Origin of the sequence: Streptomyces sp. NPDC005722 (genome assembly GCF_040630935.1) — a bacterium.
In the GTDB taxonomy this organism is placed as follows: Bacteria; Actinomycetota; Actinomycetes; order Streptomycetales; family Streptomycetaceae; genus Actinacidiphila.
On sequence record NZ_JBEXYN010000011.1, the window covers coordinates 173,015 to 220,243 of the forward strand.

The following is a 47,229-nucleotide window of genomic DNA, read 5'->3' on the forward strand; positions in this document are numbered from 1 at the left end:
CCGGCGGCGGCCCGGACGGCTCCTCCGAGGTCCTGCTCAGCTACATGTACAAGCAGGCGTACACCAACTCGTCCTACGGCTACGGCATGGCCATCGGTGTCGTCATCTTCGCGTTCTCGTTCCTCGTGTCGCTGCTGGTGAGCCGCGCGACGCGGCGCGAGCCCCTCCAGTTCTGAGGACGGAACCCCACACCATGACCATGATCGACTCTCCCGGCTCCGGCGCGGACTCCGCCGGTTCCGCCCGTCCCGGTGCCGGCCGCGCCCGCAGCGGCCGCGCGCTCACCTACACCCTGGTCACCGCACTCGCGCTGGCGATCGCCGTACCGGTCGCCTGGGTGCTGACGGCCTCGCTGAAGGCGAAGAGCGAGTTCTTCGGCAGCCCCTGGACCCTCCCGGAGGGCCTGCGCTGGCAGAACTACGCCGACGCGTTCACCGACGCCCACCTCGGCACGTACTTTCTGACCTCGGTGTTCGTCACCGTGCTCGGCCTGGTCTTCGTGCTCGCGGTGTCGGTGCCGGCCGCCTACGTCATCGCCCGCTACGACTTCCCGGGCAAGGGCGCCGTCGAGACAGTCCTGCTCGGCGGGTTGTTCGTGAACGTCAACTACATCGTCGTGCCGATCTTCCTGATGCTGGTCGACTGGGACAAGGCGCTGGTCGACGTCTTCCCCGACGGCTTCTTCCTCGACAACCCCACCGTGCTGTCCCTGGTGTACGCGGCCACCTCGATCCCGTTCACCATCTACCTGCTGACCGCGTACTTCCGGTCCATCCCGGTCGAGTACGAGGAAGCGGCGGGTCTGGACGGGGCTTCCCGCTTCCGGATCATGACCACGATCATGCTGCCGATGGCGCGCCCGGCGGTGACCACCGTGATCCTCTTCAACTTCCTCGCCTACTGGAACGACTTCATCATCTCGCTGACCCTGCTGCCCGGCGAGGGCAAGACCGTCCAGGTCGGCCTGCTCAACCTGTTCACCGCACAGAAGGCGGCGGCCGACTACGGCCGTCTGTACGCCGGGATGGTCATCGTCATCGTGCCCGTGCTGCTCGTCTACGCGCTCATCCAGAGGCGGCTCATCGAGGGGATGGCGTCCGGCGGAGTCAAGGGCTGACCTCCCCACACGGACCCAAGACGGAAGGAAACGAACCGAGATGAAGGACTCGACGCGTGCCGGCCTGCTCGTCGGCGTGCGCACCCTGATCGCTGCGGCCCTGGTGGCGCTCGTGGTGGTGGAGCGGACGACGGTCGGCTGGGGCCACCTCGCGGTGATGCTCCTCGCCCTGGGCGGACTGCTCGCCCTGCTCGCCTCGTACAACCGGACGTTCCGGTGACCGCCGCGGCGTCCGCGCGGACGCTGGCCGCCGTCCGGCCGAGCGGGCGGCAACTCGCCTGGCAGGAGATGGAGTTCTACGGCTTCATCCACTTCGGCATGAACACCATGACCGGCCGCGAATGGGGCGAGGGAGGCGACGACCCGGCCCTGTTCGACCCGGACGACCTGGACGCCGACCAGTGGGTGCGGGCGCTGAAGGCGGCCGGGATGACCGGTGTCATCCTCACCTGCAAGCACCACGACGGCTTCTGCATGTGGCCGAGCGAGGCCACCGCGTACTCCGTTGCGGCGTCCCCGTGGAAGGACGGCAAGGGCGACGTCGTCGCCGAGGTGGCCGACGCCGCCCGCCGGCACGGCCTGAAGTTCGGCGTCTACCTCTCCCCGTGGGACCGCACCGAGGCCTCCTACGGCTCCGGCACCGGCTACGACGACTTCTACGTCGCCCAGCTCACCGAACTCCTCACCCGCTACGGCCCGGTGTTCTCCGTGTGGCTCGACGGCGCCAACGGCGAGGGCCCCAACGGCAAGCGCCAGACCTATGACTGGGAGCGGTACTACGCGGTGGTCCGCGAGCTCCAGCCGGACGCGGTCATCAACGTCTGCGGCCCCGACGTCCGCTGGTGCGGCAACGAGGCCGGCGAGACCCGCGCCGACGAGTGGAGCGTCGTACCGCGCGCCCTCCAGGACGCCGAGCGGACCGCGTCCCGCTCGCAGCAGGCCGACGACGGCACCTTCGCCCGGCTGGTGCGCAGCGACGACCAGGACCTCGGTAGCCGGGCGGCGCTCGCCGGGTACGAGGACGACCTCGTCTGGTTCCCGGCCGAGGTCAACACCTCGATCCGGCCCGGCTGGTTCCACCACGAGGCCGAGGACGCCCAGGTCCGGTCGGCGGACGAGCTGTTCACGCTCTACCTCCGCTCGGTCGGCGGCAACTCCTGCTTCCTGCTCAACGTGCCCCCGGCCGCCGACGGCCGGCTCCACCAGGCGGACGTGGACGCCCTGGAGGGACTGGGCCGGCGGATCGCCGACTTCCGCGCCCGCCGGATCGACGCCACCGCCACGGTCAGCTCCGGCACCCCGGGCGACATCGCCGCCGTCTGGCCCGGCCGGGCCACGTCCCCCTGGCGCGCCGGCGAGGACGACCCACGCCCCTGCGTGACGCTCGCCTTCGCCGGCCCCCGCGCGGTCGGGGCGGTCGTCGTCGGCGAGGACATCACCCAGGGCCAGCGCGTCGAACACGTCGTTGTCCGGGGCGCCCTGGGCGGCGTCTGGACGACGCTCGCCGAGACCGGCGCCGTCGGCTACCAGCGCGTCCTCACGTTCCCGCCCACCGAGGTGGACACCATCGCCGTCCAGATCACCGCGGCCCGGGACACCCCGGTCCTCGCCCGGGTGGCGGCGATCGGGGCGTCCTCGTGAGCGCGGGCGGCCGCCGACCGGGCGGTTCGCGCAAGCCCGGCGCACGCAAGGCCTCGGCCGTCCGGCGGCCGGTCGGGCCCCCGCCCACGACGGCGGGCCGCGGACGGCTGTCGCGGCGGGTGGCCACCGTGGCCGGCGCCGCCTGCCTGGCGGTCGCCGCGCTGGTCGCCGGCGCGGTCACCGCGTTCGGAGGGCAGGACCACAGCGACGAGGTCGCCTCGCTGGACGGCCACCCCGTCACCCGGGAGGAGCTCCTCTTCCACATGGATCGGCTCGCGCCGACCGTGCAGAACGAGCTGCGCAACACATTCTCAGGCCTGAAGACATCGTTCTCCTGGAACGCCAAGGCCGGGAACCGCACCGCGCTGCAGCGTCTGGAGACGCGGGCGCTCGCCGAGATCCGCGAGGACAAGACCACGTTGCTGCTCGCGCAGCAGGAGGGCCTCGTCGGCTCCGTCGACTTCGCCGACCTTCAAGCCGAGCGCACCGCCGAGAACACCTCCCGGGCCGAGGCCGTCGCCGCCGGCCGGACCGTGTACGGCGTCACGGACTACTCCCCGGACGAGTACTACGGCCACCGGCTGACCGAGCTAGCCACCGGCCTCAAGGACAGACTGAGCAAGAGCCCGGGCGACCCGCTGCACGTCACCGACGCCGAGGTCCGCAAGGCGTACGACGACGACCCGGACTCCTGGAACGCCAACGCCACCACCTACAGGTACACGCAGCTCGTGGTGCAGGTGCCGGGGAAGGCGGGCGCGGACTTCGACGCCGAGCTCGCGCAGCGGGTGAAAGCGGCAGGCGACCTCTCGGACGTGAGCGGGGTGGCGGACGCCCAGGTCACCACCGGCACGTACGGCGGTGACGGCCCGACCAGCCTGAACACCCACGACCAGGACCTGAGGTCCGTGCTCGGCGACCTGAGGCCGGGCGAGATCTCCGAGCCCGGCAAGGGCGGCGGACAGATCACCTACTACCAGCTCGACAGCAAGAAGACCGACGGCGACAAGGCGTTCAGCGACTATGCGTCGCGGATCCGCCAGTCGCTGGTCGAGACGAAGTACGACAGATACCTCCAGCGCCGGGCCGACGACGCCTCGCTGCGCGTCGACCACTCGGCGATGGCCGCCATCAACGCGAAGGATGTGCACCAATGAGCCCTGCCGACGTCGGCCCACCCGAGGACAGGAAGGTACGGCGCCCCAGGATAACCGGGCGGACCCTCCGCACGGGCCTCACCTCCTTGCTCGCGGCGCTGCTCGTGGGCTCGCTCGCGCCGTCGGCGTACGCCGTCGCGGAGCCGGCCGCCACGGCGAAGTCGGCGACGAAGGCCGCTGCCACCGCGAAGTCCTGGCCGGGCAACACGCCCAACAGGACGGGCGGCACCGACTACTACATCGACGCCACGCACGGACACGACACCGCGTCCGGCACCTCGGCGCGGCACGCCTGGAAGACCCTGGCCAAGGCGAACGCGACCACCTTCACGCCGGGCGACCGCATCCTGCTGAAGGCCGGCGAGCAGTGGCAGGACGAGCAGCTGTGGCCGAAGGGCTCGGGCAGTGCGGGCAGGCCGATCACCATCTCGGCCTACGGTGACAAGAACGACGGCCGCCCGTACATCGCGACCAACGGCAACGTCCCCAGCCCGTTCAACGCGGACGGCACCAAGAACCCCGCCACCGTGGGTCTCACCGGTGCCATCGTGCTGCGCAACCAGCAGTACTGGGACATCAACAACGTCGAGCTGTCCAATGACGACGACTTCTCGACGAACATCACCACGGGCACGTACGTCCGCGACGGAATCATGGTGTCGATCAACGCCGACCTGCTGAAGGCCGGCGAGGACACCGTCATGGACCACTTCCGGATCTCGGACATCTCCGTCCACGACCTCGACGGTCCGAGCAGATGGCAGAAGATCCACTACGGTGCGGTGGACTTCCAGGTCTTCGGCAACAAGAGCTACAAGGACTACGCGCCCGGCGGCCATTACTTCAAGGACGTCCGGATCGAGAACAACACGTTCGTCAACGTGGAGCTGCACGCGGTGCAGTTCGGGTTCAACTGGTTCAACGCGGACGGCGCCGCCGCGGGCCAGTACGACGACAGCGGGAAGTTCCACGAGGGCTGGGAGCAGCTGTGGGTGCGTACCCGCGACCTGTACAGCCGTGACGTCTACATCGGCCACAACTACGCCGAGAGCATCGGCCAGGGTGCCATCCAGCTCGCCGACACCGAGCGGATGACGGTCGAGTACAATGAGGTCAACGGCTTCCTGGAGCGCTACGACGCGGTCTCCTGCGGCCTGTACCTGTGGGCGGGCGCCGACTCGACCATGCAGTACAACGAGGTGTACGGCGGCCCGGACAACGAGTACGACGGCACGCCCTGGGACATGGAGTACACCAACTTCAACGTCACGTACCAGTACAACTACTCGCACGACAACGCGGCCGGCTGGATGGCCTACATGGGCAACAGCTCAAACTCGGTGGCGCGTTACAACCTGAGCGTCAACGACAACGGCGTCCTGGTGAAGAACATGCTGTCGTCGAACTACGAACCCTCGTACTTCGTCAACAACACCTTCGTGTACGACGGTTCCAAGCTCGACTACGTACACGACGAGACGTTCCTGAGCCGCGTCTACTTCCTCAACAACATCTTCTACAACACGTCGAAGACCGACGAGACGACCTGGTACCGCCGAACCGGCGCCCTGCGCCAGGCCGTGTTCTCGAACAACGACTACTACGAGGCGGGCGGGAAGCACTCCACCCAGGAGCCGGCCGACCCCGACGGCCTGCGCGTGGACCCGCAGTTCAAGGGCAGCGTGGACACCTACGTCACCGGTGCCGGAGTCGCGAAGATCCGTACCGCGGCGGCGCACTTCTCGCTGAGGAAGAACTCGCCCCTGATCGACGCAGGCCGCTACAACGCCCACCTGGGCGCGGCCGACTTCCTCGGCACCAAGCTCTACTACGGTGACGCGCCCGACATCGGCATCGCCGAGTCCCGCAAGGGGAAGCGGGTCGCCCACCCGGTCGACGACGACCCGATCGAGGAGGAGGCCGACAACCGAGTCGACCTCGCCCTCGGCAAGACGGTCACCGCCAGCTCCACCCACCCGGGGGCGAACGGCACCCTCGGCGCGGAGAAGCTGACCGACGGCAACCTCAGCACCCGCTGGGCCGCAGCCGACGCCGCCGCCTACCCGATCACCCTGGACGTCGACTTCGGCACGGCGACCACCTTCGACCAGGTCTACCTGGACGAGTACACCGACTCGGGCACCAACCCCCGCGTCCAGTCCTTCGACCTGCAGCGCTGGGACGACACCACCGGCACCTGGGTCACCTTCGCGAGCCGCGACACCGGCATCGGTCACGACCTGACCGTCACCGGCTTCGGCTCGGTCACCACCTCCAAGCTGCGGGTGGCACTCACCGGCCAGATCGCCACGGAGCAGTACACGCCGACGCTGACCGAGATCTCGGCCTACAACTCAGCGTCCTGAACCCCCCGTCCGGTCCCGCGGTCACTCCGCGGGACCGGACGGGCGGGCCTGCCCGGCTCGCAGGTGCGCAGGGCGCGTTCGGGTGGCGCGGTCGTCGCCGGCGGACGCGGGCGATCAGACGCAGACCTTCGTGGTTGTCGTCGTCCAGGCGCACCCGCGGGTACTGGTTCCGGTGGTCGACGATGACCGCCTTGCGGGGCTCTCAGGCCGGATCCCAGTCGGTGATCTCCAGACCCCGGCGGGCTGGAACGCCGTGGTGGCGGCGCACCTACTCGCCGGAACGGTGGCTCATCGGACGGTCCAGCCGCGCAGCGCCACGGCGATCTCCTCCACGGTGACCCGGCCGGCCTCCGCGTCGCGGACGAGAGCGGCGGCGTCCTTGGGCGGGTAGTTCAGGCGGTGGCCCTGCAGGGTCAGGAACCCGTAGGTGCTCATCCATGCGAACTGCAGGTTCGAGTGCTCCAGGCTGGGAATGCGGGCGAGTTCGTGCATGAGCGCGGCCGCCTTGAGGTGGTCCGAGCCGTAGCAGTCGCGGTCCATGGCGCTGGAGTGGACGCGGGCCACCGCGGCGTAGAGCACGCCCAGTTCGTGCACCTGCGGGTCGCCGTCGATCCGCTCGGCGACGTGCAGCAGGAACGGCACGTCGATGGTGTGGATCACGCGGCGTTCCCGTGCCCGGCCTCGGCGGCGTCCATCTCGGCCAGGCGACGGCGTGCGGCCTGAGACGCGGCGTGCCGCTCGGTGTCGGGGATGTTGTCGCCGAGCTCGGCGAAGGCCTCGCGGGTGTACTCGGCGGCCTCCCGGGCGGCGTCGAGGAAGATCTTCTCAACGGCCGTGGCGCGCTCGTAGGCGGCCGACAGCACGTACTCCTGCATGCTCACCCCGGCGGCCTTCGCCGCCCCGGCGATGGCCTCGTACTGCTCTGCGTCCGGGAACCGGAGGCTCATGGCCTTCTTCTCGGCCTTCTCAGATGCGCTCATGGTGGCAACGGTACCACTGGTGGCATCCAGCGCGGAGAGGCGAACCGGCGGGCCGGCTTGCCCGTCCCCTTCGGCGCCCGGCCGGTCGCGCCGGCAGACCGCTCTACCGGTGCGAACGCCAGCACCGGCTGTCCTCGTGATGGCCGGAAGTGCTGAGTAGCGACCCCTCACGGCGTCGCACAAGATTGCTTCATGCCGGTTCTGATAGCCGCGTGCGCCATGGTCATGACTCTTGTGGGTGGGGTCGTGGCGCAGCGGGTCGGTGACCGCCGTCATCTGGTTCTCGGTCTCGCCGCCGGTCTCATGCTGGGTGTTATCGGCTTCGATCTGCTTCCCGATGCGCTGGCTGCTCAGCCTCGGCGCGTTTTCGGGGTTCCCGCAGCGCTGCTGATGTTCGTCGCAGGATTTCTTACTTTGCACGTGGTAGAGCGAGGAGTTGCCATTCACCGCGCTCACGAGAGTGAGTACGCACCGCACAGCCATGCTTTTGGGCATGCGCAGGAGTCCGCGCAGGGAATCGGTCTGACCGCGGCCTCGGCACTTGTGGGCCACAGCGTGATTGACGGGTTCGCCATCGGCGCTGCATATCAGGCTGGTAATACGCTGGGTATCGTCGTAGCCATCGCTGTGATCTCGCACGACTTCGCCGACGGATTCAATACCTATACGATTGCCAGACTGTACGGCAATGCCCGGCGTCGGGCGCAACTACTACTGGCGGCTGACGCGCTGGCTCCGGTGATCGGGGCAGCGATCACTTTGGGGTTCACCATACCGACGGGGCTGCTGGGCCTATATCTCGGATTCTTTGCCGGCTTCTTGCTTTATCTGGCGACGTCGGACATATTGCCGGAAGCCCACAGTCCGCACCCCTCCAAGGCCACTCTGTTGTTCACGGTGACGGGGGCACTGCTGATGTGGTTGGTGATCGGGCTTGCCAACTGAGCGGGCCGTTGGTGAAAGTCACAGCTGCGGAAGGTCTCCGTCGGCCGCGTCGTTGGGACGCCGATCGTGTCAGACCGTGTCGGAGCGCCTGGACCGGCCCCCGATGACGCCGCCGCGCGTAGGCCTGAAGCGGACGGTACGGTGTTCATAGCCACCGCAGGGCTAACCGCTGGCCTGTGCCTCGGTCTTTTCGGTATCGCGGGCGATGACTTCGTCGGTCAACCGCAAATCAAGTCGCAACGGTGGTCCCGGAGATTTTTTAGGGGGTTATATGGGCTCCGACAATCGGGTATTGATCGTAGGAGCAGGCCCATCGGGGCTATTGCTCGCGGGTGATCTGGCGGAGTCCGGTGTCGGCTGTACCGTCGTCGAACGTCGCGTACAGGAATCGCAGCTCACCCGGGCCTTCGCAGTGCACGCGCGGACGCTGGAACAATTGGACGCCCGTGGTGTGGCCGACCCGTTGCTTGCGACCGGCGTCCGTAATCCGGTTCTGCAGTTCTTGGGGATCGATCTGTCGCGGTTGCCGACCCGTTACCCACACGTGCTGGTGACGCCGCAGTATCACACCGAGCGAGTACTCCGGGCACGGGCCCTTTCTCATGGGGCCGATCTACGGGAAGGCTGGGAAGCCATCGGGCTCACGCAGGATGCGACCGGCGTTGACGTTCAGGTCCGGGCTGCGGATGGCTCCCCTCAGACATTGCACGCGGATTACGTCGTGGGCGCGGACGGGAGAAAAAGCGTTGTGCGCCAATCTCTCGGCCTGCCTTTCCCCGGCCGCTCCGCGGTGCGGTCGATGATGCTTGCCGACGTCCGGTTGGCCGACCCCCCGCGCAAGCCTCCTACCGTAGGGGCAGTGGGTGATGCCTTCGCCATCCTCGTTCCGTTCGGCGATGGATGGTTCCGCATCATGGCGTGGAATCGCCACCATGAGATGCCGGACAGCGCACCGGTCGATCTGGAGGAGATCCGGGCCATCGCCCACCGAGCGCTCGGCCACGACTTCGGCATGCACGACCCGCGCTGGATCTCACGGTTCCACAGCGATGAGCGACAGTCACCGCGCTACCGCGTAGGCAGGGTCTTCCTCGTCGGTGACGCGGCGCACGTGCATTCCCCCGCCGGCGGCATGGGCATGAACACCAGCATCCAAGATTCCGCCAACTTGGGCTGGAAACTTGCTGCCGTCCTTCGCGACCGTGCCCCCGAAGCCCTGCTCGATACCTACGAGGCCGAGAGGCACCCGGTGGGGCGCAGAGTGCTGCGCATGAGTGGCGCACTGCTGCGTGGTGTCCTCACCACCCCGCGGGCGCTTCGCGGCATCCGAGACCTCGCCGCCCGGACCGTCCTGCGTCTCCCGCCGGTCGCCTTGCGGCTGGGGCGGGCGATGTCCGGAATCGACATCGCCTACGGCGCCCCGGCGGGCGCTCACCCGCTCACGGGCAAGCGGGCACCGGATGTCCTCCTCGCCGATGGCCGACGTCTGTACGAGGTGCTGCGCGGCCGGAGGTTTGTGCTGGTCACACCGGCAGACGCGTCACTTTCTGCCTCGGTGACCGAAGCCTGGAACGGCGCGGTGGAGTGCGTCACCACCCCGTCCGGTCTGACCAGCAAGTCCGTACTGGTCAGACCGGACGCCTACATCGCGTGGGCCTCCTCCGAGCAGTCTCCACGCCACCGAGCCGAGGAGATCAGGCAGACACTGGCCCGCCACTGCGGTGAGGGCACAGGCCCGTCATAGAGGTCGGTGAGCCTGCGGTTCCGTTCGATCTCCCAGCGATGCCGGCCCGGGCGCGCGGAGCCCTTGCGGGCATTTCACCGTCCTCGCACTCCTCGTAACCGTCGCCGAACGCGAGGATCGCGATCAGCTGCGGGACAGACGCGGGAAGATCCGAGTGGCCGCGCTGAGCAGGGCGAGCGTGCCGCCGAGCGCGAAGGCTGCCGGAGCGCCGTAGCCGTCGACGACCATGCCCCCGATGAGTGATCCCGTGGCGAGTGCGATCTGCAACACACTGACCAGGAGGGCCAGACCGCTCTCGGGAGCGTCGGGGGTCGCGTGCAGGATCCACGTCTGCAGTGCCAGGGGCACCGCGCCGAAGGCCGCACCCCAGAGCAGGACGAGCACGACGACTGCGGGTGCGGCGCCCGTCAGGGTGTTGAGCAGGATGACGCTGGCGGCGACCAGGATGGCTGCGGTGGTGTAGACCGCGCGCAGGCTGCGGCCGATGATCGCGCCGGCGGCGAAGTTGCCGGCCAGTCCTGCCACGCCGTACCCGAGGAGAACCAGCGTCACCGCGGATGAGCCGAAACGTGCCCGGTCTTCCAGGTAGGGCGTGATGTAGGTGTAGGCGGCGAAGTGCCCGAGGAAGATCAGGGCGGTGGCCAGCAGGGCGATGCGGGCCGCGCGATTGCGCAGGGACGACGTGAGCGTGGCCATGCGTATCGCTCCGGTGGGCGGCAGTGAGGGAAGTCGCAGCGCCAGAGCCGCAAGGGCGAGCAGGGCGGCGCCTGCGGCGATCAAGAACGCGGTTCGCCATCCGGCGAGGTGTCCTACGAGTGCGCCGAGCGGCAGGCTGACCACGGTGCCGGCGGAGATGCCGGCGGTGATCAGCGAACTGGCGCGGTTGACCGCTTCGGCGGGCACCAGCCGGGCGGCGACGCCGGCACCCATCGCCCAGAATCCGCCGACGGCGATGCCGAGCAGGATCCTCGCCACCGCCATCACCGGCATGTTGGGAGCCAGTGCTGCCACGATGTTGGAGGCCGTGAAGGACACCGCGAGTGCGATCAGTACCTTGCGCCGGTCGAGCTTTCCGGAGGCGATGGTGAGTAGAGGCGCTGTGACGGCCGCCGTCAGACCGGGTACGACGACGACCAGGCCCACGGTGCCGACGGAAACATGGAGGCTCGATCCGATGACGGGCAGGAGCCCGATCGGCAGGAACTCCGAGAGCACCAGCACGAAGGACATCAAGGCGACCGAGGCGACGGCCTGCCAGTTGCTCTGCGGTGAGGGTGTGGTGTGCCCTGCCGCTCGTATCGGTTCCGGTCGGCCGACGACCGAGGCCGTGCTGGAGTGATCACTCATGCTTCTTCTTCCCTGGAAGGATCGGGGGCCCTGGGTGGCCCGTGCCGCGTTGCTGCGCGGCGGCTGTGCCGCATGCGTGGGACGTGAGCGGCAGGGGTCACAGCGGCGTGACCATGAGAACGAGGCGTGCGCTCGGTCCGGCGGATCGCCGGGTAGGCGGCGTGGACCACAGTCCCGCCGGTGCCTGCTGCGTCGTTCGGGCGGTGTCCGCCCAGTGCGGCAGGTCACGCGGCAGGCGAATCCCGGCCCCCTGCAGGCGGGGGCTCTCTCGGCCCTCCGATGCGGAACGGAGGACTCCTCAGATCTGGTTGAGGCCACCGTCGACGTAGAGTTCGGCGCCGGTGACGAAGCTGCTCTGGTCGGATGCGAGGAAGAGGGCGGCCGCGGCTGCTTCGGCGGGCTCGCCCATGCGGCCGAGGGGAATGTGCTGCGCGAAGGACGCGCGGAGCGACTTGGCCCCTTCCTCGTCGGGCGCGAGGCCGTTGATTCCCGGGGTCTTGATCGGCCCGGGCACCAGGGTGTTGACACGGATGCCACGGCCGCGCAGTTCGTTGGCCCAGGTGCGCGAGAAGGACCGGACCGCGGCCTTCGACGCGGCGTAGACGCCGAACGCCTCTCCGCCGGTTGTGGCAGCGGTGGAGCCGGTCAGGATCACCGAGGCGCCGTCATTGAGGAGCGGCAGTGCCTTCTGCACGGTGAAGAGCGTCCCGCGGACGTTGATGTTGAACGTGTCGTCGAAGTGCTGCTCCGTCGTCTCCTCCAGGGTGGCGAATTCCCCGCCGCCCGCGTTTGCGAAGAGCACGTCGATGCGGCGGCCCTGCTCGGCGATGACCGAGAAGAGCCGGTCGAGGTCGGCCGGGCTGGCTACGTCTCCGCGGACGGCAGTGACGTTGTGACCGATCTCGGCAGCCGCCGCGTCCAGCGCATCCTGGCGTCGGCCGGTGATGATCACGTGCGCGCCCTCAGCTGCGAATCGCCGCGCCGTGGCCAGTCCGATGCCGCTGTTCGCCCCGGTGATCACGGCTGTTTTGCCCGCGAGTGCTTCCCTCATGACGCGCCACTCCTCGATAGTTTTTGACTGCATCGTCCACAACGGTAACCGTTATGGACGAGGCGGTCAAGAAAGCGTATGCTTGCCTCATGGCACGACCTCGGAAATTCGACGAGCAGCAGGTGCTGGCGTCCGCACGGGAGCAGTTCTGGGCGACTGGGTACGCGGGCACGCGCATGGACGACATCGCCGCGGCCACAGGCCTCGGCAAAGGCAGCCTGTACGGAGCGTTCGGCGGCAAGGAGGACCTCTTCCACCGCGTGTTCGACGACTACTGCAACTTGGTCGTCGACGCCACCGCCCAGCAGCTGCGCGGCGAAGACGAGGACGCGTACACGCGGCTGTCCGCCCACATACACGCGGTGGCCGCAGCCACGGCCGCGGACACCGTCCATCGCGGATGTCTGCTGGCCAAGGGCACCGCCGAGCTGGCCGAACACGACGAGACCGTGGCGAAGCGTGCACACGCAGCCATCGAAGCGCTGCACGCACTACTGGAGGACGACATCGCCGCCTGCCAGCGCAGCGGCGACCTCGACGCGAACGCGGACCCCGCACGGCTGGCCGCACTGGTGCTCGCCGTACTGCGCGGCATCGAAGCACTGGGCAAGGCCGGAGCCGACGAGGAGATGCTGACAGAAATCGCCCGCACCGCCCTCGCTGTGCTGCCACGCCCCGCGAACTGACAGCCCCACCGGACCACGTCGTCAGGGATCACGAGGAGGGCGAAAGGGGCTCGCTGTTCGAGCAGACGGTGGAGCTGTCACCGGGGACACCCTTCGCCGCCGGAGAGCCGCATACGGGAGCGCAGGCCATGTACTACGGCGGCGATCTCATCGAAGCCGCGCTCGCTACCGTGTTGGCCACCTCCGGGCTCCAAGCCGCCGGCCGGGCCCACAAGCGGTGGCTTCGAGCGCAAGTCCGACGCGAGAGACGGCCTGTGGTCACAGTTGACGACTGTCCACAAGCCGCGTAGCGCAATCGATCACCGCGGTGGGACGGCGATCCGTGCCAAGGCCCACTCGCTTGATCCTCTGGTGAGCGGGACGTTCAGGCGGCGGCCACCTCCTCCTGCGCCTTCTCCTCAAGGTGAAGGATGTCGCTTTCCTGGAAGGTGCCGTCTGCCGGCTCGTACTGGCTGAGGGCCAGAGCCAAGCCGAAGAAGGTCGGCGCCCACCCGTCGACGTGGATCTCCCCAGCGGTCGGCGCGATCCAGGCCTACGCCGGGTTCCGTGGTGACGCTGGTGGCCCAAGCGGCCATGGACAGGCCGATGGACGCCACCCTCTGCCCCTCCTAGGGGACGATCCGGCCAGTTCTTGCGTTCCGCGTCCCCACCGCTGTCACCGCCAGAGCATCACGTCGGCTGCCCAGGGCCGAACGCCGCCCAATGCGCGATAGGGACCGGTTACGAGTTCGTCGAGCCGGGGTGACAGCGGGGGCGCGGCGTCACTCTGGATGCGGAATCCCGTTCACCGAGTCGATCGCGCAACGGCTCGAGTCCAGCTCACCGGGCGAGCCGAGCTCGTCGAGCACCAGGCGGTGCAGCTTCACCCCACACCCGGGCCTTGGTCCACTCCGTGAACCGGCGATGGGCGGTCGTCCGTGGGGGAGAGGATGCATCGGAGGTCGAAGTGGCGGTCAGACCTGGTTGAGGCCGCCGTCGACGAAGAGTTCGGTTCCGGTGATGAAGCTGCTCTGGTCGCCGGCGAGGAAGAGTGCCGCCGCCGCGGCCTCCTCAGGTCGACCCATCCGCCCCAGAGGCACCTGGCTGGCGAAGAAGTCCCAGAGCTTGGCGGCTTCCGCGGCATTGGGCGCGAGCCCGGAGTTGCCGGGCGTCTCGATCGGGCCCGGGACGAGGGTGTTCACTCGGATTTTCCGGCTCCTGAGCTCGTTGGCCCACGTGCGGGAGAAGGACCGGATGGCGGCCTTGGAAGCGGCGTAGACACCGAAGGCCTCGCCGCCCGAGGTTGCGGAAGTGGATCCGGTGAGGATGACCGAAGCCCCCTCGTTCAGCAGAGGAAGCGCCTTTTGGACCGTGAAGAGCGTACCCTTCACGTTGATACCGAAAGTCGAGTCGAAGTGCTTCTCGGTGACGTCTTCCAAGGCCGAGAACTCGCCGCCACCGGCGTTGGCGAACAGCACGTCGATGCGGCGGCCCTGCCCGGAAACGGCGGCATAGAGGCGGTCGATGTCGTCAAGATCGGAGACGTCGCCCCTGACGGCGGTGGCGTTCGGACCGATCTCGGCCAGCGCGGCGTCGAGCGCCTCCTGACGCCGGCCGGTGATGAACACGTATGCGCCCTCGGCCGCGAATCGCTTGGCGGTGGCCAGCCCGATTCCGCTGTTACCCCCAGTGACGATGGCTGTCTTACCGTCGAGCTGTCCCATGATCAAGGCTCCTGTTCGGCGGAGGTCTTCCCTCCGCGGCTGCTGTTGCTACGCGTCAGGCCCGCGTTCAGCACGGTGGGCCTGTTATGGACCGTACGGTAAAAAACCAGATGCTGGACGGATCGGTCCAAAACTGTGACCCAGCTCGCCCCGGCCTCACCGATGCGTTGATCGCGGGTTCGCCGTCGACGTCCTTCAGTCGGCCCGGGCCCGCAAGTTCGCATACGGCACGCTTAGGTCACCGGCTGCATCGCGGGAGCCGGGGCGGCGGGCCACCGGCCTCGAACCGAGAGATCTGCAAGCGGCGTGATCAGCTGTCTGCAGCCGGCCTGAGGAGCGAACCACGCACGACCACTACCCCATGGTGATCCAATGCGCCGTACGACTGATACGTGGTCTCCTTCGGACTTGCACGGCTGAGCGGCGCTGCCGACGCTCAGGACCGAAAGGGGCGTCAGGAGCCGAAGACATGCTCGGGGTTGTGTCGTTTCCAGCGGGATGGTGTCTGTAGGTGACCTGTTCGGCGGCGGTTCTTCCGCTCGCTTACGGCCTGCCGGCGGACGCAGCCGCAGCGGCTGTGGCCAGTGGATCGCGGGCTGCGTGGTCGAGGAGGTCGGTGAGGTCAGGGCCACTGGCGTGCAGGAAGCCATGGCGGATGCCCGTGGCGATCGAGGTGAGCATCGGCGGTTGGAACGGCTGCAGCCCCGACGTCTCCTCAAGGAGCCTGCGCCGGTACTCTCCCAAACTGATGGCGCGATGAGTGACACCGAGTGCACCGGCGACTTGTCCCGCTGTGACCGGGGTGCCGACGAGGTCGTAGACACGCCCGCCATGAGATGCCGGATTCGACGCGACGATCGCTGCGACCTCGGCGAGGTCCTGTCGTGCGACCGCGGCCAGGGCGCCGTCCCCGAACGCGGACTCCACCCGTTCACCGGTCCACATCAGCAGACCGCCGAAGAGTTCGGCGTACAGGCCGTTGCGCAGGATCGTCCACGGCAACCCGCTCGCCCGCACCAGGCGCTCGGTAGCGCGGTGCGCCAGAGCGAAACCGAGGTGGTCGCCGGCAGTGGTCACGCTCGTGTACACGACGTGGTTGATGCCGTCACGGGCGGCGGCGTCCAGGACCGCCGCGTGTCGGGCTACGACCTGGTCGTCCTCGGCGTAGCCGGCGGAGACGAGTACCAGAGTGGACACGCCGGTGAGGTCGAGGCTCCCCTTGTCGTCGAAGTCGAGACGCCGCACTCCCTCGCCCGGCGTGCGGCTGCCGCCCATCGCAACGGATCCGCGGGCGCGCAGCGCCGCAAGAGTGGCCGAGCCGAGGTTCCCGTTCACTCCGGTCACCAAAATCATGATCAATCGTAGTCTTCCGTCGTGGTTCTCATCAGTAACTACGCTTGATCCTCGACCGCACGCTCACCGGCCACAAGAAGGCAGTTTGATGTCACTCACGCACACCGACGTAACCACAACCCCCGCCCAACTCGACCCGTGCGGACGCAAGGACCACCCCGACTGTGGCATCCGCGATGTCCTCGATCGCATCGGCGACAAGTGGTCGGTGCTCGTGACCGTCGAACTCTCCGGCGGGCCACGTCGCTTCCGCGAACTCCAGCGCGCCATCGACGGCATCTCCCAGCGCATGCTCACCCTCACCGTGCGCAGGCTCGAACGTGACGGACTGGTGCTACGCACCGTGTACCCAACCGTCCCGGCCCAGGTCGACTACCGCCTGACCGAGACCGGGGCCGGCCTGACCCACCTCGTCAAGGCACTCGCCGACTGGTCCCTCGCACATCGTGCCGTCATCGCCGAAGCGCGGCACGCCTACGACCAGGCCCACCCCGGCCACGACATCCGCTGACACGAGTAGCCATCGCCGTATGCCGTTGTCGGTACCGAGCCGGGCCGACGATGAAGTGGGGTACCTGCTCGCGCAGCGTCCGTGCCCGAGCGGGCTGTGCCCAGCCGACGCTGCTGCATCGGCGCGAGGCGGCCGTGAGAGGCGGACTCGGCCGGCAGCTTGATGCTCACGTCGTGAACGAGCATGGTGTCCTGTCCCACCGGAGCAGCCACATTCGAGCGCCTGGACAGCGCCTGCTCGAGGGTGCAGCTGGTGGGACTGCGGGCAGCACGGTTCCCCCGTCCCTGGAGTCGGGGCCCGCCTCGGCTCACAGCGCCGCCCCGCCGACCAGTTGGGACGGACCAGCATCCGCTCTTGGCCGGCGGTTTCCTGCTGCCCATGCGCGACGCGGAGCACGTCGAACCCCATGGACGTCACCGACTGCGCATCGACGACAAGCAGTGCATGCGGCACCACGCTTGGTGGGACTCGGCGGACCACGCATTCATGCCGAGCAACGGTCCGGGGCCAGCACGAGGCAACTGTCGTCGGACGGGTTTGCGCGGGGGTGTGCGCATAGCACCCAGACATTCACTCCAATTTCCCGGTCTCTTTCCTCGCCGGAAGCCGGGACATGTCGGGAATGTCAATTCGGAAATGCGTGCTTGCGTCGTCGGAACGGGCTCGGATAACTTGTCGGCGCGTCAATAAGTTTGGACAGATCAGGAGATGGCCGACCGGGCTTCCGGCACGTCGGACATTTCGTCGCGTAGAGCCGTCAGTTATCGGGCACGGAAATCTCAAGAGACACCCTTGCCCCTCTCATGTCGAGGAGTTCTCGTGCGCAACCTCAAGCCGGCGAGGAAGAGTTCCACTGGAACGACGTCGATTCCCAAGCGCACCAACCGCCTGCGTCTGGGAGCCGTAGCAACCACCTTGGGCGCCATGGTTGTCCTGGGCTTCCCCGCCGAGGCGAACGCCTCTGTCCTGCAGTTGCTGCCGCAGAACGCCGACGGCCTGGAGCAGTCCTTCTCCCCGGCCTACGACTACGACGGAGACGGCTGCTACGCCACCGCCGCGATCGGCGCCGACGGCACCCTCAATCCCGGCCTGAAGCTGGGCGGGGACGTCAACGGGCGCTGCCACGACTACGCCCAGCTGGCCAACGCCAACACGTACTCGCGCGAGAAGTGCAACAACGACTGGTGCGCCGTGGTGTACGCCAGCTACTTCGAGAAGGACCAGGCCACGCTCGGCCCTGCGGCCATCGGCCACACCCACGACTGGGAGCACGTCGTGGTCTGGATCCACAACAACCAGGTCGAGTACGTCTCGGCGTCCCAGCATTCCGGCTACCAGATCGCCGCCCGCTCCGCGATCCGCTTCGACGGCACCCACCCCAAGATCGTGTACCACAAGGACGGCGCCTCGACGCACTGTTTCCGCTTCGCCAACACCAACGACGAGCCCGCGGAGAACGCCACCGGTGGCTGGTTCTTCCCTCGCCTCGTGGGGTGGGAGGGCTATCCGGCGGGCTTCCGCGACAAGCTCATGAATGCGGACTTCGGCTCGGCCACCATCAAGATCAACGACGCCCGCTTCAACTCCACTCTCGCCAACTCCAAGCCGTCAGGAATCCCTTTCGATCCCAACGCCTGACGTGCGCGCGGACGGCCATCCCTCGCGGATTGCCGTCCACGCGGCTGTACGTCTTCGGGCGTGCCTGCCGTACGAGTCGGCAGGGGGCACCAGCCGTATTGCACGCCTGAGCGGGCACGTCACCCCGCCGGCTGCGGGGACTGCGCCCGCTGTCGCAGTCCTGATCTGAGGGGATCACCTCTGATGTCGGCGTGCCTGAAAACGGGGTCGTTGGACCGCGGCCGAGCCCACGTCAGGACACGCGAACGCCCCCGTCCGCGCCGTGCGGACGGGGGCGTCGGGGGGTCAACAGGTGGTCAGGAGGTCGGCTGGGCGGCCTTCATCTGCTCGCTGAGGTCGGCGGTGTCCGATACCGGCGGCGCCGTCACCGTCTTGGCGTGACCGAACTTCAGGAAGTCCGCGGTCACCTTGACCGTCCCCATCACCTGGACGAACCGGACCGGCAAGCCCTTGCCGTCGACCCAGACGTCCATGTCGATGCCGCCGTTGGAACCGGCCATGGAGCCGAGGAGGTTCTTCTTGTCCTCCGCGGACATCCCGGTGCCCAGGTCGTCCTGGTTGATGGTGACGCGGTAGTGATGCGCCTTGATGCCGCGCACCGGCTCCTCGCCCAAGTCCTTGGCGTTCTTGGACATGCCGATGTAGCGCAGCCCCGCCGTCGGGTCACCGTTCTTCTCGACCGCCGCAGCGCCCTTCTCGCCCAGCAGCGCCGACACGTCGATGCGCATCCAGTGCTTGCCCTTGAGCGGGCCCGCCGGCTGCGGGTCCACGTTGTAGTAGTAGGCACCGTCCACCAGCAGGGCCCGGAGCTTCGGGGCGTCCTGAAGAGCCTGCATCTGGGCGGCCTTGGTGTCCATCATGACGTCGTAGGCGAGTCCCTTGCCCCACGAGTAGGTGCCCGTCATCGTGATCGGGCTGCCCTGCCCCGGGTCGGTGACGAACGTGACCTGCGCCGCCCCGATCTTCTCCGTGCGGTCGGTGACCCGCGCCAGGATCTCCGCGATCGTGTCCGCCTTGCCCACGGCCTTCGCCGTGTCGTGCGCCGCCCCACAGCCGGCCGTCGCGGTCAGTGCGAAGGCCGCGACCCCCACCGCGGCGGCAAGGCGCGTACGCCTCGACGTGCTCATCCGGTCCCACCCCTGTTGCCTGTTGATGTTGTGCGTTTGCTGTGCGGACTGTACTGCGCACGACTGACAAGCTCGTGACCATTTCCCGCCCGCACCACGGCCCCCGGGTGACCCGCCGAGGAGGAGGGCGTCGATGGCGTAGGAGCCCCCCGGATATCGGCTGCATATCAGGCGACCAGAAGGTGCACCAAGGACGGACGGGCGGAGTCGTCGCCGGAGACGCACCGGCACCGGACACGGTCGTGCGGGCTTCCTCCCCGGAACCGGACTCGGCTCCGGCCTGATCGGGTTCCTGCTGCGTTCTCGAGGCAGAGGAGGTCGGCGAACGTCTTGACCATCGCGCGCAACAGATCCCGACTCGCCGCGGCGAGGTTCTCCTCGGCAAGCGCGTGCAGGGGCAGAATGTCGGGTGCGGTCATCGTGCTGATCTCCTTCGAGGCTTCGACACTTCGAAGATCAGCCGGTGACCGTTTGTCCAAGCGGGCACCAACCCGGACGCCGGAGCAAACCCCGCCCCCGGCCCCCGTTTGAACGGCGGGGTCAGGGATGATCGCGCGATGTTGGTCCATGTGGAAGCAGCAGGGCAAGGTCCCTCACGTTCCGTGCGGGTACGGGCCCGTTCCCGGATCGCCACCCTGTTGGCCCTGTGGAAGAGCCGGCTCTTTCCAGGAGCTGGGACAGTACTTGTACATCGGTTGGAAGGCGCGTCGGCAGTGTGAGGAATGCGAACTGGTAGGACGAGTGGCTTCCGGTGGGCCGCCGGGCCGGTCATGATCGAGTTCCGGGGGTTCGACGGTGGGGGTGTGGTGTGAAGGACTGGCGGACTGACCCGACGTTCGCGATGTGTCGGGAAGTGGTGGATGGGGCGGATCTGGCTTCGTTCTCGGGTGGCCCGTTCGACGTGCGGGCGGTGGTGTCCGGCATCCTGCCCGAACCCCGACGGAGCCTGAGCCTAGACGCCGTCCCGTGGAGCAACTTCCCCCATGGGCATGACGTCCGGAAGACCGTTCACCTTTTGCGCGTTGCCGGTGACCCGGGGGTGGACGCGACGGGTGTGTTGTGGGGTCTGTGCGCCGATGACAGCCGGGCCGCTACCGCTCTCGCTGTGCCGTTCCTCATCCCCTTGGCCGTCGACGCTCACCACCCACACCGCGCCGCAGTCCTCGCCGTACTCTCCGGCCCCGCCCGTGCCCGGCACCACGGCGTCGCCTCCCGCGAGGAATTCCTCCTCCATCGCACCGACCCCCGGCGTCACGCCCCCGACACCCACGACGACTACGGATACGAGGTGACCGGCTACCCGGCCGGCTGGTCGGTGGCCGCCGCCCGAGCCGCGATCACCGCCGACACCTCCGCGCTCCTGCCCCTCCTCGCAGACTCCGATCCCACCGTCCGTATCGACGCCGCGTATGTCCTGGCGACCGCGGCCGACCCCGACCACGTCATCCGGACCGCCCTGGCCAACGGAATCGCCGCCGAGGGTGACGTCATGGTCCGTGCCGCCCTGCTCCTGGCCACCGCCGAGCTCACCCGGGCCCACCCGCACCCGCCGACCGTCACGCGGCTGCGCGAACGGTGGCACGATGGCACGGAGGCCCCCGAAACCCGCCTGGCAGCTGCGATCGGCTGGCTCTGCCTCACCGACGAATCCGCACCCGAGGAGCTCCGCCGGACCGTCGACGCCCTCGCCGACGAAGAGCGCGCACACGCCATGGAGGAGGCCCTGCCATGGATGGGCGCCGCCTCCGGCACCAACGAACCAGGACTCCTGCGCTGCAGACGCTGCATGCTCCACCCAGAAGAACCCGACCCGGAAGATGCCTTTTGGGACTCCCTGTTCTGAGCAACCGGGCTGTGGTTGTGCACCGGAGTCGTCCAGCGGGGCCAACTGCGGTGCAGGGGTTGGCGGGCTCGGGCATGAACGTGGCGCCGAACGCGGCGGCCACTGCCATGGCGAGGATCGAGGCGAACCCCAGGTGTCGGCCCAGCCGGATCCGCCGGGTGGACCCGGGATGGCCGGCACTCTGGACGAAGAACAGCGCCAGGTGACGACGAACAGGCCGGCCGCCAGACGCCGAAGGGGATGCTGAGGGGAGACCCGCCGCGGACGGGGCGGTCGGCTCAGCGACTTTGCACGGGAGCCACCATGGGGCGAGCCTCGAAGATCGGGGTCCGCATCGGGCCATTGGGGCAGGCAAGGAGCCAGCCCGATTCGCGGCCGGCGTAAGGGCCGCGCACTCTCGCCCCACGGCGGTTCCCTTGCAAAGCCCGGCCTTCATCAGCCCCTGGGTGCCGTGGCCGCTTCGCTGCCGGGCTCGAGGTGGGTTCACCGGCATCGACTTTGAACTGTAAGGCCTGGTTGGTTCGCACTCATACCTGCGGGCGAGTGCCACGCTGCGCCCGGCGTGACGACGTGACTGCTGGAACGCAAGCCTGCGGGTCATATTCGCGTTGAGTGAGCTGCCAAGGCCGGTAGCCTGCCGACACAGGCCCAACTCCGGGCCTGGAGTTGAGGGGTGGGGCAGTGAGCAGTAGTTCCAGTGATGATGTCGGGCTCATCTGTGGGTTGTGGACTTTCGGGGGCATCCTGGCGGCCATCTTGATCAGCGTGACGTACAAGGTGCCGGTACTCGGTGTGACCGTCTTCTGGCTCATGTTCGCGCTGGGACTGGTAGCCACGTACGTCGCCATCGCCCTCATATGGTCCGCGTGGAAAAATGGGCGCGCGGGCAGGTAGTGGCGACGAGTCACTTCTGACCCTCGCACCCGTGAGCGTTTGGTCAGTTGCCCGCTTGTGATGTGACGCGCCGTCCCGGTGCTGTGCCGGGCGGCGCGTGGGCGTCACGCCTGTACCGATGTGGATCGCTTTGTCACGCAGGTCGGCGGGGCGGACGTCGAGTGGGGAGACCGTAGCGCGCGGGTATGCGGACGGCGGGTAGGGGAGGCTGGACGTGTCCCGGATCTCGTTGTCTGCGTCGCCAACGGTGCCGCTTCTGGTGGTTTCCCCGACACGGGGCGAAGGTGACCTCGGCCGGCTCGCCGGGCTTCCACTCGTCGATGCGGTGGTCGGCGCGGGGCCGTGAGTCCTTGGACGCCCTACACCCCGCACGACGCCTCTCACCAGGCCGGATAGCGAAGCGCTGCTGGAGTGGAAGGAGGTCTGTCGTCGGGGTGGGCTGAGGCCGGGGGCGGGTCGGTCAGTGTTCTTCAGGTGGGGTGTCTTCCAGGAGGGTTCGGAGGAGGTTCTCCAGGCGCTCGGCGAGTTCGTTGGGGTCTGCTTCCACCAGTGCCGTGTTCCTGATCAGTTTCCGCATCAGCCACACACCGGCGATCACTGACAGTGCGAGCGCAGAGCGTTCCGTTGTGCCTTCGCCTGTCATCAGGCTGGTGAGGTGCCGTTCCACGTGGCGTTCGATGCCTTGGCGGGCGATTTCGGCGGTTCGTGGGTTGGACGCGGATCGCAGCATCAGCAGGAAAGGACTGAGTTCGTCGGCCTCGGGCGCGGTGCGCTCCACCAGTGACCGGGCGACGTCGTGGACCAGGGCTGCCGGATCGTTGCCCACCACGGTCCGTGGGGCGAAGGAGCTGTCCACGACCTCGGCGAACAGTTGTTCCTTGGATCCGAAGTAGCGGTTGACCATCATCGCGGTGACGCCGGCGTCCTTGGCGATGTCCCGCACGCCGGCGGCGTCGTAGCCGAGGCGGGTGAAGGCTTCCACGGCGGACGAGAGAATCGCCTCGCGGGTCGCTGCCGCGTTGCGGGACCGGCGGGGGGCGGCGGGCGGCGGCTCGCGCCGAGGCGATTCGTTTTCCACGACACGAGTGTAGTGAGGCCGAAACGCCGGTCTACGGCTGTAGAGCTTTGAGGTTCTCTGCGGCCCGTGCCGCCGTCGGCCCGTAGGCCCCTGGGTGGGGCCTACGGGCCGACGGCGGGGGGCCGAATCTGCGCCGGGCGACCGCTGCGCGGTTCCGGCGCCGACTGCCGGACCGCTCCGCCCGACCGGCCCCAGCACTAACGGTCGCCGGCGTGAGGCGTACCGGATTCTCCGGTCAGCTCCAGGTGAAGGCGAAGGTGTTCCGGGAGGCCGGAGATGTGATTGACGGCCTGCCCAACCGGACCGTGAGGACGGCGGCCGACCGGGCAGGCCACGCCGACCGCAGTGCCGTCGCGCGCGGTGGCCACGCGCCTGACTGGCCCGCGGAGTGACCGGCGCGCGTCGCATCCTGCTGGCTTTCGCCGTGCGGGCCGCCGCGTGACGCATCCCGAGCGCGGAGGTCATTCGGCAGGCGGCCCGCATCGGCGCCCCAGCTCAGAATGCGGAGCGGATCAGTCCACCGTCCACGCGGATCGTGGCACCGCTCATGTACTCGGCGTAGTCGCTGCACAGGTATGCCACGGCAGCGGCGATTTCGTCGGGCTTGCCGAAACGGCCGTGGTCGTTCGGAATGAGGGCCTCGACCGCGTTCGGCTGGACTTCCTCCCAGGTCTGTCCCCACCCGCGGGCGGGACCGAGCGCTGTGACGAACTCCTTCGTCGCTTCGACGAGGATCGCGCCGGGCGAGACGATGTTCGAGGTGACGCCGGTGCCCTTGAGGTCGCGGGCGAGCGACACCGCGAGGTTGTGCCGGGCGGCCAGCGTGGCGTTGTACTGCGGATGGGTGTTCATCGGCTGGGAGGCGAGACCGCCGCCGATCGTGACCACCCGGCCCCAGCCGTGTTCGCGCATGGCAGGAACCAGATGCCGGATCATCCTGACACCCGAGACGACGTTGATGTTGTATGCGTCGGTCCACTCCGCCGGACTCGCATCAGCCCACGACAGATGCCGGTAGAAGCCGGCGTTGTTCACGAGGATGTCGACAGGACCGTCCTCGGTGGCGGCCTGGGCGACCGCGGCGGCGCCCTCGTCTGTGGCCAGGTCACCCAGTGCCGTGCTGACGGTGCCTCCGGCCCGGCGGATGCCTTCGGCGACCTGCGCGGTGCGGTCCTTGTCCCGGCCGTGGATGACGACCGCGGCGCCCTCCGCCGCCAGCATTTTCGCGGTGGCCTCGCCCAGGCCGGCACTCGAGCCGGTGACCAGAGCGCGCTTGCCCTCGAGATTGAGGTTCATTCCTTGCTCCCATACGGATTTCTCCCGCGCCAGAGCGCGGGAAGGTCGTGCTGCACAGCTAAGTATACAACTGTAGACTTGAGTGGGTTCCGCCGGTGTTTCCGCGTGGCACCAGCACGGGTCGATGGGATGGCCCCTCGGCGTGTCCCGCCGTTCCTCTCCTCGGACACCGCCTTGCGGCAGCCGGAGGAACTCGCCCTCGTCCGTCGGAGTGCGAGGGCGCGCAGCCGCCGGTGGGCGGTCCGCGTGTTGCGGCCGTGCCCGGTTTCCCCCTTGCTGCTCACAGCCCGGCGCTTCGACCCGCCACAGAGCTTGGCCACAGCTGATCTGCGGTATAACCCGTGTCGCCTTGTCGGTACCCCGTGGCAGACTCCTCCCTTGATCACGGGGGAGCACAGCCCCTGACCTGGAAGGATGCGACTTTGCGCAGCACGAAGTGGGCCACCGTGGCGGTGGCGGTCATTGCGCTCGGCGCCGCAGGCTGTGGGGCTGGCGACAAGGGCACGGAGGCGGCGGCCGCCCCGGTGCCGGCGCCGCCTCAGCCTCGGCCCCAGGGCACCGGACCGCTCACCAAGGAAGTCGTGCGGACGGACCTCGACACCTCCGCGGCCGACGCGGGCGTTCCTGCGAACGCACCGGACTTCGGAGGCATGAACGAGGACGCTGAGGCGGGTTCGCCGCGATCGTGCGCCCTCGGTTTCAAGGGCTTCGGCACCAAGGCCACCAAGGTTGACGTTGCCCGCTGGGAGTCGGTGGTGAGCGAGTTGCGCGAGCGTGACTGGCAGCAGGCCCGGGAACCGGACAAGCGCAGGGGCCCGGACGGGGTGGTCTACGACGCCCGCGTAGTTCTCAAACAGCGCGGCTGGACCATGGTCGCGGAGTACCTGAGCAGCCAGGTCGGCGTGATTACCTTGCTCGCCTACGACGACGCGTGCATGAAGAAGATCAACGCAGATCCGGGGCAAGCCGGCTGACCGGCCACACCTCGCGCGGGAAGCGAACTCCGCACCAGTACCTGCAGCAGCACGGCCTGCAAGATGCCGCCCTGATCCAGGGACCTCAAGGCGCTGCGCACCTTTGCCGCCGCCGACGCCCGGGTGCCCACCATCCGGCCCGACGCGGCCTGCCACTGCCGCGCCCGGCAGTGCACTGCCCACGGCGACACCAAGGTGCTGTGCGCCGGCGGCGTCGTGCTGATCCTGTGTCACGACCCCGCGGTCGGCCGGGTGTGGACGGTGGAAGAGGTCTGCCAGGTCTGCGCCCCGATGATCTCGCACGCCAAGCTGATGGGGACCGCCGCTCGTCCCCGTCCTGCCGCGATGGCCCGGCCGCGACGGCGGCGATTCCCGCGCAGGCGCACGCGAGCGCAGGCGTGGCGGGCGGTTTCCCGGCGGCGCCGCTGTTCGCCGCTCCCGCCGGCGCCGAGGACCCTGCGCCGCACAGACGCTTTCCCCGGCCGCCGCAGCAACGCCGCCGCCCATGCCCGCAACGCGGCGGGCAGGGCCGCTGACCGCTGTCAGGGTCCTCGGCAGGTCACGGCCGGATGTTCCGCTCGACGGTCCGTGAAGGTGACAGCGAAGATGGTCGGTCAGGGGTGACCTGACCTGGGGCGGACTGACGTGCGTGCCAACGAGGCGGACGTCGGGCCGCGGACGGCTGCCCGGTCCCTGCTCAGCCCTTGCGGTTACTGAGGACGCAGAACTCGTTGCCCTCCGGGTCGAGGAGGGTCACCCAGTGCTGCCCGTCCTGCATGGTGTCGACACGCCGGGCACCGAGGGAGAGCAGCCGGGCGACCTCGGCCTCCTGGTCGTCGGGGCGGAAGTCGGGGTGGAGCCGGTTCTTCGACGTCTTGCCCTCGGGGACAGGCACGAAGAGCAGGCCCGGCATCCGGTCCGGCTCAGGCCGGATCTCGATGATCTCCTCGGATTCGTCGACCACAACCCAGCCGAGAGCCTCGGCCCACCAGCGCCCGAGAGCGACCGGGGCGGCGGAGTCGACGATGATTTGTTCCCATTCCAGTGCCATGGGCCTGAGCATAGGCAGATCGGCGGCCCATCCCGCAAAGTCGCCACTGGCAAAGAGGGCGCTGGCGACGCGCTTCGCCGTCAAATGCCTCGATTGGGATGACAGTGCCACCTACTTCACGGTCAAAGGACATCTGTCAGCCGGCCTTGGCACACGCCTCTGTCTTCGCCCTCGTGGAGGTCCGGGACCGGGACACGCCGCTGCCACCGGAGAAGGACACAGCGAGAGTGATGCCCCGGGCCACCTGACGGCGCTCACGGAGCTGATGAGCGAGGTCCACCACGGCGTCGAGGATTTGGGTGCGCACCAGATACGGATCGGGGGTGTCGCGGTTCGACATCGGCTGGACGCTGATGCTCTGCGGCAGTTCGGACGGGGTGACCGGGCGCGAATCGATGCCTTATACCCGCTTGTGCACCAGCGGCGCCTCGCGGCCGCCCGGGATCCGCTGGATGGTCTGCGATCACCGCTACGTGTCCATGAACGCGGCCGAGGTCACCGCCACCACGGCCTGACGCCCCACCGCTGAACCACCGCAGGGCCCCTCGGCGCACGGCGGGGCTTTCCCGGCTGGCCGCCCGCCGGGGGCCCTGCCGCGTTCTGCTGCGGGACGTGCGCACAACCACCGTCATGTGACGGTCGATTGCGCCGCCATCGCGCGCCTAGCGTGTTCTCACGTCAGGAACGCGATGAACAGGGGATTCCCATGGTGTGGCGCGGGGCTCGTTCCGCGGCGGGGCGGGCGATGGTCGGCCGCCCCGCCGAACGCGAGGCGATCGGACGGCTGCTCGACGCGGTACGCGAGGGACTCAGCGGCGTCCTGGTGCTCGTGGGCGAGGCCGGGATCGGCAAGACGCGGCTGCTGGACCACGCGGCGGCCGAGGCCACCGGTGTCGTGCTGACCCGGCTGGTGGGCGTCGAAGCCGAGAAGCCCCTCGGCTACGGCGCGCTGCACCGGCTCCTGCGGCCGCACCTCCACCGCACCGACCGGCTCCCCGCCCGGCAACAGGCCGCCTTGAACGGCGCGTTCGGCCTGACCGACACACCGCACCCGGACCGGTACCTCGTCGGGCTCGCGACCTTGACCCTGCTGTCCGGCGCGGCGTCGGAGCTGCCGATGCTGTGCCTGATCGACGACGTCCACTGGCTCGATCCCGAGTCGGCCGCGACACTCGCGTTCGTCGCACGGCGGCTGCACGCCGACTCCCTGGGCCTGATCTTCGCGGCCAGGGACGACCTCGGCGACCGGGGGCTGTTCGATGCCTTGCCCTCGCTGCGGGTCGGCGGGCTGCCCGCCACCGACGCCCGGGAGGTGCTGACCCGTGCCGTCGCCGGGCACCTGGACCCCGCCGTCGCGGACCGGATCGTGACCGGCACCGGGGGCAATCCGCTGGCCCTCGTCGAACTGGCCGCGCACCTGGGCGCCGAGCAGCTGGCCGGGGTCGCGCCCCTGCCGGAGCCGCTGCCGGTGAGCAGGCTCCTGGAGGAGCACTTCCGGCGGTCCGTCGCCGCGCTGCCGCCCCACACCCGGACGCTCCTCCTCCTCATGGCGGCGGCGCCGACCGACGACCTGGCGGTGGTCCGGCACGCGGCGGGCGCGCTGGGCCTGCCGGCCAGCGCCGCGGCCGTCGCCGTCGAGGCGGGCGTGCTGGAGCACGGGCCCGGCGCCGGGTTCCGGCATCCGCTGATCCGCTCCTCGGTCTACGCGGCGGCCTCCGGGGACGACCGGCGGCGGGTCCATGCCGCCCTCGAAGCGGCCAGCGATCCGGCCCGCGTCCCCGACCGGCGTGCCTGGCACCGCGCCGAGGCGGTCCTCGGCACCGACGACGCGGCGGCCGCGGACCTGGAGGCCGCGTCGGACCGGGCCCGGGCCCGGGGCGGCTACTCCGCCCAGGCGCTGTTCCTGTCCAGGGCGGCCGAACTCACCACCGAACCGGCCGGACGCGCCGAGCGCTACCTCGGCGCGGCCCAGGCCCATCTGGCCTCCGGCGACCACGCCGCCGTGCACCCCCTGCTCGACCTCGCCCTTCCCGCCCTCGACCGGCCCTCCGCCCGCGCCCTCGCGCTGCGGATCCGGGCCTCGGCCGAGCTCTTCGACACCCGCAACGACCGCGTCCCCGCCATGATGCTCGACGCCGTGGCCGAACTCGGCGACGCGGATCCTCGTATGACCCGGGAGCTGCTCTACGAGGCCATGCACGCCGCCGTCATCGCCCAGCACACCATGCACCGCACGACCCTGGCCGAGGTGGCCAAGGCCGTGATCGGCGCCTCCCCCGGCCAGAACGCCCCGGACTGGAGCCCCGACCGGCTGATCGAGGGCCTGGCCCTGCGTACCGCCTACGGCTACGACAGCAGCGTCCCGGTGATCCAGGAGGCCCTGGCGAAACTCTGCGCGTCGGCCGAACTCCACGACATGGCCAGCCCGCTCGCCATCATCGTGGGCCTCGCGGCGGGCGACGTGTGGGACATCGACGCGTACGCCGGGATCGCCGGCCGGCTCGCCGCCGAGAACCGCAGCCAGGGAGCGCTGTACAGCCTCACCCTGTCCCTGACGGTCCAGGCGTACACCGAGATCTGGAACGGGCGGCTGACCACGGCCGACGGGCTTCTGGCCGAGGCCGACGACTACGCCGCGGCCATCGGCCTGGCGATGCAGGGCGATCTCAACAAGGCCCTGCTGTACGCATGGATGGGCAAGGAGAGCGAGGTGCGCGCCGTTGCCGCGGCCATGGACGCCGTCGCCGCGACGTTCGGACTGGGCATGCTGCGCCAACTGGCGCTCCACGCCCGGTGCATCCTCGACCTGGGGATGGCGCGCTACGACGAGGCGCTGCGCCACGCGCTGCCCGCCTACGAGGAGGACTTCCCGTCGGAGGGCAATCTGATGCTGCCGCTCCTCGTCGAGGCCGCCGTCCGCGCGGGCGACCGGCCCACGGCGGTCCTGGCGCTCCAGCGGCTCGAACATCGCGCGCTGCTGGCCGGGACGCCTTGGGCACTGGGGCTGCTGGCCCGCTGCCGGGCCCTGACCGGGGAGGACGCGGAGGCCGAGAGGTGGTACCGGGAGTCGATCGACCTCCTGGCCGGCGTCCCACTGGCCGCGGAACACGCCCGGTCACGGTTGCTGTTCGGCGAGTGGCTGCGGCGGCGCAAGCGCCGGTCCGAGGCCCGGGACCACCTGCGGGCCGCGTACGAGTCCTTCGACGCCTGGGGCGCGGCCCTGTTCGCCGAACGGGCCCGGATCGAGCTGCTCGCGACCGGGGAGAAGGCGCGCCGGCGCGTCCCGGAGACCCGGTCCGATCTCACGCCCCAGGAACGGCACGTGGCGCTGCTGGCCGCATCGGGACTGACCAACGCCGAGATCGCCTCCCGGCTGTTCATCACGACCTCGACGGTCGAGTTCCACCTGAACAAGGTGTTCCGCAAGCTCGGCATCACCTCGCGCCGGCGGATCTCCGCCGCACTCGAAGGGCCGGCGGCTGGCTGATCTCCACCCGGCCGCGGCCGGCCGAGCGGCCGCGCCGCGATCCGGCGCGGTTGGACATGCGGCGGCGTCGACCGCATGATCGATTCTTGTGAGCACGACCAACGACCGGCGTCTCGTCGGGCGCGACGACGAACTGCAATCCCTGTTCGGGCACCTTGACGCGGTCGATTCCGGAGGTCGTGCGATCGGGCTCTTCGGGGAGCCCGGGGTGGGCAAGAGCGCGCTGCAGGCGGAGGTCGTGGAGCGCGCGCGATCCACGGGGTTCACCGTGCTCACCGCGCGGGGCAGCCAGTCCGAGACGCACCTGCCGTTCGCCGGCCTCCATCAACTGCTGCGGCCCCTGCTCTCCCGCGCCGACCGCCTGCCGGCCCTGCAGCGCCACGCCCTGCTCGTCTGCTTCGCCATGAGCGACGCGATCCAGGTGCACCCGTTCTTCGCCTTCCTGGCGGCGCTGGAGTTGCTTGTCGACGCGGCGGCGGACAGCCCGGTCCTGGTCTGCCTCGACGACCTCCACTGGATGGACCAGCCGTCGATCGACGCAGTGGCCTTCGTCAGCCGCCGGATCGCCGGTGAGCGGGTGATCGTGCTGTGCACGTCGCGGCCCGAGGCCCTGCCGTTCGCCGACTCCCACACGATCGAGTGGACGGAACTCGACGGCATCGACGACGCCGCGTCGGCCGAGCTGCTGGACGGGCGGGCGCCGCAGTTGCCGGCGGCCGTGCGAGAACGCGTGCTGCGGCAGGCGCGGGGCAATCCGCTCGCCCTGGTCGAGTTCGCCGGCGCGCTGGAGTCGGGGCGGTACGCGTGGACCGAGTTCGACGAGGACCTGCCCATGACCACCCGCCTGGAGCGGGCGTTCGCCACGCGTGCCGAGCACCTCGACCCGGCCGTCCGCGCCGTCCTGACCGTCGCCGCGGTGGACGACGGCGACGACCTCGGCGACGTCCTCGCTGCCGCGGGCATCCTCCACGGTTCGCCGGTCGACCTCGGCGCGGCGCAACCGGCCTTCGAGCACGGGCTGCTGACCGTGACCGGCGAGCGGTACCGCATCGCCCACCCCCTGGTCGGTTCGGCCCTCCGGCAGGGCATGCCGGCGGCCGTACGCCGGGAGGCCCACGCAGCGCTCGCGGGCGTCCTGACCGGTCATCAGGACCGCGCGGTGTGGCACCTGGCCTCCTCGGTGTCGGGACGTGACGAACGGATCGCGACCGAGCTGGAGCAGGCCGCCGGGAACGCCCAGCGCCGCGGTGCGATCGCCTCGGCCGCCGCGTGGCTGGAACGGGCGGCTGCCCTGAGCCCGGACCCGCCGTCGCAGGCCGCACGTCTGCTCGGTGCCGCCGAGCTCGGCTTCCAGCTCGGCCGGTTCAGCCACGTCGAGCAGATCAAGGCCCAGGTCGCGGGGATGACGCTGCGGCACCGCGACCGGTCGCGGCTGGCGTGGCTCGAAGGCGTCTTCCACGACGGCTCCACGGGTGAACCCGCGGAGGTGCGCCACCTGGTGGCCTTGGCCGAGCACGCCACCGGCGAACAGGACGTCGACCTCGCCATGCAGCTGCTGGTCGGCGCGGCCCGGAGAGTGTGGTGGCGCGATCCCGGTCCGGCCGTGCGGCACGAGATCGTCCGGGCCGCGGAGCAGGTGAACCTGCCGGCCCACGACCCGCGGCTGCTGGCCCTGCACGCGCTGTGCGGGTTCCACGAACGGACGCCGATGGTGGTCGAGCAGCTCGCCCGGTGGCCGGCCGACGCCGACGGGCAGCCGGAACTCGCCGGCCTGCTGGGCATCGCCGCGTTCTGCACGGGCGATTTCCGCCAGGCCGTCGGGTTCCTGTCCACCCCCGTCCGGGAACTCCGCGCCCAGGGCCGTATGAGCCTGCTCGCCGAAGCGCTCGCGATACGCGCCTGGGCCGAGGTCTACCTGGGGGTCTTCGACCCGGCGCGCTCGGCGGACGAGGCCGTGCGGCTCGCCGACGAGACGGGCCAGTCGCTGTGGGCGGCGACCGCGCGCATCGCCGTGGCGCTGATCGACGCGGTGCGCGAGGGCTGGGACACCCGTCACGTCCTGCTCTCCGAGGCCGAGCACGTGGCGCTTCGGACCCCGATCGCCGCGTCGTCCCTGCTGGCCGGCGTGCAGCTGGCCCGCGGCACCGCCGAGTTGGGCGCGAACCGGCACGAGCAGGCGTACGGCGAGCTGCACCGCGTCTTCGAGCCCGCCGACCCCGCGTTCCAGCGGATGCAGCAGGTGTGGGCGCTCGGCTACCTGGCCGACGCCGCCGTCCGCACCGATCGGCGGGCCGAGGTGAGAACCGCGCTGGCCTCCATCGAACGGCTCGTGGGCGATGCCCCTCCCACGGGGGCGGCCATCGCCCTGGAGTACACGAGGGCCGTGCTGGCCGACCGCGCGTCGGCCGAGTCGCTGTTCCGGGCCGCCAAGGACGGCGCGGCTTCCGGGCTGCCGTGGCACCGCGCCCGTATCGACCTGGCGCACGGCTCGTGGCTGCGCCGGCAGCGACGTGTCGTGGAGTCCCGCGGACCGCTGCGGGCGGCACGGTCGGCGTTCGACGCCGTCGGTGCCCGCACCTGGGCGAACCTCGCAGACCAGGAGCTGCGTGCGACGGGCGAGCGCGGGTGGCAGCCCGCGGCGAACCCGCGCGAACTGCTGTCGCCGCAGGAGACCCAGATCGCCGAGCTCGCCGCGCAGGGGTTGTCCAACCGCGAGATAGGACAGCGGCTGTTCCTGTCGCACCGTACGGTCAGCTCGCACCTGTACCGCATCTTCCCCAAGCTCGGCATCGCCTCCCGGGGCCAGCTGGCCGCCGCGCTGACCCGCCACGGCGATCAGCCCCCGGCCGGCTGACGCCCGCCGCCCGGCGGCGGACGTCAACCGGTGCCCGTCGGTCAGTCGGTGGCCCGGGCGGCCGCCTCGACGAGGTCCGCGACGGCTCCCGGGTGGGAGACAGCCACGGCGTGCGAGGCGCCCCGTACCGTCACGGTGTGGGCGTGGGCACGCTGGGCCATGGCCCGCTCGGCGGCCGGCGGGATGGCCTGGTCGGCGTCGGCGACCAGATACCACGACGGGATGGTCCGCCAGGCCGGCGCGCTGCTGGGCGCGGCCAGCGCGCCCACGGCCACCGGGCGCTGCGCGGCCGCCATCAGGCGGGTCTCGCGGGCCGGCACGTCCGCCGCGAAGACCTTCCGGAAGGCGGCGGGGTCGATGTAGGCGTCCTGGCCGCCACCGGGGAACGGCCGCACCACCAGGGACGACGGCAGCTGGCTGCCCAGGTACTCGCCGGTGATCCCCAGGGCGCTCTCGCCCTGGTCGGGCGCGAACGCGGCGATGTAGACCAGGGCCTTGACGTTGGCGTGGCCCGCGGCGGCATCGGTGATGACCGCGCCGCCGTAGGAGTGCCCGACCAGGACGACGGGCCCGGGGATGCTGTCGAGGACGCTGGAGACGTAGGCCGCGTCATCGGCCAGGTCGCGCAGCGGGTTCGCCACGGCGAGGACGGGGTAGCCCTCGCGCTCCAGCCGGGTCACGACACCGTTCCAGCTGGAGGAGTCGGCGAAGGCGCCGTGCACCAGGACGACCGTCGGCTTGGCGGTGTGCGCGGCGGCGGGCGCCGGGGCGGAGAAGTGCGGAGCGGCCTCGGAACTCGCCGGGACGGCCAGCAGGGCCGCGGCCACCAGCGCGGGGATCAGCACGCTCCTGCGTCGCAGGAGGGTGTCCTTCATGTCAACTTCCCTTCGAATGTCCGGATGTCTGGATGCGGAGACCTGCTGGGGCATCACAGCGTGGGAGGCGGTCCGGTGACGCGCAGCTTGAAGGCCTCGGCCGACCCCACGATCGACGCCAGGTCGAAGGCCGGCGGGATGTCCCTGGCGTCGGTCACCGGGACACCGTTGGACCTGAACCACTCCTCGATGCCGGCCGGGCTGAAGACGACGGCGAGCCGCGCGCCCTCGGAACGGACCAGATAGCTGTGCGGCACGCCGCGCGGACCGAAGGCGACCTGCCCGGGGGTCAGGTCGTGGCGCTTGTCACCGACGAAGAAGGAGACCTCGCCGTCCAGCAAGAACCAGAACTCTTCCTCGTTCTCGTGCACGTGGTGCGACGGCGCATGGCCTATCGGGTCGGAGAACTCCATCACGCTCATCGCGTCGCCGGTCGCCCGGGCCGGGAGCAGGATCCGGGCCTGCCCGCCGAGGAACCAGAACGGCTCGGTGTCGGAGGTGGCTTCGAAGCCGGGAAAACTCTTGATCACGATCACTTCTCCAGATGCGAGGCGGGACGGCCGAGGAAGCCGAGCAGCATGGCGGTCAGTTCCTCGGGGTGCTCTTCGTAGATCCAGTGGCCGGAGTTCGCGATGGTCACCCCGGTGACGTCGGAGGCGTACTTCGCGGCCTGTTCGCCTTGGGCGTCGCCGAGGCTGCCGGAGGCGCCGATGGCGAGCACGGGCATCCTCAGTGGGGTCTTCGCGAACTCCTCGTTGTCGCGGATGTCCTGCGGGAACACCCGGAACCAGGCGAGGCTCGCCGCGAGGTGCGCGGGGTCGCGCAGGTAGTGCGCGAACACCCGGATGTCGGCCGGGCTCACCGCTCCCTGGACGCCCTCGAACCCGCCGATGAAGCCGGCGGTCCAGGCGACCTCGCGGCCCCTGATCATGTTCTCCGGCAGGCCGTCGGTCAGGTTGAAGAACCCGAAGTTCCAGACGCCGGGCCCCTGTTCGGTCAGCGAGGGGATCGAGTAGATGCCCTTGTCCGGGATCGGCGCCTCGCTGAGGACCAGCTTCTTCACCGTTGCCGGGTACTGCGCGGCGTAGGAGTAGGCGACCATCGTGCCGATGTCGTGGCTGACGATCCGCACGTCGCCGGCCTTGCCGAGCGACACCAGCAGCGCGTGCAGCTCGGCGGCCATCGTCTTCTTGTCGTAACCGGAGGGCGGGGCGTCACTCTGCCCGGCGCCTGGCAGATCGGGGGCGATGACCGTGTAGTGCTCGGCGAGGGCGGGCATGATGCCGTGCCACTCGTACCAGGTCTGCGGGTAGCCGTGGAGGAGCAGCAACGTCGGCCCGTGGCCGCCGATGACGTAGTGCAGGCCGATGCCGGCGACGCGGGTCTTGTGCTCGCTGAACCCCGCGGGCAGCCGCTCGCCGGCGGACGAGGCCGAGGCGGGGGCCGCGTTCGTGGTGAACGTGGTCACCCCCAGGGCGACGGCCACGGCGAGGGCCGCGCCGAGCAGGCGGCGGTTTCGGGGCAGGTGGAATCTCACTCGGGCTCCAGAATCATCAGAGGGTGTCGGTCATGCCGCCGTCGATGAGGAAGTCGGCGCCGGTGACGTTTCCCGACCGCCGGCCGGCCAGGAACACGACCAGGTCGGCCACTTCGGAGGGCAGGGTGAACCGCCCGGTGACCGCCGCGGACGCGGCGGTGTCGGCGACGGCGTGCGGATCCAGGCCCAGGCTCGCGCCGACGGTCGCGGCCACCCCGTCCGCGCCCCGCCACAGCGCGGTCTCGACCGGCCCCGGGCTCACCGAGTTGACCCGCACGCCCTGCGGACCCACCTGCTTGGACAGCGCCTTGCAGAAGTTGGACAGGGCGGCCTTGGCGGCGCTGTAGTCGATGACCAGCGGATCGGGCAGCCGGGCGTTGACCGAGGAGACGGTGACGATCCGGCCGTCCCCGGTGTCGACGAGATGCGGCAGCGCGCTGCGGGTGGCGCGCACCGCGGCCATGAAGTTGACCGTGAACGTCCAGTCCCAGTCGGCGTCGGTGATGGCCGCGAAGCCCTCGACACGCGGCCGCACCGCGCCGACGTTGTTCACCAGGACGTCGAGCCCGCCGTGCAGTTCGACCGCGGCGGCCACCAGCGCGGCCGGGCCGTCGGGGGTGGCCAGGTCGACCTCGACGACGGTGAGCTCCGCCCCCTGCTTGATCAGGTCGTCGAGTTCCTCCGTGCGCTTCCTGGTCCCGGCGACGACCCGGGCCCCGGCCCTGAGCAGGCCCTGCGTGATCGCCAGGCCGATGCCCCGGCCGGCGCCGGTGACCACCGCCCGCTGCCCCTCCAGGCCGAGGTCGTGGGAAGGAGCGGTCACCGCGAGCCCTCCAGACCCTGCCGCCGCAGCCAGGACAGCGCCTCGTCCGCGACCTCGAGCCAGCCGCTGTCGACCGTCAGCGAGTGCCCGCGGTCGGGGAAGGTCATGAAGTCGGTGACGGCCTCGGAGTGCCGGTACTGCTTGAGCGTCGCACGGGTGACGGCCTCCGGGACGGTGTGGTCCTTGCCGCCGGACATCAGCAGCAGCGGGCCGCGCCCGGAGTTCTCGGTGTCGACCTTGGCCGGCGAATGCGGGTTGAAGTTCGCCGCGGCGGCCTCGAACAGCGGCTTGCCCGGCGCGGGAATGGTCCACTGCGCGAACAGGGCGTCCGACTCCTCCTCGCTCACGGCGTTGCCGAACGCGAAGCGGAACTGCTCGGCGCTCAGGGACACCGCGCGGTGCTTGTTCGCCGGGTTCTTGAACACCGGCAGCGTCGACCGCAGCGCCGACAGCGGCAGCGGCAGGACCCCCTTGATCTGCGCCGCGTCGATCGCCACCGCGGCCGCGGCCAGGTCCTGGCCGAGCAGCTTCTGGGCGATCATGCCGCCGAAGGAGTGCCCGATGAGGATCGGCAGCGTGTCCAGGCTCCGGATGATGGACGCGTAGTGCTCGACGACGTCGTCGATGCCGTGGTCGGCGATGCTCTCGGGGTTCTGCCGCGCCTCCTCCACGGTGTCGGGGTCGCCGGGCCAGCCGGGCGCGGACGGGGCGTAGCCCTCGGCGCCGAACAGGTCGATCCACGGCTGCCAGGACGTGCTGTGCAGCCACAGGCCGTGGATGAAGAGGACGGGTGTGGGGCTGGTCATGGCCGTCGGGCCTTTCTCGTGAGCGGAAACGATGGGTGAGCGGGCCCGGTCGGTCGGGACCGGGCCGGAGGATCGAAGGTCAGGAGCCGGAGCCGGGGGCCGGCGTCAGGGACGGGTGCCGAACGGGCCGAGCGTCCCGGCGTCGATGCGGAAGGACTCGACCAGGGCCGCCGCGTTGTCGAGCGTGAACACGTCCGCGGCCGCGAGGACCCCGGTGTACTTCGCGGCGACCGGTGCGGCGGCCTGCGCCGCCACCGCGTCGAGGTAGGTTTTGAAGATCGCCCACGAGTTGCCCAGCGGGCCGTACTTGTCGAAGTAGGGCGTGGGATCCAGGTTCATGGCGGCCCGGGTGGAGGCTTCGAGGTCGGCCATGTAGGCGCGCTGGAGGTCGCCGTCCGCGCGCACGCCGAGCCGGCCGAGGTGGCCGCCGACCAGGGTCCGCCACGGGTACCCCATGGCGATGTCGTGCGCCCGCAGCCAGGCCGGGATGTCCTGGGAGACCGCGAGGTTCTTGAACGGCACCCAGCCCGGGTACAGGATGTCGACGACCATCAGCGTCCGGTGCTCCGGCGCGTGGATGAAGATGTTGTCCGGGGAGTGGTTCGGGCCGTAGTAGGCCAACTCCAGCCGCTCCCCGCCGACATGCAGCGTGTAGCGGTCCTCGAAGGTGACGGTCGGCGCCGGGCGGTTCGGGTCGGCGGCGCGCAGTAGCAGGCGCCGGCACTCGGCATGCCCGATGCGCACGACGTCCTTGCCGAAGATCGACGAGGCACCCACGTGGTCGGCGTGCGAGTGCGAGTGGACGAGGTGGGTCACCTTCGCCGGACGGCCGTTGGCCCGGGTCACGTCCGCGATCGCCCGCAGCAGGTTGTGGCCGATGGTCGGCGGGGCGTCGACCAGGACGACGCCGTCCCGGGTGCTGAGGAACATCGCCTGGTAGAAGCCGTCGGTCACCCAGTAGAGGTGTCCGTCGATCCGGCCCACGAAGTACCCCGCGTCGTTGAGTTCCGGCCCGGTCGCGGCGGGCGGGACGGGCGCGAAATCAGGAAGCCCGGGGGTCTCGGCCGCAGCGGCAGCCGTGCCCCCCAGGGCCCCGCCGGCCAGGGCGGCGGCTGCGGGCAGCGCGGCCGCCGTGCGCAGCAGGGAGCGGCGGTTCGCCGGGGCATCCCAGAATGTGGTCTTCAAGACCGGCCTTTCAGGTTCAGGCGATCGCGGCGGACGTCTCCCCGGCCGGGCCTGGGGCCCGGCCTGGACATCGATGTCAGCGGAGTTCCTCGCGATCATGGGCACGACCTGCAGGACACCACCGGGCCCGGTCCGTTCGCACCGGGGAAAGACCCCTGTCCCGGACGGCCCGGCCGCCCGGCACGGCCTGGGGACCGGCCCCGGTGCGAAGCCGGGGTGCGCCGTGCTGAAGTCCCCTCCGGGGCGCACCCGGAGCGAGGACAGGGCGATGCCCCGTGCGAGGCACCCGGCCCCGGGCCACCTGCCGCCCGCCGGACTGCGGCTTCGCGCGGAACCGGGCGAGCCGGCAGGCCACCCTCCGTGCCCGCCACCACGCGACCGGCAACCGGCCCGGGTCCCACCCCACCCCGACGAGGGGACCTCTGCAAGTGCGCCGCGACGAACTGCACGCCGCTCTCTCCCGCCATACGGCAGCAGGCGGTCCACGCCGAGGTGTGGGGCCATGACCGGCGGCTCGGATGTGAGTGCAGACGGTCGGAGACGACGGCACGCAGTCGCAGTACGGCTTCCGCCCCGACACCACCGGCCTCTGCGGGCGCCGGTGGTGTCGGGGGCGGTCGGCGATCAGAGGTTGCGGTACTTCGGGGTAACCGGCCGCTGGACGCGGGCCCGAATGCGTTTGTACCGCGGCCTTCGCGTACGTACCACTTACGGCACAGTGAAACTGCCAGACTCCGTGGGCGACTGCCAAGTCGTCGCCGCCTTCGGGGGTACACGTGACGGTTGGTCGCGTGGTCTGGGGCGTTCAGGCATGCAGACTGCTAATGGGGCGCGATCGCTGTGTTGTTAATGGGGTAGCCCCAGCTCGCCTGCACGTAGCCCGGCCTGGAAGCGGGAGTCGGCCTCGAGCTGTGCCATCAGCTCCGCCACACGCCGTCGGTAGGTGCGCAGTGAGACGCCGAGTCGTCCTGCCGCTGATTCGTCGGTCAGGCCCGAACCGAGGGCTTTGAGGATCATCCGGCCGTCGGCATCGAGGTGTTGGACGTCGCTGCGCAGATAGGTTTCGAGATCGACGGCGGTGTCCCAGATTGCCTGGAACAGCGAGTGAACGCCGTTGACCAGGATCTGCGACGTCGTCACGGTGTACTCGCGGCCGGTGGGGGTCTCCTGGCCGGCAAGGATCATCACCCGCCGGTCGATGAGGATGGTTTCGTGTGGCAGCGGCGAGCGGCTGATGCGAACGAGAGCGCCCTTACTCCGCACCAATCGCAGGTGTGCGCGGGCCTCCTCGTCGGCGAGTGCCACCGGACTGAGCAGCTTCCGAGGGGTGAAGTCAGCGGATTCTGCGGCGCGCATCCGATTCCGGACCGAGGCCCTGGTCTGCGGTTGCGACCAGGTGTTGAGATCCCGGGCGGCGCACAGGAACTCGCTCCGTGCGGACTCGAAGAGGTGACCTGCGCGCGCGGTCAGCTCTGCGTCTCCTCGCACTGAAAAGACCTCTTCGTTCCGCATCCCGCCAGTCTGGCAGCAAGCTGCCACGAGCTCGCTGGGCGTCGTGGCGGCGGACACCATGAGCGTCATGACGATCAAGACTTTCTCCCTCGGCGGAGAGCTGACGGTCAACCGGCTCGGCTTCGGTGCGATGCGCCTGGCGATGGGCACCTTCGCCGGTCCGGCGCGAGATCCCGAGACGGGCATCGCCGTGCTCCGCAGGGCCGTGGAACTGGGCGTGAACCACATCGACACGGCCGGCTTCTACGGCAGGGACGCGGTGTGGGCCAACGAGCTGATCCGTACGGCATTGGCCCCTTACCGTGACGACCTGGTGATCGCGACGAAGGTGGGGACGTTGCCAGGACCGAACGGTGTGCCGAGTGGGCAGGCGACGGCTGATCAGCTGCGCGGCCTGGTCGAGACGGATCTGCGCTCTCTGGGTCTGAACCGGCTCGACCTTGTCTATCTGCGGGTCGGCGGGATGACCGGACCGGGTGGCGAGTCGATCGCCGGACGGTTCGCGGTGCTGGCCGAGCTCCGCGCGCAGGGGCTGATCCGGCACCTGGGTGTCAGTAATGTCGACGCCGCCCAGCTGGCAGAGGCCCGGGGGATCGCGCCCGTCGCGGCGGTGCAGAACCGGCACACCGGCGAGCCGGGGTTGCTGCACGAGTGCGAGGAAGCGGGCATCGCGTATGTGCCGTACTTTCCGCTCGGCGGCGGCATCGGCAGCGGCCCTCTCGACGCCGAACGGCTCGCCAAGGTCGCGGCACGCCTGGGCGCGACCTCCGCACAGGTCGCCATCGCCTCGCTGTTGGCGAAGTCGCCGTCGGTGCTGGCGATTCCGGGCACCGGCTCTCTCGATCATCTGGAGGAGAACCTCGCGGCGAACGGTCTCAGTCTCCGTGAGGAGGACTTGTCTGACCTGCGAGGCTAACGGGTCGGCTCCGGAAGGCAGCCTTTGGCCACAAGGCTGAGACCGGATCGCTGAGTGGGACCACGTCGGCGAGGTCGTCCGGGAGAGCAGCACATCCAACGCCCCGAGGAACTGGTGATCGTCTCCGTCACCGACGTGCCGGAACGGTTCGCGCCGGTCACCTGCAGCGAGACCCAGCCGGTGCCCGGCGCGGGCTCGGTCACCCGCGGGTCGCCGTCCCGGCCCCGGACCTCCGCCGTGTGTCAGGGGGCTCGGTCGGTCGAACGGCGTCAGCCTGCCGTGGCACGTTTCGGATGTTGCCCTGTGGGCGTTGCTTGGCTACGCCGCGGGCGGTTCGCCCGACAGCAGGGCCGCGCCGAGCGGGGTGAGGCTGTGCAGGACGGCGGTACCGATCCGGGTCGTGGTCACCAGCCCGGCGTTGCGCAGCACCCCCGCGTGCTGGCTGGCCGTCGGGAGGGAGACCTGGACCCGCTCGGCGAGCGCGGTGGTCGTGGCCGGCTCGCGCAGCGCCTGGAGCACCGTCGCCCGGGTCCGCCCGAGAAGCGGTCCGAGGGCGGCTCCTGGCGGTGCGGCCGGGGCCCGGGCCGGGTCGGGCACGTGCATCGGGTAGGCGAGCACGGTCGGCTCGTGGGGCAGGTAACCGATCATCGGTCCGGTGGCGAACCAGGACGGTATGAGCAGCAGCCCGCGGCCGCACAGCGGGATTTCGTAGTCGTAGCGGGACGGTAGGTGCAAGACCGGGGGATCCCAGCGCCAGGTGGGAACGAGTGTGGTCAGCAGCGCGTCGACGCCCCCGCGCAGCAGCATCTCCGACCGCAGGGCGCGGTCCGCCGCGCCGTCGGTGCGGACCCGTGGCCACAGCGGGGCGATCGACGAGGCGTAATAGCTCTTCAGATCGGCGGTCAGGACGCGTCGTGCGGCGAGCGACCCGGTGGCCAGCTCCAGCGTCCAGCGGCTCGGGGGCTCTTGGCCGCCGCTCGTTCCGCCGCCGCTCGTTCCGCGGGCGCCCGGCAGGACGCGCAGATCGGTGGCGAGGCGGTCGGCGGGGGTGCGCCCGGCCAGGTCGACGGCGGTCGCGAGGTCCGCTGCGGCCGGCTGGAGCAGAAAGTCGGGCAGGTAGCCGTCACGCGGCACCAGGTCGAGCAGGACCCCGGCGCGGTCGGCCAGGCTGCCGTTCAACCGCCGCCACCACTGCCTGGCTGCGGCGTGCGTGCGGCCCGTTCCGGCGGCCGGCGCCCGCAGTCCGCGCACGCTGAGGACCGCCTCCCACAGGGCGTTGGGCGCCGGGGCGAGCGTGACCCGGCGCAGATCAGCGGTGTCGAAGTGTAAGCGGATCACGACAACTGATTATCGGCCCGGCGGAGCCTTTCGCCCAGACGTGAAAGGCGATGCGGACGCTCCCGGGGCCCCGGCAGGCTCTCGTGTGTCCCCGCGCCGCGGGGACACACGCCACATGTCCCGGAGGTTGTGACGATGCCCGGCACCACCCGACTCCCGCGGCTGTACACCGCTGTCCTGCTGACCGGCCTGATGGCCCTGCCCCTGCATGCCGCCCCGGCCGCCGCGCGTGAACTGCCGCGCACCTACGTCGTCTCCCGGGCGCCCGGTGTGCTGCCGGAGGGGATCGCGATCGACCGCGACGGCACGATGTACGTGTCCTCCGACGGTACCGGCGCGCTGTACCGCGGCGACGTCCGCGACGCCCGCTTTCGGCCCTTCCGCGCGCAGGGCCTCGCGGATCGCCCGAGCACACGGGGCGTGCACACCGACGGCCGGGGACGGGTGTACTCGGTCGGCGGCGCCGAGCTGAGCGTCCACGACCGCCGCGGCCGCCTGCTCGCCGCACGCACGGCGCAGGGCGGGCCGCTCGGTGCGTCCGACCTGAACGACCTCGTGATCACCGACGACGCCGTGTACGTCACGGACTGGGCCAACCCCGTGGTGTACCGGGCCGCCCTCCGCCACGGCCGGCCCGGTCCGCTGGAGCCGTGGCTGGACATCCGCTCCGCTTTCCCGCAGTTCCCCGCGCAGTACTGGCTGCTGAACGGCATTGTCGCGGACCGGACGGGCCGCACGCTGCTGGTGGCGTCCAACGGGACCGAGGCGGTGTGGCGGGTGGACGTCGTCACCCGGGAGGTCGGCCAAGTGGACCTGGGCGGCGCGTCCTTCGGCGCCGATGGGATGCTGCTGCACGGACGGACGCTGTACGCGGTGCTCAACTACGGTGCGCCGAACGGCGTCTACGTTGCCGAGCTCGACCCGGACCTGCGCACCGGCACGGTGACGCACCGCGTCACCGGGGAGCCCTTCGACCTGCCCACGACGTTGGCCCGCCACGGCTGCCGGCTCTACGTCGTCAACAGCCAGAACGACGAGCCGCCGGGCCGGCCGCCGTACACCGTGAGCGCGATCGACGACCCGGTCTGCGCCGAGAGCCCTGGTGACCAGCGTCGATGACCGCGCCGGTCATTCTCCGCGGCGGCGTTCGGCAGCCGACTCGGCCGGCGTCTCGTCGAGGACGCCCGGGCCGCGTGCGGCAGTGGGTCGGTCATGGCGAACGCCGCTTCGGCGGACGGGCTGACGCGCAGGCCCTGAGGGCGCCGGCGAGGGAAGCCTGGACATCGCGTGCGTGCACCGGTCTGACGGGAGGTCTGTCGTTTCTGCCGGGCAGGTGGATTTTCCGGCTGGCCTGCGCGAGGAGATCGCGGGTCACGTGATCAGGTTCCGGGGGAGCGGAGCCTGGAGGAACTCTTCGAGCGCCTCGGCGCGTTCGAGGTCCCTCCCGCTTCGGGCGAGGCGGTCCTCCCCGACGAGCACGCACAGCGCCGCTTCGTGGACCTGGCCAACGAGTACCTGCAGCCGGTGGTCGCGCTCCTGCGCCAGGGCGGGTCGGGTGGGCGGCGCCGTGGCGGTCCTGTGCCTTCGTTCCGGGGACCGGGTCTCACCCCTCCTCAGACAGGTGGGTGGCCAGCGCTCGCAGGCCCGCCAGCACCTCGTCGGCGGTGGGCGCGGACTCGGGGTCGGTGAGATGCTGGATCATCAGGCCGCTGACGAGGGCGAGCTGCACCGAGCCGACGGTGCGGATCATCGCTTCGGAGAGCTCGGTCTCGGGGGTTCCGGTGACCTCTCGTGTCATGCCCCTGCGCCCTTGCCGCATCCCGGCAGCCACCTGCTCACGCAGTTCCGGATCGCGCTGCGCGCGCAGAACGGTCTCCAGATTGGCGATCCAGAAGGTCTCGTTGACGGAGAACGCCTCGATCAGCCGGCGCCACAGTGCGCCGAGGTCGCCGGCGTTCATCGACGGCCCGAAGACTTGGTCTCCCGAGTCGAGTGCCTCGAAGAGCGCCTGGTTCAGCAGTGCCTCCTTCGAGCCGAAGTGATAGCCGATCGCCGCCATGCTCACGCCCGCCGCGGAGGCGAGGTCGCGGACCGTCGTGCGCTCGTAGCCCTTCGCGAAAAGGCACTGTCTGGCGGCTTCCAGCAGCTTCTCTCGGTTTCCCATGGCGCGAACCGTATCAAGAGGCTGCGCGTTTGCGTCAAACGAACGCCTCAGGCAATCGCCTTGGGCGAACGTCTTGCGCATCTGCCCAATATTTGGCTACCTTCCAAGCATCAAGATCACACCGATCCTGGGAGCCCGGATGAGACCCATGAAGTCCCGCGTCGCTGTCCTTGTCGCGGCCACCGTCTCCACAACGCTCGCCGCCACGATGACCACGGCCGGCCTCGCCTCCGCGCGTCCCAGCGCCCAGGACTTACCCGCCACGGTGATGACCGCCGAGGGCCCGGTCCGTGGCACGGTCGCTGACGCGGTGCGCACGTTCCAAGGCATTCCTTATGCGGCCCCGCCGACCGGAGAAGCCAGGTGGAAGGAGCCGCGGCCGGTGCGCCATTGGTCGTCGCCACGGGACGCCCACGCCCCGATGAGCGCCTGCGCGCAGCCGACCGACCAGCCCATCTCCATCGAGGGCGGTGGCAGTGAGGACTGTCTCTACCTGAACGTCACGACTCCGGCCAGGCGGACGACGGGGCGGCTGCCGGTCATCGTCTGGATTCACGGCGGCAGCTTCACCTACGGCGACGGCGCCACTTACCGCGCGGCCAAACTGGCCGCCGCCCGGCAGGGCGCGATGGTCGTGACGATCAACTACCGGCTCGGCGCGTTCGGCTTCCTCACCTCACCCGGCCTGCGCGCCCCGGCCAACCTCGGCCTCCTTGACCAGCAGGCCGCGCTGAAATGGGTCCACCGCAATGCCAGGGCCTTCGGTGGGGACCCGCGCAACGTAACCCTCATGGGGCAGTCAGGTGGCGGGTACAGCGTCTGCGCCCAGCTGGTCTCACCCGGGGCACGCGGGCTCTTCAGCAAGGCGATCGTGCAGAGCGCGGGCTGCGTCGGACCGGACGGCTCGTTCACCCGCACACAGGCGCAGGCCAACGGCCTCGCCGTCGCCAAAGCCGCGGACTGCGACGACCTGCACGCCGTCGACTCCTGCCTGCGGCGCAGGTCCACCACTGAACTCATCAAGGCGTCAGCTTCCGGACACGACGGCTACCGCCCCGTGGTGGACGGCAAAGTACTGCCCGAGGCGCCGTCGCAGGCCATCGCCGCCGGGCGGTTCGCCCGGGTACCAGTGCTGCACGGCTCCACTCACGACGAGATGAGCGGGCTGGCCGGGCTCGACGAAATCTCGACAGGAAGGCCGCTGGGCGCCGAGGAGTATGCCGAGAAGGTCACCGAGCAGTTCGGAAAGGAAGCTCCCGCGGTCCTGGCCGAGTACCCGGCCGCGAACTACGTGGCACCCGGGGCGGCGCTGTCGGCCGTGCTGACCGACTCGGAGTGGTCAACCGCGGCCCTCGACACCCAGCGCGCGCTGGCCCGCTACACCCCCGTCCACTCCTACGACTTCGCCGAGACCTCGGCCCCGTACTTCAAGGACGTGCCGCGGCCGGCGAGTTTCTCGCTCGGCACCGGCCACATGATCGACCTGGCCTATCTGTTCGACAACGACCTGTTCGAGCCGCTCGACGCCGCACAGGCCGGGCTGTCGGACACGGTGATCTCCTACTGGAGCCGGTTTGCGAGCACGGGGCAGTTGAACGGCTACGGCATGCCTGCGTGGAAGCGGTTCACGACCCACAGCCCGTACGTGCAGCGGCTCGCGTCCGGCCGCATCGGGCAGACCGACTTCGCAGCCGACCACCACTACGCCTTCTGGAAGGCGCTCGCTGCAACACGTTGAAGGAAAGGGCTGCTGACGAAGTACGCGACAGCCGGAACGCCGCCGTTCAAGACCGTGTCCTGTGTGGTGAGGTGGACGGCAGCGGAGGGCAGCCGCGAGGCCGGGAGGCCAGGTGGTTGCGGGCGGCAGCAGCCGGTCCCACACGTGGCGCTGCGCCTGGACCCACGCGCCGGGGCCTCGGCCTGCACGCCCGCCTGTCCCGGCGTGGTCGGGGGTGGCCGGCCGTTTTCGATGAGGACGTGGCTTGGCCGGTAGCTGCGTTGCCGTGCCGCGGGCCAGATGGGGCACCAGGTCGGGTTGGCTTTGCCCATGACTACGCTCGGCCGGCGGCCCGCCCGTCACCACGTAGACGTGCCACGGCTGCAGGTTCGACGCGGAGGGGGGACCAGGCGGCGGCAGCCAGCAGGCGCTCCAGCGCCTCGCCGGGGACCTGCCGGTCGGTAAAGGCGCGGACTGCCCGTCGGGTCGTGGCCGCCTCGTAGACATCCATGACCAACCACCCCCAAGAGCTTTAACCCGCATGATCGACAGTTAAAGCAGGCTGAATGTGACACATGGGTGCCGTCCTCGTTGTGTACGGCGCCTGGGACTGCTGCGGCTGCCCTCCGTGGAACCCGCCCGGGCCAGGCCCGGCGTGATAACTTAATACGAAGGTTCGTTTTTTTGCGAGGATGGATCCATGCCCAAGGTCACGCCGGAGTACATGGAAGCCCGCCGTCAGCAGATCCTGGACGCGGCGCGCCGCTGCTTCTTGCGCGACGGGTTCCATTCGACGTCCATGCAAGATCTGTTCGCCGAGTCCGGCCTGTCGGCCGGCGCCGTGTACCGGCACTTCGCCAGCAAGAACGAGGTGATCACGGCGATCGTCGAGGAGAGCGTGCGCGATGTCCTCGCCATGGTCCAGGGCGTCGCGAGGAATCGGCCCGGCGGTTCCTTCGGGGACCTCATGGCCGACGTCCTGGAGGCGGTGAAGGTCAAGACCGCCGAGCGGAGCATCGCCGGTCTCTCCGTGCTGGCCTGGTCCGAGGCGCTGCGGAACCCGTCGCTGGCCAGGCAACTCGACGATCTGATGGCCCAGATGCGCACGGCGCTGGCCGACGTCATCCGTGAGCACCAGCAGAGCGGCACCCTCCCGCGTGAGGTCTCTCCCGACGCGATGGCCGCCGCGTTCATGTGCATGCTTCCCGGCTACATCCTCCAGTTGGCGATGGACGACTCCGCGCTGGACGGAGTGCCAGGCGCCCTGCGAGCGCTCTGGCCGGCCCCGGCGACGTCCTGACTGCACGGGCCCGCCGCAGGCCTCGTGGCCGCTTCGCGTCCGGATCAGGATCCGGACGCGCCACCGCACATCCCCAGCGCTCATGGTCCAGTGTCATGTGCTGCCCGGCATCGGTGGCCCGGCGGGGCCACGCACGCCCGTCCCGCATGCGGCTGTGCCGGCGCGCCCCGGCGGCGAGCGGGCAGTCTCCTGGCTCCGACGACCGGCCGGTCG

Annotated in this window: 41 protein-coding genes and 2 pseudogenes (1 of these 43 running past the window's edge); 20 read left to right on the forward strand and 23 right to left on the reverse strand. The window is 70.0% G+C overall.

Annotation, left to right across the window (positions count from 1 at the left end; all coding sequences use genetic code 11):
* The 6 genes from ABZ479_RS15905 to ABZ479_RS15930 all read left to right on the forward strand — a co-directional run.
* A protein-coding gene (locus tag ABZ479_RS15905; protein ID WP_500462145.1) for a carbohydrate ABC transporter permease crosses the window boundary here: on the forward strand, positions 1-176 show its end. The gene continues 766 nt to the left of window position 1, outside the view; the window shows 176 of its 942 coding nt (coding positions 767-942); its start codon lies beyond the left edge, outside the window; its stop codon occupies positions 174-176.
* A 23-nt stretch (positions 177-199) separates the two neighbouring features.
* Positions 200-1,117, forward strand: a complete 918-nt coding sequence (locus tag ABZ479_RS15910) for a carbohydrate ABC transporter permease (RefSeq protein WP_500462146.1) — start codon at positions 200-202, stop codon at positions 1,115-1,117.
* Positions 1,118-1,157: 40 nt separating this feature from the next.
* Positions 1,158-1,337 (forward strand): DUF6903 family protein, encoded by a 180-nt coding sequence (locus ABZ479_RS15915; RefSeq protein WP_500462147.1) that lies wholly within the window; start codon positions 1,158-1,160, stop codon positions 1,335-1,337.
* Positions 1,334-2,758, forward strand: a complete 1,425-nt coding sequence (locus tag ABZ479_RS15920; protein ID WP_500462148.1) for an alpha-L-fucosidase — start codon at positions 1,334-1,336, stop codon at positions 2,756-2,758. The genes ABZ479_RS15915 and ABZ479_RS15920 overlap by 4 nt, the downstream gene beginning before the upstream one ends.
* A 128-nt stretch (positions 2,759-2,886) precedes the next feature.
* Entirely contained in the window at positions 2,887-3,915 is a 1,029-nt protein-coding gene (locus ABZ479_RS15925) for a peptidylprolyl isomerase (RefSeq protein ID WP_500462149.1), read from the forward strand.
* Complete coding sequence (locus ABZ479_RS15930; RefSeq protein WP_500462150.1) at positions 3,912-6,281, forward strand: discoidin domain-containing protein; 2,370 nt, start codon at positions 3,912-3,914, stop codon at positions 6,279-6,281. The genes ABZ479_RS15925 and ABZ479_RS15930 overlap by 4 nt, the downstream gene beginning before the upstream one ends.
* A 288-nt stretch (positions 6,282-6,569) precedes the next feature.
* Here the strand turns inward: ABZ479_RS15930 and ABZ479_RS15935 are convergent, their stop codons facing one another.
* Both ABZ479_RS15935 and ABZ479_RS15940 read right to left on the reverse strand, forming a co-directional pair.
* On the reverse strand, positions 6,570-6,941 hold the full coding sequence (locus tag ABZ479_RS15935) for a fic family toxin-antitoxin system, toxin component (RefSeq protein ID WP_500462151.1): 372 nt from the start codon (positions 6,939-6,941) through the stop codon (positions 6,570-6,572).
* Positions 6,938-7,261 carry a hypothetical protein gene (locus ABZ479_RS15940; protein WP_500462152.1) on the reverse strand — a complete coding sequence of 108 codons (324 nt, stop codon included), beginning with the start codon at positions 7,259-7,261 and terminating at the stop codon, positions 6,938-6,940. The genes ABZ479_RS15935 and ABZ479_RS15940 overlap by 4 nt, the downstream gene beginning before the upstream one ends.
* 192 nt (positions 7,262-7,453) lie before the next feature.
* On the opposite strand from ABZ479_RS15940, the gene ABZ479_RS15945 reads away from it, so the two are divergent.
* Both ABZ479_RS15945 and ABZ479_RS15950 read left to right on the forward strand, forming a co-directional pair.
* Complete coding sequence (locus ABZ479_RS15945) at positions 7,454-8,206, forward strand: ZIP family metal transporter (RefSeq protein ID WP_500462153.1); 753 nt, start codon at positions 7,454-7,456, stop codon at positions 8,204-8,206.
* Positions 8,207-8,477: 271 nt separating this feature from the next.
* Complete coding sequence (locus ABZ479_RS15950; RefSeq protein WP_500462154.1) at positions 8,478-9,950, forward strand: FAD-dependent monooxygenase; 1,473 nt, start codon at positions 8,478-8,480, stop codon at positions 9,948-9,950.
* A 123-nt stretch (positions 9,951-10,073) separates the two neighbouring features.
* On the opposite strand, the gene ABZ479_RS15955 is transcribed toward ABZ479_RS15950, so the two are convergent.
* Together ABZ479_RS15955 and ABZ479_RS15960 are read right to left on the reverse strand one after the other, a co-directional pair.
* Positions 10,074-11,297: an MFS transporter gene (locus ABZ479_RS15955; protein ID WP_500462155.1), complete on the reverse strand. Its 1,224-nt coding sequence runs from the start codon at positions 11,295-11,297 to the stop codon at positions 10,074-10,076.
* Between the two features lie 298 nt (positions 11,298-11,595).
* Positions 11,596-12,381: an SDR family oxidoreductase gene (locus ABZ479_RS15960; RefSeq protein WP_500462189.1), complete on the reverse strand. Its 786-nt coding sequence runs from the start codon at positions 12,379-12,381 to the stop codon at positions 11,596-11,598.
* Positions 12,382-12,437: 56 nt separating this feature from the next.
* Between ABZ479_RS15960 and ABZ479_RS15965 the strand changes: the two genes are divergently transcribed.
* Complete coding sequence (locus ABZ479_RS15965) at positions 12,438-13,034, forward strand: TetR/AcrR family transcriptional regulator (protein ID WP_500462156.1); 597 nt, start codon at positions 12,438-12,440, stop codon at positions 13,032-13,034.
* 782 nt (positions 13,035-13,816) lie between these two features.
* Here the strand turns inward: ABZ479_RS15965 and ABZ479_RS15970 are convergent.
* From ABZ479_RS15970 to ABZ479_RS15980, 3 genes and pseudogenes are all read right to left on the reverse strand, one after another.
* Positions 13,817-13,946: pseudogene (locus ABZ479_RS15970) on the reverse strand (IS5/IS1182 family transposase); the annotation flags it as partial.
* A 41-nt stretch (positions 13,947-13,987) separates the two neighbouring features.
* Positions 13,988-14,737, reverse strand: coding sequence for an SDR family oxidoreductase (locus ABZ479_RS15975; protein ID WP_500462157.1), 750 nt, complete (start codon positions 14,735-14,737; stop codon positions 13,988-13,990).
* Between the two features lie 543 nt (positions 14,738-15,280).
* Positions 15,281-16,090: an NAD(P)H-binding protein gene (locus ABZ479_RS15980; protein ID WP_500462158.1), complete on the reverse strand. Its 810-nt coding sequence runs from the start codon at positions 16,088-16,090 to the stop codon at positions 15,281-15,283.
* A gap of 88 nt (positions 16,091-16,178) precedes the next feature.
* Here ABZ479_RS15980 and ABZ479_RS15985 point away from each other — a divergent pair, with 88 nt between their 5' ends.
* Positions 16,179-16,601 carry a winged helix-turn-helix transcriptional regulator gene (locus ABZ479_RS15985; protein ID WP_500462159.1) on the forward strand — a complete coding sequence of 141 codons (423 nt, stop codon included), beginning with the start codon at positions 16,179-16,181 and terminating at the stop codon, positions 16,599-16,601.
* A 924-nt stretch (positions 16,602-17,525) separates the two neighbouring features.
* Positions 17,526-18,239, forward strand: coding sequence for an NPP1 family protein (locus ABZ479_RS15990; RefSeq protein WP_500462160.1), 714 nt, complete (start codon positions 17,526-17,528; stop codon positions 18,237-18,239).
* Positions 18,240-18,535: 296 nt separating this feature from the next.
* Here ABZ479_RS15990 and ABZ479_RS15995 read toward each other — a convergent pair whose 3' ends face one another.
* Both ABZ479_RS15995 and ABZ479_RS16000 read right to left on the reverse strand, forming a co-directional pair.
* Positions 18,536-19,366 (reverse strand): SCO4651 family lipoprotein, encoded by an 831-nt coding sequence (locus ABZ479_RS15995; RefSeq protein ID WP_500462161.1) that lies wholly within the window; start codon positions 19,364-19,366, stop codon positions 18,536-18,538.
* A 251-nt stretch (positions 19,367-19,617) separates the two neighbouring features.
* Positions 19,618-19,785, reverse strand: a pseudogene (locus ABZ479_RS16000) (IS256 family transposase); the annotation flags it as partial.
* Between the two features lie 704 nt (positions 19,786-20,489).
* On the opposite strand from ABZ479_RS16000, the gene ABZ479_RS16005 reads away from it, so the two are divergent.
* Positions 20,490-21,209 (forward strand): hypothetical protein, encoded by a 720-nt coding sequence (locus ABZ479_RS16005; RefSeq protein ID WP_500462162.1) that lies wholly within the window; start codon positions 20,490-20,492, stop codon positions 21,207-21,209.
* 1,354 nt (positions 21,210-22,563) lie between these two features.
* Here ABZ479_RS16005 and ABZ479_RS16010 read toward each other — a convergent pair.
* Both ABZ479_RS16010 and ABZ479_RS16015 read right to left on the reverse strand, forming a co-directional pair.
* The gene (locus ABZ479_RS16010; RefSeq protein WP_500462163.1) at positions 22,564-23,181 is read right to left on the reverse strand and encodes a TetR/AcrR family transcriptional regulator; all 618 of its coding nucleotides are present in this window, start codon (positions 23,179-23,181) and stop codon (positions 22,564-22,566) included.
* A 495-nt stretch (positions 23,182-23,676) separates the two neighbouring features.
* The gene (locus ABZ479_RS16015; RefSeq protein WP_500462164.1) at positions 23,677-24,477 is read right to left on the reverse strand and encodes an SDR family NAD(P)-dependent oxidoreductase; all 801 of its coding nucleotides are present in this window, start codon (positions 24,475-24,477) and stop codon (positions 23,677-23,679) included.
* 422 nt (positions 24,478-24,899) lie between these two features.
* Between ABZ479_RS16015 and ABZ479_RS16020 the strand changes: the two genes are divergently transcribed.
* The gene (locus ABZ479_RS16020; RefSeq protein ID WP_500462165.1) at positions 24,900-25,451 is read left to right on the forward strand and encodes a hypothetical protein; all 552 of its coding nucleotides are present in this window, start codon (positions 24,900-24,902) and stop codon (positions 25,449-25,451) included.
* 697 nt (positions 25,452-26,148) lie between these two features.
* On the opposite strand, the gene ABZ479_RS16025 is transcribed toward ABZ479_RS16020, so the two are convergent.
* Positions 26,149-26,502: a VOC family protein gene (locus tag ABZ479_RS16025; RefSeq protein ID WP_500462166.1), complete on the reverse strand. Its 354-nt coding sequence runs from the start codon at positions 26,500-26,502 to the stop codon at positions 26,149-26,151.
* A 136-nt stretch (positions 26,503-26,638) separates the two neighbouring features.
* Entirely contained in the window at positions 26,639-26,842 is a 204-nt protein-coding gene (locus ABZ479_RS16030) for a DinB/UmuC family translesion DNA polymerase (protein WP_500462167.1), read from the reverse strand.
* On the opposite strand from ABZ479_RS16030, the gene ABZ479_RS16035 reads away from it, so the two are divergent.
* From ABZ479_RS16035 to ABZ479_RS16045, 3 genes are all read left to right on the forward strand, one after another.
* Complete coding sequence (locus ABZ479_RS16035; RefSeq protein ID WP_500462168.1) at positions 26,826-27,017, forward strand: hypothetical protein; 192 nt, start codon at positions 26,826-26,828, stop codon at positions 27,015-27,017. The two genes, ABZ479_RS16030 and ABZ479_RS16035, sit on opposite strands and share 17 nt — an antisense overlap.
* A 191-nt stretch (positions 27,018-27,208) precedes the next feature.
* Positions 27,209-29,989 (forward strand): ATP-binding protein, encoded by a 2,781-nt coding sequence (locus ABZ479_RS16040; protein ID WP_500462169.1) that lies wholly within the window; start codon positions 27,209-27,211, stop codon positions 29,987-29,989.
* An 88-nt stretch (positions 29,990-30,077) separates the two neighbouring features.
* Positions 30,078-32,843 carry an ATP-binding protein gene (locus tag ABZ479_RS16045; RefSeq protein ID WP_500462170.1) on the forward strand — a complete coding sequence of 922 codons (2,766 nt, stop codon included), beginning with the start codon at positions 30,078-30,080 and terminating at the stop codon, positions 32,841-32,843.
* Positions 32,844-32,884: 41 nt separating this feature from the next.
* Here ABZ479_RS16045 and ABZ479_RS16050 read toward each other — a convergent pair whose 3' ends face one another.
* The 7 genes from ABZ479_RS16050 to ABZ479_RS16080 all read right to left on the reverse strand — a co-directional run bounded on the left by ABZ479_RS16050 (position 32,885) and on the right by ABZ479_RS16080 (position 39,581).
* Positions 32,885-33,718 (reverse strand): alpha/beta fold hydrolase, encoded by an 834-nt coding sequence (locus ABZ479_RS16050; RefSeq protein WP_500462171.1) that lies wholly within the window; start codon positions 33,716-33,718, stop codon positions 32,885-32,887.
* Between the two features lie 53 nt (positions 33,719-33,771).
* The gene (locus ABZ479_RS16055; protein WP_500462172.1) at positions 33,772-34,248 is read right to left on the reverse strand and encodes a cupin domain-containing protein; all 477 of its coding nucleotides are present in this window, start codon (positions 34,246-34,248) and stop codon (positions 33,772-33,774) included.
* 2 nt (positions 34,249-34,250) lie between these two features.
* Positions 34,251-35,255, reverse strand: coding sequence for an alpha/beta fold hydrolase (locus tag ABZ479_RS16060; RefSeq protein ID WP_500462173.1), 1,005 nt, complete (start codon positions 35,253-35,255; stop codon positions 34,251-34,253).
* Between the two features lie 16 nt (positions 35,256-35,271).
* A complete protein-coding gene (locus tag ABZ479_RS16065) occupies positions 35,272-36,078 on the reverse strand; it encodes an SDR family NAD(P)-dependent oxidoreductase (protein WP_500462174.1) in 807 nt (268 codons plus the stop codon).
* The gene (locus tag ABZ479_RS16070) at positions 36,075-36,884 is read right to left on the reverse strand and encodes an alpha/beta hydrolase (protein WP_500462175.1); all 810 of its coding nucleotides are present in this window, start codon (positions 36,882-36,884) and stop codon (positions 36,075-36,077) included. Before ABZ479_RS16070 ends, ABZ479_RS16065 begins: the two co-directional genes overlap by 4 nt.
* A 105-nt stretch (positions 36,885-36,989) precedes the next feature.
* Positions 36,990-38,069, reverse strand: coding sequence for an MBL fold metallo-hydrolase (locus ABZ479_RS16075; RefSeq protein ID WP_500462176.1), 1,080 nt, complete (start codon positions 38,067-38,069; stop codon positions 36,990-36,992).
* An 846-nt stretch (positions 38,070-38,915) separates the two neighbouring features.
* A complete protein-coding gene (locus tag ABZ479_RS16080) occupies positions 38,916-39,581 on the reverse strand; it encodes a DNA-binding response regulator (RefSeq protein ID WP_500462190.1) in 666 nt (221 codons plus the stop codon).
* Between the two features lie 67 nt (positions 39,582-39,648).
* Here ABZ479_RS16080 and ABZ479_RS16085 point away from each other — a divergent pair, with 67 nt between their 5' ends.
* Positions 39,649-40,497 (forward strand): oxidoreductase, encoded by an 849-nt coding sequence (locus ABZ479_RS16085; protein ID WP_500462177.1) that lies wholly within the window; start codon positions 39,649-39,651, stop codon positions 40,495-40,497.
* A 318-nt stretch (positions 40,498-40,815) separates the two neighbouring features.
* Here ABZ479_RS16085 and ABZ479_RS16090 read toward each other — a convergent pair whose 3' ends face one another.
* Positions 40,816-41,835 carry an ArsR/SmtB family transcription factor gene (locus ABZ479_RS16090; protein ID WP_500462178.1) on the reverse strand — a complete coding sequence of 340 codons (1,020 nt, stop codon included), beginning with the start codon at positions 41,833-41,835 and terminating at the stop codon, positions 40,816-40,818.
* Positions 41,836-41,970: 135 nt separating this feature from the next.
* On the opposite strand from ABZ479_RS16090, the gene ABZ479_RS16095 reads away from it, so the two are divergent.
* Entirely contained in the window at positions 41,971-42,954 is a 984-nt protein-coding gene (locus ABZ479_RS16095) for an NHL repeat-containing protein (RefSeq protein ID WP_500462179.1), read from the forward strand.
* A gap of 484 nt (positions 42,955-43,438) precedes the next feature.
* Here the strand turns inward: ABZ479_RS16095 and ABZ479_RS16100 are convergent, their stop codons facing one another.
* Positions 43,439-44,080, reverse strand: a complete 642-nt coding sequence (locus tag ABZ479_RS16100; RefSeq protein ID WP_500462180.1) for a TetR/AcrR family transcriptional regulator — start codon at positions 44,078-44,080, stop codon at positions 43,439-43,441.
* A gap of 67 nt (positions 44,081-44,147) precedes the next feature.
* Here ABZ479_RS16100 and ABZ479_RS16105 point away from each other — a divergent pair, with 67 nt between their 5' ends.
* Positions 44,148-45,737 (forward strand): carboxylesterase/lipase family protein, encoded by a 1,590-nt coding sequence (locus ABZ479_RS16105; RefSeq protein WP_500462181.1) that lies wholly within the window; start codon positions 44,148-44,150, stop codon positions 45,735-45,737.
* 313 nt (positions 45,738-46,050) lie between these two features.
* Here ABZ479_RS16105 and ABZ479_RS16110 read toward each other — a convergent pair whose 3' ends face one another.
* The gene (locus ABZ479_RS16110; protein ID WP_500462182.1) at positions 46,051-46,227 is read right to left on the reverse strand and encodes a nitroreductase family protein; all 177 of its coding nucleotides are present in this window, start codon (positions 46,225-46,227) and stop codon (positions 46,051-46,053) included.
* 189 nt (positions 46,228-46,416) lie between these two features.
* Here ABZ479_RS16110 and ABZ479_RS16115 point away from each other — a divergent pair, with 189 nt between their 5' ends.
* Positions 46,417-47,016 (forward strand): TetR/AcrR family transcriptional regulator, encoded by a 600-nt coding sequence (locus ABZ479_RS16115; RefSeq protein ID WP_500462183.1) that lies wholly within the window; start codon positions 46,417-46,419, stop codon positions 47,014-47,016.
* Positions 47,017-47,229 lie beyond the last annotated feature (213 nt).

Excerpts from the sequence above, each read along its gene's own strand:
- ABZ479_RS15915 (WP_500462147.1), top strand. The coding sequence starts at position 1,158 with ATGAAGGACTCGACGCGTGCCGGCCTGCTCGTCGGCGTGCGCACCCTG.
- ABZ479_RS16015 (WP_500462164.1), bottom strand. The coding sequence starts at position 24,477 with ATGAACCTCAATCTCGAGGGCAAGCGCGCTCTGGTCACCGGCTCGAGT.
- ABZ479_RS15965 (WP_500462156.1), top strand. The coding sequence starts at position 12,438 with ATGGCACGACCTCGGAAATTCGACGAGCAGCAGGTGCTGGCGTCCGCA.
- ABZ479_RS16110 (WP_500462182.1), bottom strand. The coding sequence starts at position 46,227 with ATGGATGTCTACGAGGCGGCCACGACCCGACGGGCAGTCCGCGCCTTT.
- ABZ479_RS15950 (WP_500462154.1), top strand. The coding sequence starts at position 8,478 with ATGGGCTCCGACAATCGGGTATTGATCGTAGGAGCAGGCCCATCGGGG.
- ABZ479_RS15990 (WP_500462160.1), top strand. The coding sequence starts at position 17,526 with ATGGTTGTCCTGGGCTTCCCCGCCGAGGCGAACGCCTCTGTCCTGCAG.
- ABZ479_RS16025 (WP_500462166.1), bottom strand. The coding sequence starts at position 26,502 with ATGGCACTGGAATGGGAACAAATCATCGTCGACTCCGCCGCCCCGGTC.
- ABZ479_RS16080 (WP_500462190.1), bottom strand. The coding sequence starts at position 39,581 with ATGCGGAACGAAGAGGTCTTTTCAGTGCGAGGAGACGCAGAGCTGACC.
- ABZ479_RS15955 (WP_500462155.1), bottom strand. The coding sequence starts at position 11,297 with ATGAGTGATCACTCCAGCACGGCCTCGGTCGTCGGCCGACCGGAACCG.
- ABZ479_RS15940 (WP_500462152.1), bottom strand. The coding sequence starts at position 7,261 with ATGAGCGCATCTGAGAAGGCCGAGAAGAAGGCCATGAGCCTCCGGTTC.
- ABZ479_RS15945 (WP_500462153.1), top strand. The coding sequence starts at position 7,454 with ATGCCGGTTCTGATAGCCGCGTGCGCCATGGTCATGACTCTTGTGGGT.
- ABZ479_RS16085 (WP_500462177.1), top strand. The coding sequence starts at position 39,649 with ATGACGATCAAGACTTTCTCCCTCGGCGGAGAGCTGACGGTCAACCGG.
- ABZ479_RS15910 (WP_500462146.1), top strand. The coding sequence starts at position 200 with ATGATCGACTCTCCCGGCTCCGGCGCGGACTCCGCCGGTTCCGCCCGT.
- ABZ479_RS16070 (WP_500462175.1), bottom strand. The coding sequence starts at position 36,884 with ATGACCAGCCCCACACCCGTCCTCTTCATCCACGGCCTGTGGCTGCAC.
- ABZ479_RS16030 (WP_500462167.1), bottom strand. The coding sequence starts at position 26,842 with ATGTCGAACCGCGACACCCCCGATCCGTATCTGGTGCGCACCCAAATC.
- ABZ479_RS15930 (WP_500462150.1), top strand. The coding sequence starts at position 3,912 with ATGAGCCCTGCCGACGTCGGCCCACCCGAGGACAGGAAGGTACGGCGC.
- ABZ479_RS16050 (WP_500462171.1), bottom strand. The coding sequence starts at position 33,718 with ATGAAGGACACCCTCCTGCGACGCAGGAGCGTGCTGATCCCCGCGCTG.
- ABZ479_RS15975 (WP_500462157.1), bottom strand. The coding sequence starts at position 14,737 with ATGGGACAGCTCGACGGTAAGACAGCCATCGTCACTGGGGGTAACAGC.
- ABZ479_RS15985 (WP_500462159.1), top strand. The coding sequence starts at position 16,179 with ATGTCACTCACGCACACCGACGTAACCACAACCCCCGCCCAACTCGAC.
- ABZ479_RS16040 (WP_500462169.1), top strand. The coding sequence starts at position 27,209 with ATGGTGTGGCGCGGGGCTCGTTCCGCGGCGGGGCGGGCGATGGTCGGC.
- ABZ479_RS15960 (WP_500462189.1), bottom strand. The coding sequence starts at position 12,381 with ATGCAGTCAAAAACTATCGAGGAGTGGCGCGTCATGAGGGAAGCACTC.
- ABZ479_RS16115 (WP_500462183.1), top strand. The coding sequence starts at position 46,417 with ATGCCCAAGGTCACGCCGGAGTACATGGAAGCCCGCCGTCAGCAGATC.
- ABZ479_RS16105 (WP_500462181.1), top strand. The coding sequence starts at position 44,148 with ATGAAGTCCCGCGTCGCTGTCCTTGTCGCGGCCACCGTCTCCACAACG.
- ABZ479_RS15980 (WP_500462158.1), bottom strand. The coding sequence starts at position 16,090 with ATGATTTTGGTGACCGGAGTGAACGGGAACCTCGGCTCGGCCACTCTT.
- ABZ479_RS16100 (WP_500462180.1), bottom strand. The coding sequence starts at position 44,080 with ATGCGCAAGACGTTCGCCCAAGGCGATTGCCTGAGGCGTTCGTTTGAC.
- ABZ479_RS15995 (WP_500462161.1), bottom strand. The coding sequence starts at position 19,366 with ATGAGCACGTCGAGGCGTACGCGCCTTGCCGCCGCGGTGGGGGTCGCG.
- ABZ479_RS16095 (WP_500462179.1), top strand. The coding sequence starts at position 41,971 with ATGCCCGGCACCACCCGACTCCCGCGGCTGTACACCGCTGTCCTGCTG.